This is a genomic window from Streptomyces beigongshangae (genome assembly GCF_019710745.1).
Lineage (GTDB): Bacteria > Actinomycetota > Actinomycetes > Streptomycetales > Streptomycetaceae > Streptomyces > Streptomyces beigongshangae.
The window spans coordinates 1-57,671 of the sequence record NZ_JAHKJW010000006.1 but is presented as its reverse complement, the minus strand read 5'-3'; the positions used below and the strand labels follow the sequence as shown (position 1 = coordinate 57,671).

Annotated in this window: 43 protein-coding genes (1 of these 43 running past the window's edge); 14 read left to right on the top strand and 29 right to left on the bottom strand. The window is 71.9% G+C overall.

All coding sequences use genetic code 11. The features are described from left to right. A protein-coding gene (locus KM933_RS06540) for a M16 family metallopeptidase (RefSeq protein ID WP_221349319.1) crosses the window boundary here: on the bottom strand, positions 1-200 show its start. The gene continues 1,159 nt to the left of window position 1, outside the view; 200 of the gene's 1,359 nt are visible here — the first part of the coding sequence; the start codon lies at positions 198-200; its stop codon lies beyond the left edge, outside the window. Between the two features lie 580 nt (positions 201-780). On the opposite strand from KM933_RS06540, the gene KM933_RS06535 reads away from it, so the two are divergent. Next, a complete protein-coding gene (locus tag KM933_RS06535; RefSeq protein ID WP_221349091.1) occupies positions 781-3,231 on the top strand; it encodes a DNA gyrase/topoisomerase IV subunit A in 2,451 nt (816 codons plus the stop codon). Here KM933_RS06535 and KM933_RS06530 read toward each other — a convergent pair. Beyond that, on the bottom strand, positions 3,228-4,322 hold the full coding sequence (locus KM933_RS06530; protein WP_221349089.1) for a CobW family GTP-binding protein: 1,095 nt from the start codon (positions 4,320-4,322) through the stop codon (positions 3,228-3,230). The genes KM933_RS06535 and KM933_RS06530 overlap by 4 nt on opposite strands. A gap of 320 nt (positions 4,323-4,642) precedes the next feature. Here KM933_RS06530 and KM933_RS06525 point away from each other — a divergent pair, with 320 nt between their 5' ends. Both KM933_RS06525 and KM933_RS06520 read left to right on the top strand, forming a co-directional pair. Continuing rightward, the gene (locus tag KM933_RS06525) at positions 4,643-5,167 is read left to right on the top strand and encodes a DUF6082 family protein (protein ID WP_221349087.1); all 525 of its coding nucleotides are present in this window, start codon (positions 4,643-4,645) and stop codon (positions 5,165-5,167) included. Positions 5,168-5,291: 124 nt separating this feature from the next. Then, positions 5,292-5,528: a hypothetical protein gene (locus KM933_RS06520; protein ID WP_221349085.1), complete on the top strand. Its 237-nt coding sequence runs from the start codon at positions 5,292-5,294 to the stop codon at positions 5,526-5,528. Positions 5,529-5,722: 194 nt separating this feature from the next. Here the strand turns inward: KM933_RS06520 and KM933_RS06515 are convergent, their stop codons facing one another. Beyond that, positions 5,723-5,992: a hypothetical protein gene (locus KM933_RS06515; RefSeq protein WP_221349083.1), complete on the bottom strand. Its 270-nt coding sequence runs from the start codon at positions 5,990-5,992 to the stop codon at positions 5,723-5,725. A gap of 267 nt (positions 5,993-6,259) precedes the next feature. Here KM933_RS06515 and KM933_RS06510 point away from each other — a divergent pair, with 267 nt between their 5' ends. From KM933_RS06510 to KM933_RS06500, 3 genes are all read left to right on the top strand, one after another. Continuing rightward, positions 6,260-7,210, top strand: a complete 951-nt coding sequence (locus tag KM933_RS06510; RefSeq protein ID WP_221349081.1) for a ferredoxin family protein — start codon at positions 6,260-6,262, stop codon at positions 7,208-7,210. Between the two features lie 71 nt (positions 7,211-7,281). Beyond that, a complete protein-coding gene (locus KM933_RS06505) occupies positions 7,282-8,967 on the top strand; it encodes a sensor histidine kinase (RefSeq protein ID WP_221349079.1) in 1,686 nt (561 codons plus the stop codon). 5 nt (positions 8,968-8,972) lie between these two features. Beyond that, positions 8,973-9,653, top strand: coding sequence for a response regulator (locus tag KM933_RS06500; RefSeq protein WP_221349317.1), 681 nt, complete (start codon positions 8,973-8,975; stop codon positions 9,651-9,653). A 160-nt stretch (positions 9,654-9,813) separates the two neighbouring features. Here KM933_RS06500 and KM933_RS06495 read toward each other — a convergent pair whose 3' ends face one another. From KM933_RS06495 to KM933_RS06485, 3 genes are all read right to left on the bottom strand, one after another. After that, the gene (locus KM933_RS06495) at positions 9,814-11,406 is read right to left on the bottom strand and encodes a solute symporter family protein (RefSeq protein WP_221349077.1); all 1,593 of its coding nucleotides are present in this window, start codon (positions 11,404-11,406) and stop codon (positions 9,814-9,816) included. Further along, positions 11,403-11,891, bottom strand: coding sequence for a DUF485 domain-containing protein (locus KM933_RS06490; RefSeq protein ID WP_308013277.1), 489 nt, complete (start codon positions 11,889-11,891; stop codon positions 11,403-11,405). Before KM933_RS06490 ends, KM933_RS06495 begins: the two co-directional genes overlap by 4 nt. Before the next feature lie 203 nt (positions 11,892-12,094). Further along, a complete protein-coding gene (locus tag KM933_RS06485) occupies positions 12,095-14,218 on the bottom strand; it encodes a DNA gyrase/topoisomerase IV subunit B (protein ID WP_221349073.1) in 2,124 nt (707 codons plus the stop codon). Between the two features lie 438 nt (positions 14,219-14,656). Here KM933_RS06485 and KM933_RS06480 point away from each other — a divergent pair, with 438 nt between their 5' ends. Continuing rightward, positions 14,657-14,887 carry a DUF7455 domain-containing protein gene (locus tag KM933_RS06480; RefSeq protein ID WP_221349072.1) on the top strand — a complete coding sequence of 77 codons (231 nt, stop codon included), beginning with the start codon at positions 14,657-14,659 and terminating at the stop codon, positions 14,885-14,887. 165 nt (positions 14,888-15,052) lie between these two features. Here KM933_RS06480 and KM933_RS06475 read toward each other — a convergent pair whose 3' ends face one another. From KM933_RS06475 to KM933_RS06445, 7 genes are all read right to left on the bottom strand, one after another. Beyond that, entirely contained in the window at positions 15,053-15,880 is an 828-nt protein-coding gene (locus KM933_RS06475; RefSeq protein ID WP_221349070.1) for a S1 family serine peptidase, read from the bottom strand. A gap of 193 nt (positions 15,881-16,073) precedes the next feature. Beyond that, complete coding sequence (locus KM933_RS06470; RefSeq protein ID WP_308013276.1) at positions 16,074-17,615, bottom strand: RNA polymerase sigma factor; 1,542 nt, start codon at positions 17,613-17,615, stop codon at positions 16,074-16,076. A 507-nt stretch (positions 17,616-18,122) separates the two neighbouring features. Beyond that, positions 18,123-19,010: a FadR/GntR family transcriptional regulator gene (locus KM933_RS06465; protein WP_221349066.1), complete on the bottom strand. Its 888-nt coding sequence runs from the start codon at positions 19,008-19,010 to the stop codon at positions 18,123-18,125. A 187-nt stretch (positions 19,011-19,197) separates the two neighbouring features. Then, positions 19,198-21,072 carry an ATP-binding cassette domain-containing protein gene (locus tag KM933_RS06460; RefSeq protein WP_221349064.1) on the bottom strand — a complete coding sequence of 625 codons (1,875 nt, stop codon included), beginning with the start codon at positions 21,070-21,072 and terminating at the stop codon, positions 19,198-19,200. Positions 21,073-21,202: 130 nt separating this feature from the next. Continuing rightward, positions 21,203-21,961, bottom strand: coding sequence for an NUDIX hydrolase (locus tag KM933_RS06455; protein WP_221349062.1), 759 nt, complete (start codon positions 21,959-21,961; stop codon positions 21,203-21,205). A gap of 123 nt (positions 21,962-22,084) precedes the next feature. Further along, complete coding sequence (locus tag KM933_RS06450; protein WP_308013275.1) at positions 22,085-24,031, bottom strand: glycogen debranching N-terminal domain-containing protein; 1,947 nt, start codon at positions 24,029-24,031, stop codon at positions 22,085-22,087. A 405-nt stretch (positions 24,032-24,436) separates the two neighbouring features. Further along, positions 24,437-26,071 (bottom strand): DUF4192 domain-containing protein, encoded by a 1,635-nt coding sequence (locus KM933_RS06445; protein ID WP_221349059.1) that lies wholly within the window; start codon positions 26,069-26,071, stop codon positions 24,437-24,439. Positions 26,072-26,202: 131 nt separating this feature from the next. Between KM933_RS06445 and KM933_RS06440 the strand changes: the two genes are divergently transcribed. Together KM933_RS06440 and KM933_RS06435 are read left to right on the top strand one after the other, a co-directional pair. Continuing rightward, positions 26,203-28,365, top strand: coding sequence for a RecQ family ATP-dependent DNA helicase (locus tag KM933_RS06440; protein ID WP_221349057.1), 2,163 nt, complete (start codon positions 26,203-26,205; stop codon positions 28,363-28,365). A gap of 221 nt (positions 28,366-28,586) precedes the next feature. After that, on the top strand, positions 28,587-29,213 hold the full coding sequence (locus KM933_RS06435; protein ID WP_221349055.1) for a hypothetical protein: 627 nt from the start codon (positions 28,587-28,589) through the stop codon (positions 29,211-29,213). 313 nt (positions 29,214-29,526) lie between these two features. Here KM933_RS06435 and KM933_RS06430 read toward each other — a convergent pair whose 3' ends face one another. The 3 genes from KM933_RS06430 to KM933_RS06420 all read right to left on the bottom strand — a co-directional run bounded on the left by KM933_RS06430 (position 29,527) and on the right by KM933_RS06420 (position 31,782). Then, entirely contained in the window at positions 29,527-30,156 is a 630-nt protein-coding gene (locus KM933_RS06430) for a hypothetical protein (protein WP_221349053.1), read from the bottom strand. Positions 30,157-30,224: 68 nt separating this feature from the next. Continuing rightward, positions 30,225-30,926 carry a ribonuclease HII gene (gene rnhB / locus KM933_RS06425; protein ID WP_221349051.1) on the bottom strand — a complete coding sequence of 234 codons (702 nt, stop codon included), beginning with the start codon at positions 30,924-30,926 and terminating at the stop codon, positions 30,225-30,227. 232 nt (positions 30,927-31,158) lie between these two features. Further along, a complete protein-coding gene (locus KM933_RS06420) occupies positions 31,159-31,782 on the bottom strand; it encodes a TetR/AcrR family transcriptional regulator (RefSeq protein ID WP_221349049.1) in 624 nt (207 codons plus the stop codon). Positions 31,783-32,039: 257 nt separating this feature from the next. Here KM933_RS06420 and KM933_RS06415 point away from each other — a divergent pair, with 257 nt between their 5' ends. Further along, positions 32,040-33,587, top strand: coding sequence for an MFS transporter (locus KM933_RS06415; RefSeq protein ID WP_221349047.1), 1,548 nt, complete (start codon positions 32,040-32,042; stop codon positions 33,585-33,587). A 141-nt stretch (positions 33,588-33,728) separates the two neighbouring features. Here the strand turns inward: KM933_RS06415 and KM933_RS06410 are convergent, their stop codons facing one another. From KM933_RS06410 to KM933_RS06395, 4 genes are all read right to left on the bottom strand, one after another. Next, positions 33,729-35,141, bottom strand: a complete 1,413-nt coding sequence (locus KM933_RS06410; RefSeq protein ID WP_260333170.1) for a DUF4153 domain-containing protein — start codon at positions 35,139-35,141, stop codon at positions 33,729-33,731. Between the two features lie 584 nt (positions 35,142-35,725). After that, the gene (locus tag KM933_RS06405; protein WP_221349043.1) at positions 35,726-36,640 is read right to left on the bottom strand and encodes an ADP-ribosylglycohydrolase family protein; all 915 of its coding nucleotides are present in this window, start codon (positions 36,638-36,640) and stop codon (positions 35,726-35,728) included. 70 nt (positions 36,641-36,710) lie between these two features. After that, positions 36,711-37,388, bottom strand: coding sequence for a histidine phosphatase family protein (locus tag KM933_RS06400; protein WP_221349041.1), 678 nt, complete (start codon positions 37,386-37,388; stop codon positions 36,711-36,713). 80 nt (positions 37,389-37,468) lie between these two features. Beyond that, on the bottom strand, positions 37,469-38,074 hold the full coding sequence (locus KM933_RS06395; protein WP_221349039.1) for a YdbC family protein: 606 nt from the start codon (positions 38,072-38,074) through the stop codon (positions 37,469-37,471). Between the two features lie 149 nt (positions 38,075-38,223). On the opposite strand from KM933_RS06395, the gene KM933_RS06390 reads away from it, so the two are divergent. Beyond that, positions 38,224-38,754 carry a TerD family protein gene (locus tag KM933_RS06390; protein ID WP_221349037.1) on the top strand — a complete coding sequence of 177 codons (531 nt, stop codon included), beginning with the start codon at positions 38,224-38,226 and terminating at the stop codon, positions 38,752-38,754. 99 nt (positions 38,755-38,853) lie between these two features. On the opposite strand, the gene KM933_RS06385 is transcribed toward KM933_RS06390, so the two are convergent. Both KM933_RS06385 and nrdR read right to left on the bottom strand, forming a co-directional pair. Then, a complete protein-coding gene (locus tag KM933_RS06385) occupies positions 38,854-41,766 on the bottom strand; it encodes a vitamin B12-dependent ribonucleotide reductase (RefSeq protein ID WP_221349035.1) in 2,913 nt (970 codons plus the stop codon). A gap of 152 nt (positions 41,767-41,918) precedes the next feature. Beyond that, positions 41,919-42,473: a transcriptional regulator NrdR gene (gene nrdR, locus KM933_RS06380; RefSeq protein ID WP_221349033.1), complete on the bottom strand. Its 555-nt coding sequence runs from the start codon at positions 42,471-42,473 to the stop codon at positions 41,919-41,921. Between the two features lie 497 nt (positions 42,474-42,970). Here nrdR and lexA point away from each other — a divergent pair, with 497 nt between their 5' ends. Then, complete coding sequence (gene lexA / locus KM933_RS06375; protein WP_221349031.1) at positions 42,971-43,753, top strand: transcriptional repressor LexA; 783 nt, start codon at positions 42,971-42,973, stop codon at positions 43,751-43,753. A 219-nt stretch (positions 43,754-43,972) separates the two neighbouring features. Here the strand turns inward: lexA and KM933_RS06370 are convergent, their stop codons facing one another. The 4 genes from KM933_RS06370 to KM933_RS06355 all read right to left on the bottom strand — a co-directional run bounded on the left by KM933_RS06370 (position 43,973) and on the right by KM933_RS06355 (position 50,715). Then, positions 43,973-45,949, bottom strand: coding sequence for an ATP-dependent DNA helicase (locus tag KM933_RS06370; protein ID WP_221349029.1), 1,977 nt, complete (start codon positions 45,947-45,949; stop codon positions 43,973-43,975). 212 nt (positions 45,950-46,161) lie between these two features. Continuing rightward, a complete protein-coding gene (locus tag KM933_RS06365; protein WP_308013274.1) occupies positions 46,162-46,971 on the bottom strand; it encodes a GNAT family N-acetyltransferase in 810 nt (269 codons plus the stop codon). 38 nt (positions 46,972-47,009) lie between these two features. After that, positions 47,010-48,929, bottom strand: a complete 1,920-nt coding sequence (locus tag KM933_RS06360; RefSeq protein ID WP_430727287.1) for an IucA/IucC family protein — start codon at positions 48,927-48,929, stop codon at positions 47,010-47,012. A 157-nt stretch (positions 48,930-49,086) separates the two neighbouring features. Beyond that, positions 49,087-50,715, bottom strand: coding sequence for a diaminobutyrate--2-oxoglutarate transaminase family protein (locus tag KM933_RS06355; RefSeq protein ID WP_430727286.1), 1,629 nt, complete (start codon positions 50,713-50,715; stop codon positions 49,087-49,089). Between the two features lie 328 nt (positions 50,716-51,043). Here KM933_RS06355 and KM933_RS06350 point away from each other — a divergent pair, with 328 nt between their 5' ends. Together KM933_RS06350 and KM933_RS06345 are read left to right on the top strand one after the other, a co-directional pair. Further along, positions 51,044-52,273, top strand: coding sequence for a trypsin-like serine peptidase (locus KM933_RS06350; RefSeq protein WP_221349025.1), 1,230 nt, complete (start codon positions 51,044-51,046; stop codon positions 52,271-52,273). Between the two features lie 221 nt (positions 52,274-52,494). Continuing rightward, positions 52,495-53,694, top strand: coding sequence for a trypsin-like serine peptidase (locus tag KM933_RS06345; RefSeq protein WP_221349023.1), 1,200 nt, complete (start codon positions 52,495-52,497; stop codon positions 53,692-53,694). A 101-nt stretch (positions 53,695-53,795) separates the two neighbouring features. Here KM933_RS06345 and hflX read toward each other — a convergent pair whose 3' ends face one another. From hflX to KM933_RS06330, 3 genes are all read right to left on the bottom strand, one after another. Continuing rightward, on the bottom strand, positions 53,796-55,289 hold the full coding sequence (gene hflX / locus KM933_RS06340; RefSeq protein WP_221349021.1) for a GTPase HflX: 1,494 nt from the start codon (positions 55,287-55,289) through the stop codon (positions 53,796-53,798). A 182-nt stretch (positions 55,290-55,471) separates the two neighbouring features. Beyond that, positions 55,472-57,073: a M1 family metallopeptidase gene (locus KM933_RS06335; RefSeq protein ID WP_221349020.1), complete on the bottom strand. Its 1,602-nt coding sequence runs from the start codon at positions 57,071-57,073 to the stop codon at positions 55,472-55,474. Between the two features lie 93 nt (positions 57,074-57,166). Further along, positions 57,167-57,671 (bottom strand): ACT domain-containing protein (locus tag KM933_RS06330; protein ID WP_308013273.1); only part of this gene is annotated, 505 nt, incomplete at its 5' end.

Below are 57,671 nucleotides of genomic sequence, written 5' to 3'. Positions count from 1 at the left end.
AACATCAGGTGCTCGAAGAGGTGGGCGAGCCCGGTGCGGCCCTCCACCTCGTGGCGCGAGCCGACGTCGTACCAGAGGCACACCGCCGCGACCGGGGTCAGGTGGTCCTCGGAGAGCACCACACGCAGGCCGTTGGCCAGGCGGTGCTCGGTCGCTGTCAGGCCGCCGGAGCCGGCCTCAGCGGTGGCCGTGTGACCCATGGGCATGTACGTCCCTTCGATCGCGGAAAACTGCTGGGTTCCTGCTAGTCGTGCCACTGTATGCAAGCGCGCGGACGGCTGGCGAAGTTCCCGTGTCCCGTACGCCGAGAGCGAGCAGACCGGCACGCACATGATCTGTACGGTGGGTTCCCGCGTGCTTGTGCGTCCGTGCTCGTGCGGTCGTGCTCGTGCGGTCGTGCTCGTGCGGTCGTACCGGCACGGACGCGTCCGGCGCCCGCACCGGCGGCCGGATGTCGGCGTGCTGCCCCCGGAGCCCCGCGGGAACGGTGACGCGGTAGCGTCCTGGAACCTCCGCGGATGATCGGAGGCCGTGCTTCCGTCACCTCCCGAGTCCGTTCCGGGGTCGTCCCGGACCGTCCCGGGACCTTCCCTGGGCCGTACCGGGGCCGTCCCGAAGGCGGTCCACGAGGCCGGCCGGGGCGGTCGCGCACCCGGTCCACCGGTCCCGTACGGACGGGTCGTGGTCCGCGTTGTCAGTCCTCAGGTCCACAATGGACCGCGTCAGACCCGTCAGAACCCGTCATGCCCCGGCAGAGACTGTGAAGGAGTCGCAGCAGCGATGGCCCGCCGCAGCACGAAGACCCCGCCTCCGGACGACTTCGAGGAGCGCATCCTCGACATCGACGTCGTCGACGAGATGCAGGGCTCCTTCCTCGAGTACGCGTACTCGGTCATCTACTCCCGAGCCCTGCCGGACGCCCGCGACGGCCTCAAGCCCGTGCACCGCCGCATCGTCTACCAGATGAACGAGATGGGGCTGCGCCCCGACCGCGGCTACGTGAAGTGCGCCCGTGTCGTCGGCGAGGTCATGGGCAAGCTCCATCCCCACGGCGACGCCTCGATCTACGACGCCCTGGTCCGCCTGGCCCAGCCCTTCTCCATGCGGCTGCCCCTGGTCGACGGCCACGGCAACTTCGGTTCGCTGGGCAACGACGACCCGCCGGCCGCCATGCGGTACACCGAGGCGAGGATGGCCGACGCGACCTCCCTCATGACGGAGTCGATCGAGGAGAACACGGTCGACTTCGCCCCGAACTACGACGGCCAGGAGCAGGAGCCGTCGGTCCTGCCGGCCGCGTACCCGAACCTCCTGGTCAACGGCGCGTCGGGCATCGCGGTCGGCATGGCGACGAACATGGCGCCGCACAACCTCGGCGAGGTCATCGCCGCGGCCCGCCATCTGATCCGCCATCCCGGCGCGGACCTCGACACGCTCATGAAGCACGTCCCGGGCCCCGACCTGCCCACCGGCGGCCGGATCGTCGGCCTGTCCGGGATCAGGGACGCGTACGAGAAGGGCCGCGGCACCTTCAAGATCCGTGCGACGGTCGCCGTGGAGAACGTGACGGCGCGCCGCAAGGGCCTCGTCGTCACCGAGCTGCCCTTCACCGTCGGCCCGGAGAAGGTGATCGCCAAGATCAAGGACCTGGTCAACGCGAAGAAGCTGCAGGGCATCGCCGACGTCAAGGACCTCACGGACCGGGCGCACGGCCTGCGCCTGGTCATCGAGATCAAGAACGGCTTCGTCCCGGAGGCCGTCCTGGAGCAGCTCTACAAGCTGACGCCGATGGAGGAGTCCTTCGGTATCAACAACGTGGCGCTGGTGGACGGCCAGCCGCTCACCCTGGGGCTCAAGGAACTGCTGGAGGTGTACCTCGACCACCGCTTCGAGGTCGTGCGCCGCCGCAGCGAGTTCCGCCGCACCAAGAAGCGCGACCGGCTGCACCTGGTCGAGGGCCTCCTCGTCGCCCTGCTGGACATCGACGAGGTCATCCGCCTCATCCGCTCCAGCGAGAACTCCGCCCAGGCCAAGCAGCGCCTGATCGAGCACTTCTCCCTCAGCGAGATCCAGACGCAGTACATCCTGGACACGCCGTTGCGCCGGCTGACCAGGTTCGACCGCATCGAGCTGGAGACCGAGCGCGACCGGCTGAACGGCGAGATCGACGAGCTGACCGGCATCCTGGAGTCGGACGCCGAGCTGCGCAAAATGGTCTCCGGCGAGCTGGCCGCGGTGGCGAAGAAGTTCGGCACCGACCGGCGCACGGTGCTGCTGGAGTCCGCCGGTTCGACCGCCGCGGCCGTACCGCTGCAGGTGGCGGACGACCCGTGCCGGGTGCTCCTGTCGTCGACGGGGCTGCTCGCGCGCACGGCCAACGGCGATCCCTTCGGGGAGGGCGGCGACAGGCGCGTCAAGCACGACCTGATCGTCTCCGCCGTCCCGGCGACGGCGCTGGGCGAGATCGGCGCGGTCACGTCCACCGGGCGGCTCCTGCGGATCAACGTCATCGACCTCCCGCAGCTGCCCGGGACCGCCGCGGCCCCCAACCTCTCCGGTGGCGCGCCGGTCTCGGAGTTCCTGACCCTGCAGGGCGACGAGCAGGTGGTCTGCCTGACGACGCTCGACGAGTCGTCGCCGGGCCTGGCGCTCGGCACGCAGCAGGGCGTGGTCAAGCGCGTGGTCCCGGACTATCCGTCCAACAAGGAGGAGCTGGAGGTCATCACCCTCAAGGAGGGCGACCGGATCGTCGGCGGGGCCGAGCTGCGCACGGGCGAGGAGGACCTGGTCTTCATCACCGACGACGCGCAGCTGCTGCGCTACCAGGCGTCCCAGGTCCGCCCGCAGGGCCGGCCGGCGGGCGGTATGACGGGGGTGAAGCTCACGGACGGCGCCAAGGTGATCTCGTTCACGGCGGTCGACCCGGCGGTGGACGCGGTGGTCTTCACCGTGGCGGGTTCGCGCGGCACGCTGGACGACTCGGTCCAGACGACCGCGAAGCTGACGCCCTTCGACCAGTACCCGCGCAAGGGCCGCGCCACGGGCGGTGTGCGCTGCCAGCGGTTCCTGAAGGGCGAGGACTGCCTGAGCCTGGGCTGGGCGGGCCCCGCTCCGGCACGTGCCGCCCAGAAGGACGGGACGCCCGCGGAGCTGCCGGAGATGGACCCGCGCCGGGACGGCTCGGGAGTCTCGCTGGCGAAGACGGTGTCGGTGGTGGCGGGCCCGGCCTAGGCCCCCACCGGCTGCTCCCGCTCCTGCTCCTGCTCCTGTACGTATCGCAGGACGCCCCACATGCCGTGCTCGTCGGCGTGCGGGGCGTCGTCCTTGCACGCCTCCAGCCGCTCGCCGAGCGCGGGGACGTCGATGCCGGAGCCGATGAGCACGAGCTGGGTACGGCGCCCGTCCCGCTCGCCCGGGGCCCAGGGCTCCGGGTAGAAGCGCAGGAACCGCCCCACGGCGTGCACGGCGTACCGGTTGCGGGGATCGGCGGCGCCGAAGTCGACGTACCCCTTGATGCGGTAGAGCCCCTCGGGCCTGCTGTCGAGGAAGTCCATCAGCCGCCGGGGCGCGAGGGGCACGTCGGAGGTGAAGGAGAGGGACTCGTAGGCGGAGTGCAGGTGCCCGTGGTGCCCACTGCCGCTGTCGCTGTCACCGCCCTCGCCCCCCTCCTCCTCCCGGTGGAGGTCGTCGAAGGACAGCTGCCCGACACGCTCCCCGGCCGGCCGGCAGTCGAAGAGGAACCCGGGATCGATCCGCCCGTACGAGGCGGACACGACGGCGGCTCCCCCGGCGAGCGTCCGCACGAGCCCCGTCACACGGTCGGGGTCCGCCGCCCGGTCCACCTTGTTGACGACGACGAGGTCGGCGATGGCCAGGTGCCGGTCGATCTCGGGATGCTTCTCGCGGGTGGCATCGAACTCGGCGGCGTCGACGACCTCGATGAGGCCGCCGTAGACGATGTGCCGGTTCTCGCTGGCGAGGAGCATCCTCACCAGTTCCTGCGGCTCGGCGAGGCCGCTCGCCTCGATGACGATGACGTCGATCCCGGCGGAGGGCCGGGCGAGTCGGTCCAGGTACAGATCGAGTTCACCGGCGTCGACGGCGCAGCACAGGCAGCCGTTCCCCAGGGAGACGGTGGAGTCGCCGAGCGCGCCGGCCACGGCCATGGCGTCGATCTCGATGGCCCCGAAGTCGTTCACGAGAGCCCCGATACGGCTGCCTCCGCCGCGGTGCAGGAGGTGGTTGAGCAGGGTGGTCTTCCCGGACCCGAGGAAGCCGGCGAGGACGAGGACGGGGATCTGCCGGGGGCTCGCCTGAGTCAACGCGCGACCTCTCTCACACCTGTGCGTACACCGGCTCACGGACCGGCTCCCACGACGCGGAACGAATGCTCACCAAGGATACGAGCCGCCGCGAAGCCCGCGGAGTGAACGATTGTTAGCGGCGCTCGCGGGGCACACGTTGGGCAAGGCGCCGAGTTGCGCGACCCGCGCTTACCTCTGTGCGCCGCCTCTCCGCCTCCCAGCCGCTCCGAGCCCCTCGGCACCCTGGGAGACGGCAAGCGCCGCCCAACGCTCGCCGGTCCCCATCAGTCGACCCGCACCCGACGACCGGCGGACGGCCGCCTGACTCGGGGGTTGACATGGCCACACGGAACTTCGGCACACAAGGATGCGGCTCGACCGCGGCAGCCGGCCTGACCTTCACGGTCGGCATCGGTGTCCTCATCGCGCAGCAGTGGCACTCCAGAAGGCTACGACTGAACGAGCAGCAGCACATCAACCTTGCCAACCAGCAGCGACTTCACTGGGAGCTGCTGAGCAAGGCCCTGGAGGACCCGGCACTGGCCGCTGTTCTCGACACGCACAAGGGCACCATTCCGTCCGACAAGTACCGTCAGTTCCTCTTCGCCAACGCGGTGTACACCAACGCGCTGCTCGCTTACCGCATCGGCAACGTCAACCGTGCCGAACTCTTCGGCCACCTGCGCGGTACCGTACAGAACCCGATTTTTCGCGAATACTGGGAAGTGACCCGGCCGGCTCGTGCCAGCCTTGAGGCAAGCTCGGTCGAAGCCCAGGTGGGCCGCATGATGGACAACCTCATCAACGATTTGGACGAAGCCGACACCGAAGAGTGGTGGGTCGTGGGGGATCCGCCTGAATGAGTCCGTCCGACCGCAAAGGCTCCGTACAGCACCAAGAACATGCGGGTTGGTTTGTCACTCGTGACAGCAAAGTCTTTTCAGTCCGCTGTGGCCCCGACCACCTGACTGCTTGGAGCGGATTACCTTGAAGATCATTCGTCGCCTCGGCCGCCCGCCCCGTGAACGTGGCAGCATGTCCGGCGATACATGCCCTGACATCTTCGAACTCAGTGACGGCAGTTTCGCCGTCGTCGGGACCGATGCCACCGAAGCACTCGAAAGCGAGCTCCCCGCCGACGCCGCACGAGCGGACCACGAGCGCATCGTGGTCGTGAGTCGCGAGACTCTGATCCGAGCCAAAGCCGACATCCCTGAAGAGTGAGCGGGGAACGAGCTGCCGATGGCACAGCCGGTCGGAACCGCATCCGGCCCCGACCGGCGTCGGCCTCACGGAAGAGACATGCCCGACAACACAGTCGGACCCGGTTCATGCAGGGCTCAGCACCCCACGGTGATTACCGGTGGCAGGAGAGCTCACCGAAGCGCGGTTTTTCCGCCTTACGCAGTGCTCTTCGATCAGACATCCGGAATGTCGAGTTTGGCGCGAATAAGAGTCTCCCGGGTGATGACCACGATCCGCTCGTCGCTCGACCGCCCCGCGTCGGCCGGTAGTTTTCCCTCCAAAACGTCGGTCCTGTCGGCTCCGATGATGGCGAAAGAGCCGTCGTTCAGCTCAAAGATGTCAGGACAGGTGTTGCCGTCTAGGCTTCCACGCTGCCGCGGGGACACGCCGATGCGGCGAGTGATGTCTGGTGAAGTCACAGCGCCGTAGTCAAGCGCAGACATGGCACCTAGATCAACCTGCATCCGCCGGGGTCGCGGCAGGGACCAAAACGAACATCCACTCGGACTATTCAATATCGCCACAAGAGCGCATGTGACCGTTACTTTTGATCCACTCGGTCGTAGGAGGGGATTTCCGGATTCGACTATGCCGAGGACGCACCTGTTCGAACACCGGGCGGCGAAAAAGTCCCGTCACCCGCCCGTGAAGCGGCAACACCCTTACGGGCGACCGACTCCCCGGTGTCCGGCCAGGTTAGGCTCACCTCCGTGAGTACGTGTGCGAAGGTCTCCCGGGACCTGGCGGAGCCCCTCATGGGGACCGCCGCCACGGCGAGGACCTGGCTGCTGGTCGAGCAGTCAGGTCCCTGGGGTGCCGACGCGCTGACATCGAGCCACCTGGACCCCGCCCTGGGCCGCGCCCTGAAACGGGCGGCCGACGGCACCGGCGTACGCATCGCCCTCATCCGCCGCCCGGGGCGCCACGCGGACTGTCACACCGTCGCCGAGCGGCAGGTGTACGCGGCCCACACCACCCCGGGAAACACCTGGCTGCACAGCGCCACCACATCCGACCCCGGACAACTGCTCGACCTCGATCTCGCCCGGCTCGGCAGAGGACTGCCCGGCACCTTCGACACGGCGCTCGGCGGCCGTCCGCACACCGGCGACCCGCTCGCCCTGGTGTGCACCAACGGCAAGCGGGACCGGTGCTGCGCCCTGCTCGGCCGTCCCCTCGCCGCCGAGCTCGCCGCCTCCGGGGTGGCGGGCGCGTGGGAGGTCACGCACCTGGGAGGCCACCGCTTCTCACCCACTCTCCTCGTACTGCCGTTCGGCTACGTCTACGGGCGGGCCGAGGCCCATACCGTCAAGGAGGTCCTCCAGGGCGTACGGGAAGGACGGGTCGTCACCGAGGGGTGCCGTGGCGGCTCCGCGTGGGAGCGGCCCGGTCAGGCCGCCGAGCTGGCCGTGCGGGCAGCCGTGTCCGAGGGCACGGCGGGCGCGCTGAACGTGGTCCGCACCGAGGGCGGGGCACCCCGCTGGGAGGTGACGGTCGCCCATGCCGACGGCCGCCGCTGGCTCGTGACGGTCGCCCGGGGCGCCTCGTCGCCGCCCCGGGCGGAGAGCTGCGGTTCGGCCCTGGGCTCGCCGGCACGGATGGACGTCCTGGCGCTGCACGAGCTGCCGCGTACCGCGGGCGCGCGCTCCGTGCCCGGCTGACCAGGCGTTTCGACGAGATCCGCGCCACACCTCCTACGGACCTCCGCGCCCCTCCCCGTACCGTCATGGGTATGAGTTCCGCTTCCCCTGCCCGCCGACTGCGCCTCGGCATGCCGAGGCGGATGTTCTCGCAGGTGCTGCTGATGCAGGTGGCGGTCGCCGCCGGAGTCGCCGTACTCGCGACGGGTCTGTTCCTCGCGCCGCTCAGCGACCAGCTGGACGACCAGGCGATGCGTCGCGCCCTGGCGATCGCGCAGACCGCGGCGGCGCAGCCGCGTCTCGCCGAGGAGCTGACGGCGACGGGCCCTTCGGCGGACGGACCCGTGCAGGCCGCGGCGGAGCGGGTCCGCAGGGCGAGCGGGGCCGAGTACGTCGTGGTCATGGACGGACGCGGCGTGCGCTGGTCGCACACCAATCCCGCCGAGATCGGCAGGCGCGTCTCCACCGACCCGCGGCAGGCGCTGGCCGGCCGGGAGGTCATGCAGATCGACGACGGCACGCTGGGCCGCTCGGCGCGCGGCAAGGTGCCGTTGCGCGACGCCGACGGCTCCGTGGTCGGCGCGGTCTCGGTGGGCATCGCGTACGACAGCGTGCGGGCCCGTCTGGTCCACGCGATCCCGGGGCTCCTCGCGTACGCGGGCGGCGCGCTGGCCGTCGGCGCGCTGGCCGCCTATCTGATCTCCCGGCGGCTGCACCGCCAGACCCGTGACCTGGCCTTCTCCGATATCGCCGGACTCCTCGCGGAGCGCGAGGCCGTGCTGCACGGCATCCGGGAGGGTGTCGTCGCGCTGGACCGCGAGGGCAGGATCCGGCTGCTCAACGACGAGGCCCGCCGGTTGCTGGGCATCGGCGACGAGGCCGTGGGGCAGCCTCTCGACGCGGCGCTCGGCACGGGGCGTACGGCCGATGTGCTGGCCGGGACCGTCGGCGGAACCGATCTGCTCACCGTTCGCGGACAGCGGGTCCTGGTCGCCAACCGCATGCCGACCGAAGACGGCGGTGCCGTCGCCACCCTGCGGGACCGTACGGAACTGGAGCAGCTGGGCCGCGAACTCGACTCCACCCGCGGTCTGATCGACGCCCTGCGCGCCCAGGACCACGAGCACGCCAACCGGATGCACACCCTGCTCGGCCTGCTGGAGCTGGAGATGTTCGACGAGGCCACGGAGTTCGTCGGCGAGGTGGTCGGCGACCACCGGGCCACCGCGGAACAGGTCACCGAGAAGATCCACGACCCGCTGCTCGCCGCCCTCCTGGTCGGCAAGGCCACCGTGGCGGCGGAGCGCGGCGTCGCCCTGGCCGTCTCCGACGGGACGCTGCTGCCCGACCGGCTGGTCGACGCCCGCGGGCTGGTCACCGTCGTCGGGAACCTCGTCGACAACGCGCTCGACGCCGTCGCGGGCACCGCCCACGCGCGCGTGGAGGTCGAACTGCGCGCGGAAGGGCGTACGGCCGTGCTCAGGGTGCGCGACACCGGGCCGGGCGTTCCCGCCGGGCAACGCGAGGTGGTCTTCACGGACGGCTGGTCCACCAAGGAACCGTCCGCCCACCGCCCGCGCGGGATCGGCCTGCCGCTGGTACGCCGGCTCGCCGAACGGCAGGGGGGCAGCGCGCGGGTGACGGACGCGCGGGGCGGGGGTGCGCAGTTCACGGTCGTGCTGCCGGAGGCGCTGGCCGAGCCGGGGCCGGCGGCGGAGCCGGAGCACGGGCCGACGGGCGCGGGGGCCGTCACAACCGGTGAGGAGGAGTCGCGGTGAGCGAAGTGATCGAAGTGCTGGTCGTGGACGACGACCTGCGGGTCGCCCAGGTCAACGCCGCCTACGTGGAGAAGGTCGCGGGCTTCCACGTCGCGGGCGAGGCCCACTCGGCCGCGGAGGCACTGCGGCAGTTGGAAGCGCTTCCCCGGGTGGACCTGGTGCTGCTCGACCACTACCTGCCGGACGGGACGGGGCTCGCGGTCGTCCAGGAGATGCGGCGGCGCGGCCACCAGACCGACGTGATCATGGTGACCGCGGCCCGTGACATCGCCACGGTCCGGGCGGCGATGCGGCACGGAGCCCTCCAGTACCTGGTGAAACCGTTCGCCTTCGCCGGGCTCCGGGCGAAACTGGAGGCGTACGCCGCCTTGCGCCGCACCCTCGACAGTGGTGGTGAGGCCGAACAGGCCGAGGTCGACTGGATCTTCGGCGCCCTCTCGGCGGGCACCGAGCCGAATCTGCCCAAAGGGCACTCCCCCGCCACCGCGGAGGCCGTCCGCCAGGCCCTGGTGGACGCGGAAGGCCCGCTGTCGGCTCAGGAGACCGCCGACCGGACCGGCCTGAGCCGGCAGACCGCCCAGCGCTACCTGAAGCTTCTGGAGCGCACCGGCCGTGCCACGCTGAGCCTGAAGTACGGCGACGCGGGCCGCCCGGAACACCGTTACGTCTGGGCGACCCGGAGCTGAGGACGCCTTGACCCGAGGACGCCTCGGCTTGAGAGCACCTCGGCCCGAGGGCGCCTTCGGCGTACGCGAGCGGGCCGTCCGGCAGTCCCGCGTGCGCCCGGGTCCCGCGGGTACGCCAGGGTATTCCCGCGGTAAGCCCGGCCCGCCCGCGGGGGCCCGCTCAGACCGCCCCCGCTCCCGTGAGCGCCCGTACCTCGGTCTCCGCGTGCCCGGCCTCGTCCGGCGGTTCCGCCGAGGTGACCGTGCCGAGCCAGCCCGCGAGGAAGCCCAGCGGGATGGAGACCAGTCCCGGGTTCTCCAGTGGGAAGTACTGGAGGTCGGCGCCCGGGAACAGCGAGTCGGGACTGCCCGTCACCACGGGCGACAGCACCACCAGTACCAAGGCCGGCAGCAGGCCCCCGTACACGGACCACACCGCGCCGCGCGTGGTGAAGTTCCGCCAGAACAGCGAGTACAGCAGGACGGGCAGATTCGCCGACGCGGCGACCGCGAAGGCGAGTCCCACCAGGAACGCCACGTTCAGGTCGCGTGCGAGCAGGCCGAGCGCGATGGCCACGACGCCGGTCCCCACCGCGGCGGTCCGCGCCACGGCCACCTCGCTGCGCGGCTTCGCCCGGCGCCTGCGCAGCGACGCGTACAGGTCGTGGGCCACGGACGCCGAGGAGGCGAGCGTGATCCCGGCGACCACCGCGAGGATCGTGGCGAAGGCGATCGCGGCGACGACCGCGAAGAGGACCGTCCCGCCGGTGGAGGCGGCCCCGCCGCCCAGATCGAGTGCCAGCAACGGGACCGCCGTGTTCCCGGCCGCGTTCGACCCGCGTACGGCGTCGGGGCCGACGATCGCCGCCGCCCCGAACCCCAGCACGATCGTCATCAGGTAGAACCCGCCGATCAGGCCGATCGCCCAGACGACCGAACGGCGTGCGGCCCGGGCCGTCGGCACGGTGTAGAAGCGCGACAGGATGTGCGGCAGTCCGGCCGTGCCCAGCACCAGCGCGAGACCCAGGCTGATGAAGTCGAGGCGCGCCGTCCAGTCGCCGCCGTACCTCAGTCCCGGCGCGAGGAACGACGTCCCGTGCCCGCTCCGCTGCGCCGCCGTGCGCAGCAGCTGGTCGAAGTCTCCCTGGAACCGCAGCAGCACGAGCACCGTCAGCGCGACCGCCCCGCCCATGAGCAGGACCGCCTTGACGATCTGAATCCATGTGGTGGCGCGCATTCCGCCGAACGACACGTAGACGACCATGAGCGCGCCGACACCGACGACCGTCCAGGTCCGCACCGCCCCGCCCGTGCCTCCCAGCAGCAGCGCGACCAGGCTGCCCGCCCCCACCATCTGCGCCACCAGGTACAGGACGGACACGGTCACCGAGGAGGTTCCCGCCGCGATCCGCACGGGCCGTTCGCCCATGCGCGAGACGACCACGTCGGCGAGCGTGAACCGGCCGCAGTTGCGGACCAGCTCGGCGACCAGGAACAGCACGACGAGCCAGGCGACGAGGAAACCCACCGAGTACAGCAGACCGTCGTAGCCGAAGAGCGCGATCAGTCCCGAGATCCCCAGGAAGGAAGCGGCGGACATGTAGTCGCCCGCGATGGCAAAACCATTCTCCATCGGCGAGAACAGCCGGCCGCCCGCGTAGAACTCCTCCGCCGAGCCGTGCCGGTGGCGGCTCACCCAGGTCGTGATGCCCAGGGTGATCGCGACGAACACGCTGAACAGCAGCAGGGCCAGCGTCTGGTGGTTCCCGGTCACCGTCCACCGCCCGCGGCGCCGCGCGTCAGCTCCTGCGTGTCCCAGCGCAGATCGAGGGCGGCACGGTCCCTGCGCAGTCGTGCGTGCCGTGCGTACGCCCAGGTGAGGAGGAACGTCGTGAGGAACTGCCCGAGTCCCGCGACCATCGCCACGTTCACCGCGCCGGCCACGGGCCGCGCCATGAAGGACGGTGCCGCCGTCGCCGTCACGACATATCCCACGTACCAGAGCAGGAAGACGGCGGTGCCCGGGATCACGAACCTCCGGTACCGGCTGCGCACCTCCTGGAAGGCGGCACTGCGCTGCACCTCCAGGTAGACATCGGCGGCACGGGCGCCGCGGTCCTCCCGCCGTCCGTGCGCGGGCGGCACGGCGGGAGCGGGCGCGCCCGTACCGTCCAGCTCGCCCCACCCGGAGGCGAGTGCGTCGTACCAGGGGTCCTCGATCCGGACCTTTCCGGAGTCGGGACCGTCGTGCTTCTCCACCGGGCTCTCCTTGTCCGCCACCCGTTCCGGCGGCGTGCCCAAGGATGGACAGATCGGGAAGATCCCTGACTCTTCTCTCCGCCCGCTTCACCCCATCAGGTGACCCACCCCCTGGTGGACGCACAGGTCGCTCCGCGGAGGCGTAACGGAGGACGCGTCCGGCGGGGCCCGGCCGGAGTTCCGGCCGGGCCCCGCCGGATCGCCTACGCGTCGATGCGCGAGCGGTCCAGCGTCGCCGCGGAGCTGGAGATGAACTCCTTGCGCGGCGCGACGTCGTTGCCCATCAGCAGGTCGAAGACCTGCTCGGATGCCTCCAGGTCGGAGATGTTGATCCGGCGCAGGGTGCGGTGGCGCGGGTCCATGGTCGTCTCCGCCAGCTGGTCCGCGTCCATCTCGCCGAGACCCTTGTAGCGCTGGATCGAGTCCTTGTAGCGCACGTTCTTCCGCTGGAGCTCCAGCAGGGTGTCCCGCAGTTCGCGGTCCGAGTACGTGTAGACGTACTTGTCCTGGCCCTTCTTCGGCTGGCTCAGCTCGATCCGGTGCAGCGGCGGCACGGCCGCGAACACCCGGCCGGCCTCCACCATGGGGCGCATGTAGCGCTGGAAGAGCGTCAGGAGCAGGCAGCGGATGTGCGCGCCGTCGACATCGGCGTCGACGAGCAGGATGATCTTCCCGTAGCGGGCGGTGTCGAGATCGAACGTACGGCCCGATCCCGCCCCTATGACCTGGATGATCGCGCCGCACTCGGCGTTCTTCAGCATGTCCGAGATGGAGGACTTCTGAACGTTGAGGATCTTTCCGCGAATCGGCAGCAGGGCCTGGAACTCGGAGTTCCGGGCGAGCTTGGCGGTGCCGAGCGCCGAGTCCCCCTCGACGATGAACAGCTCGCTGCGCTCCACGTCGTCGCTGCGGCAGTCGGCGAGCTTGGCGGGCAGCGAGGAGGACTCCAGGGCCGTCTTCCGGCGCTGCGCGTCCTTGTGCTGGCGGGCCGCGATCCGCGTACGGGCGGCGGCCACCGCCTTCTCCAGGACCACCCGGGCCTGGGCGGCCGTGTCCCGCTTCGCGGAGGTCAGGAACGCCTTGAGTTCCTTGGAGACCACGTTCGTCACGATGCGGCGGGCCGCGGAGGTACCGAGCACCTCCTTGGTCTGCCCCTCGAACTGGGGTTCCGCGAGGCGCACGGTGACGACCGCGGTGAGGCCCTCCAGGGCGTCGTCCTTGACGATGTCGTCCTCGGCGACGCGCAGCAGCTTCTTGGTGCGCAGCACCTCGTTGACCGTCCTGGCGACGGCCTGCTCGAAGCCCGCGACGTGGGTGCCGCCCTTGGGCGTGGCGATGATGTTCACGAAGGACCTGAGCGTCGTGTCGTAGCCCGTGCCCCAGCGCATCGCGACGTCGACGCCCAGTTCGCGGGTGACCTCGGTCGGAGTCATCTGGCCGTGCTCGTCGAGGACCGGGACGGTCTCCTTGAAGCTCCCCTGGCCGGAGAAGCGGAGCACGTCGCAGATCGGCTTGTCGGTGGCCAGGTACTCGCAGAACTCGCTGATGCCACCGTCGAAGCGGAAGGACTCCTCGCCCTTGCTGCCGCCCTCGCCGAGCCCGTACTCGTCGCGGACGACGATGGTCAGGCCGGGTACCAGGAAGGCGGTCTGCCGGGCCCGCTGGTGGAGGTTCTCCAGGGAGAGCTTGGCGTCCTTGAGGAAGATCTGGCGGTCGGCCCAGTACCGCACGCGTGTGCCGGTGCGGGTCTTGGGGATCCTCTTGAGCTTGCGCAGCCCGGAGGAGGCGTCGAACGCGGCGTCGGCCCCGTTGCCCTTGAAGGCGCCGGGCGTGCCCCGCCGGAAGCTCACCGCGTGGGTGCTGCCTCCACGGTCCACCTCGACGTCCAGACGGGCCGAGAGCGCGTTCACCACGGAGGCGCCCACACCGTGCAGGCCGCCGGAGGCCGCGTACGAGCCGCCGCCGAACTTGCCTCCGGCGTGCAGCTTGGTCATCACGACCTCGACGCCCGAAAGGCCGGTTTTGGGCTCGACATCGACCGGGATGCCCCGGCCGTTGTCCCGCACCTCGACGGAGCCGTCGTCGTGCAGGGTCACGTCGATGTGGTCGCAGTAGCCTCCGAGGGCCTCGTCCACGGAGTTGTCGATGATCTCCCAGAGGCAGTGCATCAGACCGCGGCTGTCGGTCGATCCGATGTACATGCCCGGGCGCTTCCGCACGGCCTCGAGGCCCTCGAGGACGAGCAGGTGCCGCGCGGTGTAGTTGGAACCGTCCCGGTCTGCTCCGGTCAGCAGGGCTGTGGACGGCACGGACGTGTCGGCGGTCACGCGGTTCGCTCCTCGCTGAATTTCAGTGGGGGCCCTTGTGGGTAAGGGTCCGGCTTCGGTCACCGGTCCGAGGGTACCGACGCCTGGTAGAGCCGTTGTCACGCCACCCTCGTGCTGAAGGCAGACTAGTCCAGGGTCGCATGCCTGTTCGATCCGTCGTGGGAGTGAAGTACACATCACGTTCCCTTCCAGGCATGAACCATTTAGGCTCCGGGCACGTCCTCAAGAACAACCGGCAAGCCAGCCGGAGGACTGAACCTGACGAAGCGCGAAACCCGTAAGACACAAAGACACGCAATACGGCTCATTCGCCGCCAACCGGCAGCAGACAGCCGACTCGGAAAGTTTTTTCGAGGAAGAGCCACAAGCGGGAACGTTTTCGGCCTGGTTGGATGTTGACCCTGGTACGACAGCTCGTCGAGCTAGAGAAGAGGCGACGTGACTACTGTTCTGACCCCCGCGAGCCCGCTGACGGCCGCTGACCGCTGCGACCGTTGCGGCGCCCAGGCATATCTGCGCGTCGTCCTCATCAGCGGTGGTGAACTGCTCTTCTGCGCCCACCACGGACGCAAGTTCGAGCCGGAACTCAAGAAGATCGCCGCTGAGATACAGGACGAGACGGAGCGGCTGACTGCCGCACCGGCAAGCGCCAATGACGAAGAGCACTGACACTTCGCGCAGACGACGAGCCATCTCCGGCACAGGCCGGTGACCGGGCGGCCGCCCCTGGATCCATCAGGGGCGGCCGCTCGTGTTCGTGTCCGGGCATCGCCCGGAACCGTCCGGGAGCCCCGCCGAGGGGGCGAACCTCGCCGAGGGGGCGCCGAACGGCCCTCAGCGGCCCGTTCCGAGTGCTGTGACGACCTGCGAGACCCGCGTGTACACCCCCGGGCTGCCGGCCCGCCCGCAGCCGTTCCCCCAGGACACGAGACCGATCAGCCGCCCCCGGGCGACCAGGGGGCCTCCGCTGTCGCCCTGGCAGGCGTCCCGGCCGCCGTCCGCCGCCCCCGCGCACAGCATGGAGCCGTGGACGTACGTACCGTCCGGGCTCCCGGGGTACGCCTCCGCGCAGACGGCGTCGGGCAGCACCTCGACACGGGCCGCCCGCAGGGCGTCCGCGTAGTCGCCGCTCCCCGTGGTGTCGCCCCAGCCGTAGACCGCGGCGCCCGTACCGGGTGCGTACGCGGCGTCCCCGGGGCCGGCCATGCCGATGACGGAGCCGACGCCGAGCGGTTTCGCGAGGGTGAGCACGGCGAAGTCGCCGGCGTTCGTGCCGCGGTCGTGCCGGGGGTTGATCCAGACGTCCCGTACGGCGATCTCCCTGCCCCCGTCCGTCCCCAGGTCCCCGCGACCCGCCACGACCCGCAGGTCCCGGACCTGCCGGGGCGGTGCGCCCAGCGCCTCCTCGGTCAGGCAGTGGGCGGCGGTCAGCACGGTGGAGCGCCCGATCACCGCGCCCCCGCAGAACTGTCCCGCGCGCGTACGCCCGAACCGGTCACGGCTGGACAGGGCCACCGCCCAGGGGGTCTCGGAGATCTCGACCGGATGGCCTCCGATGACGACGTCGGCCGTCGCGGGGACCGGGCGGGCCAGTGGTGACACGGCCACCGCGGCCGCCACCGCGGCCGCCGGCGCCAGGGCTCGGGCGAAGGGTCGACGCATGCACGTTCCTCACTCTGGGGTTTTCGTGAGACACCCAGAGTGATCCAGACGGCGGAACTCCGCACCCCGTACAGGCGAAGCGCACCGAAGCGCACACGGACAGAGCACAGACCCGGGGGCCCGGTTTCCCCCGTCGACGGATCGACGGGGGAAACCGGGCCCCCGGTGACGTACCGCGGCGGAGGGCCGGGGTCTAGTCGAGGTAGTCGCGCAGGACCTGCGAGCGCGAGGGGTGGCGCAGCTTCGACATCGTCTTGGACTCGATCTGGCGGATCCGCTCACGCGTCACGCCGTACACCTTGCCGATCTCGTCGAGGGTCTTCGGCTGACCGTCGGTGAGACCGAAGCGCATCGAGACGACGCCCGCCTCGCGCTCGGAGAGGGTGTCCAGGACGGAGTGCAGCTGCTCCTGGAGGAGCGTGAAGCTGACCGCGTCGGCCGGGACGACCGCTTCGGAGTCCTCGATGAGGTCACCGAACTCGCTGTCGCCGTCCTCGCCCAGGGGGGTGTGGAGGGAGATCGGCTCACGGCCGTACTTCTGGACCTCGATGACCTTCTCGGGGGTCATGTCGAGTTCCTTGGCCAGTTCCTCCGGGGTGGGCTCGCGGCCCAGGTCCTGGAGCATCTGGCGCTGCACGCGCGCGAGCTTGTTGATGACCTCGACCATGTGCACCGGGATACGGATGGTGCGGGCCTGGTCGGCCATGGCGCGGGTGATCGCCTGGCGGATCCACCACGTGGCGTAGGTCGAGAACTTGTAGCCCTTGGTGTAGTCGAACTTCTCGACCGCGCGGATCAGACCGAGGTTGCCCTCCTGGATCAGGTCCAGGAAGAGCATGCCGCGGCCGGTGTACCGCTTGGCCAGGGAGACCACCAGACGGAGGTTGGCCTCCAGGAGGTGGTTCTTGGCGCGGCGGCCGTCCTCGGCGATGATCTCCAGCTCGCGCTTGAGCTTCGGCGCCAGCTTGTCGGCGTTCGCCAGCTTGTCCTCGGCGAACAGACCGGCCTCGATGCGCTTGGCGAGCTCGACCTCCTGCTCGGCGTTGAGCAGCGGGACCTTGCCGATCTGCTTGAGGTAGTCCTTGACCGGGTCGGCGGTGGCACCGGCGGCGGCGACCTGCTGCGCCGGGGCGTCGTCCTCGTCCTCGTCGGACAGCACGAAGCCCTGGGCACCGTCCTCGGTGGGCTCCTCGGCGCCGGCCTTGCCCGCGCCCGGGGTCTCCTCGACGGCCTCGTCCTCGACCAGCTCGGCGTCGTCCTTCTTGCCGGCGGTCTTCTTCGCCACCGTCTTCTTGGCGACGGCCTTCTTCGCGACGGTCTTCTTGGCCGTCGCCTTCTTGGCCGGGGCCTTCCTGGCGGAGGCGTCCTCGGCCGGAACGTCGGCGTCGGGCATCACCGGCGCGGCGGTGGCGACCGTCTTCTTGGCCGTCACCGTCTTCGCCGCGACGGTCTTGGTGGCGGTGCGCTTGGCGGGACTCTTCGCTGCGACGCTCTTCCGGGTGCGCTTGGGCTCCGCGGCACTGACCATCAGCGTCACACCCTCTTCCTCGAGGATCTGGTTGAGGCTGCGCAGTACGTTCTTCCACTGAGTGGCCGGAATCTGGTCAGCTTCGAAGGCCCGACGCACGTCGTCGCCGGCGATCTGCCCCTCAGCCTTTCCCCGCTCAATGAGCGCCATGACAGAGACGGACTCGGCGATCTCCGGCGGGAGCGTACGGGATGTGCTGGCCGACACGAACAACCTCTCGGAACGTTGGAAAACGGCTTCCGGCCCCGTCCACTGCGGACCGGGGCCGACGACCGCCGGCTTTGGAATGGGCCGACGGCGCGGGCGGGGGCCGGGGAGAGTCACAGCGCCTGGAGCGGCGCCCGTATTCCCTACTCGGCTGTCACCTCTTAGGTCATCGCGCTGTCCCGAAGAGCGTTACGCCCAATCTGCGTGGCCCGAGTCACATCTTTTATGCATACAAAAGCGGCCGGATGCGGTCAGAGCCGGTCAATCGATGACTCCGGTGCCTCTGACGGCTCCCGGTGCCTCCGATCGCTCCGATGGCTCTGATGGCTCTGATGTCTTCGATGTCTTCGATGGCTCCGATGGCTTCGATGCCTCCGGCGCCTCATCGCACCGCCGGGCCCCGCCGGATCCTCGCGGAGTCCGGTGGAGCCCGGCGGCGGACCGTTCCCCGGCCCGGCGATGCCACGTGGGACACCTGCTCCCGACCGCGCCACCCGCTGTACGCGATCAGTGCTCGCGCGGGGCGGGCACGACGCGCTCCACCTCGGGGTGGACGGTGAGCAGTTGCCGCATGGCCGCCTCGGCGCCCGAGGCGTCGCCCGCCGCCAGGGTGTCGGCGATGCGGGCGTGGTGGGCGAGGGACGCCTCGTTCGGCCGGTCACAGCCGGTGACGGGGCCGCCGGAGACCTGCAGGGCGGCCGACACGATCCCGGAGAGGTGCTCCAGCATGCGGTTCCCGGCGACCTGGATGAGCAGGGAGTGGAACTCCGCGTCGGCCCGCGAGAAGGTGAGGGCGTCCCCCTGCCCCAGCGCGTGCCCCATGATCTCGACCATGTCGGCCAGCCGCTGCTGGACCTCCGGCCGACCGTGCCCGGCGGCGAGACGGGCGGCCAGCGGCTCGATCGTCCAGCGCAGCTCGCTCAGCTCACGCCGCTGGTTGTCGCGCTGCGGTCCGAAGGCGCGCCACTCGATGATGTCCGGGTCCAGGAGGTTCCAGTCGCTGACCGGACGGACGCGCGTACCGACATTGGGGCGGGCGCTGACCAGCCCTTTCGCCTCAAGGACGCGGAGAGATTCACGGACGACCGTGCGGGAGACCTCGAAGCGCTGGCCGATCTCCTCGGGCACGAGGGGGCGGTCGGCGCCCAGATCACCGGAGACGATCATCTGACCGAGTTGCTGGACAAGTTGGCCGTGCAGGCCGCGGCCACGGCTGCCGGCGGCGCGTCGGCCCACGCGCCCCAGCTCCGGGTCCGTGGTCTCCCACGCGGAAGCGCCGAGGCGGTCCGGACCAGGGGTCTCCGCATAGGGGTAGCGATCGAGATCGCCCGGTCCGGCGAGGCCGGAATCTGCGGAACGGGCGGCTGTCATCATGGCGTGCGCAAGGGTAGTCACGGATCCTTTGTCGGCGCCGTCCCCAACTCCCTTGAGGTCTTTGGTGAAAAGCACACGAAAGGGTGATCGCTCACACCGTCGCAATTGACGCCTTTTCGGAAGGAAGTGGGCTTTCTGCGCGGAGTTGCGCGCACGAGGGGAACACGCGTGCGCGGGCGGCCGCCGTGGGGGCGGCCGTCGGGGACCGTCACCGGACCCTGCTCCGCAGAGTCGTGAACAGATAGGCGCAGAGCAGGGCCGTGAGCGACAACGTCAGGGCACTGCCGACGGGTTGGGCGATCACTCCCGCCACCGCGGTCAGATGGTGCTCGCCCCCGAACGGCCACCGCACCAGCACGAGCTCGCGCAGCCGGGCCGGGAACCCGGCGGCCGTCCGGGTCGACGGCCCTTCCAGAACTTTCTGCACGACCGGCACGACGAGGACCGGCACGGCGAGGACCGCCGCCAGTCCGGCCGTCGTGGACCGGAAGACGCCCGCCGCGAGCACACCGGCCCAGGCGCAGCCGACCACGAGACCGATCCAGCTCGCACCTTGCGCGATCCAGTCCGGGGGGACTCCGGTCAGCTCCCGCCCGTAGAGGAGGTGGAGCAGCTCCGCGTTCACACCCACCACGACGAGCGCCAGCGCCAGCCCGGTGGCCGCGGCGACCACGAGTTTGGCGGCCAGCAGCCCCAGCCGGCGCGGGACGGTACCGCGGTCCGCGGCCAGGGCGGGATGACGGAACTCGTCGCCGAAGGCGAGAGCCCCCAGCAGCCCCGCGCCGAGCGCCGCGGGCGGCAGGGGGAGGTCCCGCGGCCATGCGGCGAGCAACCGCGGCTGGGGCGTGTGCCCCGTCCTGGCCAGGAGCACGGAGAGGAGGGCGGAGACGACAAGGACGGCGGCCGCGGTCAGCCGGCCGGCACCGACCCCGGCCGCGCGGCGCAGTTCGTACCGCAGCGGACGCAGGGGGCCGGCACCGGGGCGGACCGTGATGGGCGGCGGGAGGAGGGACGGCTCCCGCACGAGGGACGGCTGCCGGTCCGGCCGGACCGGCCGGATCTCCTGCGTCTCCGCGGCCTGCGCGGGCGCACCGGCCGCGGGAGAAGCCTCCCCGGCCTCCCGCACGAAGGGCTCCCGTACGGGGGACTCCCGTACGGGGGACTCCGGTGCGGAGGACTCCCGTGCGAGGGGCCCCTGTGCGGGCGTCGGCCCCATGTCGCCGATCTCGTCCGCGAGTCGGTGCACGAGGATGCCGTGCCGGTAGGCGGTCTCGCCCACCTCGGCGCAGGTGCTGCCGTACACGGAAAGGCGGTTGCCGTCCTCCTGTACGACTTCCACGGAGTGCCGGGCGGCGCGCGCCTCCTTGGCCAGCAGGGCACCGAGCCGGGCCGCGTACGGGCTGCGGACGGCGACGCGCGGCCGGAGCCGGGTGCGGGAGAAGTCCGCGGCCTCCTGGTCGGCGACGAGTCTGCCCTTCTCCAGGGTGACGACCCGGTCGGCGGCCCACGCGGCCTCCTTGGGGTCGTCCGTGGTGAACAGCACGGTGCCGCCCCCGGCGGCGTGGGCGCGCAGAACTCCGTGCAGCCAGGTGCCCTCGCGGGTGCACAGGCCCTCGGTGGCGTCGTCGAGCACCAGCGCGTGCGGATCGGCCAGCAGGGCGCAGCCCAGGCCGAGACGGCGGTCCATGCCGTGCGAGAGGGTGCCCAGGGGCTCGTCGCGGAGAGCGGCGAGTCCCACCGCCTCCAGGATGTCGTCGGCGCGTTGCGCGGGTACGCCCACCGCGGCGCACAGCATGCGCAGGTGCCCCCGGACCGTGCGCGCCGGGTGCCCGGGCACCTCACCGAGCACCACGCCCACCTCGTGCGAGGGGTGGGCGTGGTGGCGGAGGGGACGGCCTCTGAAGTAGGTGATCCCGCGGCCCCGTTGCAGTTCGAGCATGAGTCCGAGCGCGGTCGTCTTGCCCGCACCGGGGGCGCCGAGGAGCGCCGTGACCCGGCCTGCGGGCGCCTCGAAGGAAACGTCGTCGACCGCGGGGGGAAGCTCCTTGCGGGTGTCGCTGGTCAGTCCGATGGCCTGGATCACCCGAAGCAAGATAGCGTCACCTGTGACGTTTTGCGGGCATTCCGGACATCTTGGGACTGCAAGCGGACGCCGTGCCGGTCCGGCCGCTCGGGGACCGCCGGCCCGGAGGCCGCCCGCAGCCCGGGGAGCGTCAGACCTCGGGACGGAGCATCGGCGGGTTGAGCAGGGTGGCGCCACCCGCGCGGAAGAGCTGGGCGGGGCGGCCGCCCTGCCGGGTCGTCGTCCCGCCCGTGGGAACGAGGAAGCCCGGCGTCCCGGTCACCTTGCGGTGGAAGTTGCGCGGGTCGAGTGCCACGCCCCACACCGCCTCGTACACCCGGCGCAGTTCACCGACCGTGAACTCGGGCGGACAGAAGGCGGTGGCCAGCGACGAGTACTCGATCTTGGATCGGGCGCGCTCCACACCGTCCGCGAGGATCCGGGCGTGGTCGAAGGCGAGCGGCGCCGCCTGCTCCCCGTCGCGGCCGTAACCACCCTGCTGGAGCAGGTCCTCGACGGGAGCCCACCGTGCGCTGTTCGCGTCCCCGCCCGCCCTGGGCGCGGGCAGGTCGGGCGCGAGGGCGAGATGGGCGACGCTGACGACCCTCATCCGCGGGTCGCGCCCGGGGTCGCCGTAGGTCGCGAGCTGCTCCAGGTGCGCCCCGTTCACCTGCGCGGGAGCGTCCGGGTCATGGGCACGGAGGCCGGTCTCCTCCATCAGCTCCCGCGCTGCGGCCTGGGACAGGTCCTCGTCCGGGCGCACGAATCCGCCGGGCAGCGCCCACCGCCCCTGGAACGGCGACTCGCCCCTCCGTACCGCCAGCGCGCACAGGGCGTGGCGACGCACGGTCAGCACGACCAGGTCGACGGTGACGGCGAACGGCGCGAAGGCTGACGGGTCGTAAGGCATGCCGCGATCATAGTCGTCTTCCTGACGATAAACACTCCCTTCACCGGTCGCTCACATGGCTGATCCAGCACTGTCGGCCGTCCTCGCGCGCCCGTACGGACCTCGCGCCCCAGTGGGCGGGCCTCAGGCTCCCAGCTGCAGTCCGTCGGCTGCCTCCTCCACCAGGGCGAGACCGAGCCTGCTGACGCGTACGGAGAAGGCGGCGCCCGCGATGCGCAGACCGGTCAGTTCGAGTTCGCCCAAGGGAGCCGAACGGACCGGACGCAGCGTCACCGTGCGCGCCGGGGCATCGGGGCGGATACCGGCGAGGGTGGTGAGCAGGAGGACGCCGGCGGCCGCGGCGGTGGCCGCCGGTCTGCAGGCCGTCGGATGGGGCACCGGGGCGCCGCCCCGCACCCGCTGCTCCCCCGCGTACATCTCGGGCAGCCGGTAGCCGAATGCCTCGGCTGCCGACAGCACGCCTCCCAGCAGTGCGGCGGCCTCCTTCTCGAAGCCCGCGGCGGCCAGTCCGGCCACGGCGACGGCCGTCTCCCGCACGCGCACGGCCCCGCTCCGGTGCCCGAACGGGTTGTAGCCCGCCTCCCTCGCACCGAGGCTGCGCAATCCCCATCCCGAGTCCATGGCCGGTCCGCCGAGCAGACGTGCGAGCTGTTCCGTCCGCACCCTGTCGAGCAGTCCCGGGGCCGGTGCGCCCGCACCGAGCAGTCCGGTGTCGAGGAGGTGGACGCTGCCGGCGCCGAGCTGCGGCACGAGCCGCCCTCCTGGCAGGAGGGCCGCAGCCGGTCTGCCGCCTCCGGCGCCCTCGACCCAGAAATCCTTCCGGAACGCGGTTCTCACCTCCCCCGCCCACTCCCGCAGCTCGGTGCCGCCTCCCCTGCCGTAGGCGTCGAGGAGGTCCGCGCCCAGCAGAGCGGCCCGGTGCGCGTGCGCCTGGGTCTCACCGCGCCATGGCCCGCCCGGGTGCGGGTCCGCCAGGTACGTACCCTCGCCGACAGCGGTCCGCAGCCACCGGAGACACCGCTCGGCCGCGGGCAGCAGCTCTTGCGTCTCCGGTTCGGAAAGCCCCCAGCGCCTGGCCTCCGCGAGGACCACCGGAAACAGCAGGGTCGCCTCCTGTCCCGTGCAGCTCGGTGGCATCTGATCCCCGGCCTGCCGTCGCGGGCCGGGGATCAGGCCGGAGCCCGGCCCCGCCCCGACGAGCTGGGCGCGGGCGAGGGCACGCAGGGTGCCCGCGGCCAGGCGCGTGCCCAGCGGCAGGGCCATGCGCGCGGCCGCGAGGGCCTCGGCCGGTGCCATGCCGCAGCGCCAGGGCGCCCCGGCCGCCGGATACGTGTCGGACGGCCGTACGGGATCGCGCAGGAGGAGGGCCTGCAGGTCCTCGATGCTCGTGCGCAGCAACGCCTCGGCCCGCGGGTCGTCACCGGTGGCCCGTGCCGGGGCGAGCGGACTCGTGGCCGCGCGCGCGACGGCCCGGACGGGCCCCGCCCCGGCCGGACCCACTCTCAGCTCCACGCTCCGGCTGCCGCCGGGCGGCAGCTCGAACTCCCAGCGCAGCAGTCCGGCGGAGGCCAGCGTGTCCGATGGCGGCGGGTCGGCCGTGATGGCGGAGTGCCCGGCGGCCGACGACCACCGCATGCCGAAGGCATGGACGCTCGCCGTCAGGTCGGGCCCCGCCCTCCCCGCGGCGATCGCGCCCAGGTCGGCCAGGTCCGTGCCGAGCGCCAGCTCGACGGGGAGGCGCAGGGGACGCCGGGCGGCGCTGCGCAGGGTGATCCGCTCCGTGCCGTCCGCCGATCGCGTCCGTTCGACCAGGACGTCCGGGTCGGGCCCACCGTCGGCGACCAGGCTGAGGGTCGCCACGAAACGTGCCCGGTCGGCCGCGATCATCCGGCCCTGGACGGCGAGCGGCTCCCGTCCCGCCACCCGGAGCCGGCACCGGGAGAGCATACGGCGGCCCGAACGGTAGAAGCCCTCCAGTCCGTGACCGGTCAGCTGCCCGTGCTCCGGGGAGATGGCGAGCCCCGGCAGGGCGACGCAGATCAGTGCGGTGTGCGCCGCCGGCGGGTTCACCGTGGCGTACCGCGCGGCCGGCGCTGTCTGCGGGACCGGGGCCGAAGCAGGAGCCGGGACCGGGGCGGCGCGGCATGGGGTGGGCTGGGCCGGCCCACGGAGGGCGGGCGGGTCGCTGTCAGGAACGGCAGGCCCGGAGGACGGGATGGGCAGAGGCATACGGCGGCTTCTTCCGTGCTCCGTGTGCCGAGTCGGTACTCGGCGGTGTACGAGGGCTCGGCGATGGACGGTGCCCAGCGACGGAGTGCCTTGGCGGGCGAGGCCGACGCGGCGGCACGGGACAGCCGGAGGCTGCACCACTCGGTGAACGGGGTGGGCCCTGCCCGGGTCACGCCCTGGCCCGGGCAAGCTCACCGGCCGGCCGATCGAACCGGTTGGACCGGCCGGACTCGGAGCCCGCCCTCTTCAGGCGCCGTCCTTCGGTCCCTGCGGCCGCCCGGCGCCCCGGCTGGGCCGATCCGCGCTGCCCGTACCGCTCGTACCGGCGCCCGCCCGGCCCTGTCCCTCCGCCGCCGCCACGGGGACGCCGGAACCGGACGGCGTGGAACGGGGCCGGCGTGCGCCCGCGGCACCGGCCGCCCGGGAGGCGGGCCTGTCGGCTGCGCCCTCCGCGGGCCGCGACCTGCGCCGACGGCGGGAGAGGGCCCGGGGGGACCGCGCCGGAGCAGCTCCGGACGGTCCGGCGTCGACCGGCTGTACCGGCAGGGCCGGTGGGGTCGGTGGGGCAGGCAGGGCCGGTGGGGCCGGCAGGGCATCCTCCTCCTCGACGTGCTCCGCCCGTTCCCCCCGGAGGCAGCGGCGGATCGACTCCGGGTCCAGGCCCTCGTTGCACGCCTGGTGGAGCAGCCGGGCGAAGAGGTAGTCGGAATCCGCGCCCAGAGCCATGGCCAGGGCTTCGCGGGCCTCCAGTTCGTCGCCGCAGGACCAGGCAACCCATCCGGCGAGCGTGAGCGGGGCCGCGGCGTGCTCCCCGTACGACCCGACGCAGCGGCGGGCCAGGGACCGCCAGAGGCGCAGGGCCGGTCCTGCCTCGTCCCCCTCCATCCACTCCGCGGCCCGGTCCCGGGTCGTCCGGTCCTGCAGACCGAGGATCAGCGTGGCCGCCTCGTCGTGGCGCAGCAGTTCGTCGTCCCGGAGATCCACTCCGAGCGTGCCGGACCCGCGGGCCGCAGGGGCCTCGGCGAACCGGCGGATGATCCGGTGGGCCAGGTCCAGGGTCTGGGCCGCCACACCGGCGCGGCTCTCGTCGTCCAGGATCCGGGGGATCAGCGCCGCGCTCACCGCGTCCAGGGCGGACTCCTGCTCCAGTGCCGCCTCGGTCTCCCAGGGAGTGAGCCGCGCCCGCAGCTCCCGCAGGGTGCCCCGCACCTGGAGCCCGGCGTAGGTCGCGGCGGCGGCCAGCACAGAGGTGCCGGGCAGCCCCATGGACGTACCGTCCGGCGGGCAGCACTCCCGGCTGGGACAGCAGTACGACCAGAAGCGGCCCTCCGAGATGCACAGGGCCTCGACCACCGGGACGTCGAGCGCTCCGCAGGCCGTGCGCAGCAGTTGCGCGAGCGGGCGCAGCCGTTCCATGACGGCCCGGCCCGATTCCCCCTCCCTCGGCTCCTGGCAGAGGAAGGCGACCATGCTCTCGGGCAGCGTCCCCCTGCGTTCACTGCCCCTGACCAGGCCGTGCGTCAGCTGCTGCGCCGCGGCCGGCCAGTCGTCCGGGTGGCCCGGGACACCGAGCCGGGCCCGTCCGCCGAAACGCCCGCGCCCGTCCCTGTCGTGGAGGGCGACGAGCACGATGCTGTCCTCGGGGCGGTACCCGAGCAGGTACGGCAGGGCGTCGGCCAGTTCGGCCGGGGTGCGCAGGGTCACCTGGCGCTCGATGCCCGGAGGGCCGGCCGGTCCGTGCGCCGGGCCGGTGGGGTTCGCACCGCCCGGCCGGGTCCGCCTCTCCTCCCCGCCCCCGTCCCCGTCCCGGCTGCCGGTCGCGTCGCGTCCGCCGATGTCACCGTCACCGAGGTTCCCGGCCGGTTCGCTGTGGTTCGTCATGCCGTGACCATCCCGCGAATCCGGGAATCCCGCTGGACCCTGTGGACAACTACGACCATGCGCACGTCAAATTTGTCCACAGGCGACGATCGCATTCGCGCGATGTCCGACCCATCGGGTTGCATGGAGCCATGAGCAACGAAGAGCTGCGCACCGCGGCCGACACCGTCCTCGCCCGCCTCGTCGGCGCGCCGGGAGGCGATGCCCGGCTGCGCGAGGACCAGTGGCGCGCCATCGAGGCCCTGGTGGCCGACAAGCGCAGAGCCCTGGTCGTGCAGCGCACCGGCTGGGGCAAGTCCGCGGTGTACTTCGTCGCGACCGCACTGCTGCGCGAGCGTGGGGCCGGCCCCACCGTCATCGTCTCCCCGCTCCTCGCTCTCATGCGCAACCAGGTCGAGGCGGCCGCGCGCGCCGGCATCCGGGCGCGGACCATCAACTCGTCCAACACGGAGGAATGGGACACGGTCCAGGACGAGGTGGCCGCGGGTGAGGTCGACGTCCTCCTGGTGAGCCCGGAGCGGCTCAACAACCCGGACTTCCGGGACCAGGTGCTGCCCGAGCTCGCCGCGGCGACCGGTCTCCTCGTGGTGGACGAGGCCCACTGCATCTCCGACTGGGGTCACGACTTCCGGCCGGACTACCGCCGCCTGCGCACGATGCTCGCCGATCTCCCACCGGGTGTCCCGGTCCTGGCGACCACGGCCACGGCCAACGCCCGCGTGACCGCCGACGTCGCCGAGCAGCTGGGCACCGGCGGCAGTACGGACGCCCTCGTCCTGCGCGGCCCGCTGGACCGGGAGAGCCTGAGCCTCGGCGTGCTGCAACTGCCGGACGCCGCCCACCGGATGGCATGGCTCGCGGAGCACCTGGACGAGCTGCCGGGCTCCGGAATCATCTACACGCTCACCGTGGCCGCCGCCGAGGAGGTCACCGCGTTCCTGCGGCAGTGCGGGCACACGGTGGCGTCGTACACGGGGAAGACGGAGAACGCCGACCGCCAGCAGGCGGAGGAGGACCTCCTCGCCAACCGGGTCAAGGCCCTCGTGGCCACCTCGGCCCTGGGCATGGGCTTCGACAAACCCGACCTGGGCTTCGTGGTGCACCTGGGCTCGCCGTCCTCGCCCATCGCCTACTACCAGCAGGTGGGGCGTGCGGGCCGCGGGGTGGAGCATGCCGAGGTGCTGCTCCTGCCGGGCAAGGAGGACCAGGCGATCTGGCAGTACTTCGCATCGATCGCCTTTCCGCCGGAGGAGCAGGTCAGGCGCACCCTGGACGTTCTCGGCCAGGCCGGCCGCCCGCTCTCCCTCCCCGCGCTCGAACCACTGGTGGAGCTGCGCCGGTCGCGGCTGGAGACGATGCTCAAGGTTCTGGACGTGGACGGTGCCGTGCAGCGCGTGAAGGGCGGCTGGCTCTCCACGGGCAATCCGTGGACGTACGACACCGAGCGCTACGCCTGGGTCGCCAAGCAGCGCGCGACCGAGCAACAGGCCATGCGTGACTACGTGACGACGACCGGCTGCCGCATGGAGTTCCTGCGCCGGCAGCTGGACGACGAGGGGGCCGCCCCGTGCGGCCGTTGCGACACGTGCACCGAGCCGCGGTTCTCCGGCGCCGTGTCCCCGTCAGCCCTGGACTCGGCGCGCGGAGAACTCGGCCGCGCGGGTGTCGAGGTGGAGCCCCGGAAGATGTGGCCCACCGGTCTGCCCGCCGTGGGCGTCGACCTGAAGGGGCGCATCCCGGCCGGCGAGCAGGCGGCGACCGGACGGGCCCTGGGAAGACTCTCGGACATCGGCTGGGGCAACCGGCTGCGGCCCATGCTCGGTCCGCAGGCCCCGGACGGGCCCGTTCCGGACGATGTGGCGCAGGCAGTGGTCGGCGTCCTGGCCGACTGGGCGAAAGGCCCGGGCGGCTGGGCCTCGGGCGGATCCGACGCCCCGCCCCGCCCGGTCGGCGTCGTCACCATGGCGTCGCAGCGCCGGCCGCACCTGGTCCAGTCGCTGGGCGCGCGGATCGCCGAGGTCGGCCGGCTGCCCCTGCTGGGCTCCCTCGCGTACGCACCCGGTGTCGACACCGCACAGGTCTCCAGGAGCAACAGCGCACAGCGGCTGAAGGCCCTCGACGGTGCGCTGGTGGTGCCGCCCGGCCTCGGCGCGGCGTTCGCCGGGGCCGAAGGACCCGTCCTGCTCGTGGACGACTCGACCGATACCGGCTGGACGCTCGCGGTGGCCGCGCGCCTGCTCCGGCGGGCCGGTGCGCAGGGGGTGTTGCCGCTGGTCCTCGCCGTGCAAGGGTGATTCTCGCGGCGCGGTGATGATATCGGGCAGGGATATAAACGGCGGATCACCAGATAACGGCCGGTCGCTCCGATTGCTCGTTGCCGCGACGAAGTTCGCCAGGAAGAATTGACCTGGCGCTCCGCGTGGCCTCCCGAGGCCGCCCGTTCGGGCTGTACCGCGGCGCGCTCCCCCAGTCCGACCCTCGCCCGCAGTATGGGCGCGTAGCCGAAGGGAGGACCGTGACCTTCGGATTCGCTCCGTCCCCGGCGGCGTCGCTTTCGACGTCCGCCACTTCCGCCAATCCACTGGCCCGGATGCTCGAACCCGCCGAATGGGCCGCTGCGGGGATTCCGCTTCTGCGCAATCCCCGGGAGGTCGTCAGCGGACTGCACTCCCGGCACCGGCCCGGACCCGCGACCGCGATCGTGGCGGTGCTCGACCCCGACGAACGACTCAGCGCGAGCGCCTCCTTCACCCGGCGGCAGGCTCCGGCGGACGGCTGGGTGTTCCGCAACGCGCTGCTCGCCCAGCTGCGCCGGATCATCCCGCACGATCTGCGACGCCGTACACCGGTGCGTACGGCCGTACTGCTGTACTGCCGTGAGGGCGACGCGCGGTGGACGGAGGAGGACGGAGCGTGGATGTGGGGGCTGCGGGACGCCTGCACGCTGCACGGTCTGCGTTGCGGGGCGTACATCACGCTGACGCGTGACGGCTGGCAGGTGCTGGGCGAGGGGCGTGGAGGGCGTCGTCCCCACACGGACTCGCCGCCGGAGTCCCTGGAGTCGCTCGCGGCGGCCGAGACCGTCCAGTCGCGCACGGGTGGTGCCGCCTCCGAGGTGCTGCGCCGGGCGGCCGCCCGCTGAGCCCGCGACCGCTGGACCGACGACCACGGTGGCTGTCGGCGGCTGCCGGCACGGCTCTTCCGGGTGTCCCGGTGTCCCGCCTCACCGGAGGGCGGCGTCCCGGTCCACGGGCTCACCTCACCGCGCCGCAACCGCGCGCATGCCGGCACCGGCGCGGCGCCGGTACGTTCCCGTACCGGCACACGTCTACCGGCACACGTCGGACCGTCCTCCGTGCTTGTCCCGTGCTGCGAGCGACTGCCGCCTCGGCGGCAGTCCGGCCGGTCGTCGGGGCCCCCGGAAGTGAGGGGCCCTCAGACACGTACGGAGATGCTCAGACCCCCGCGCCCAGCACCGAGTTGATCTGCTGCGGGTCCCCGCAGACGATCAGCAGGGTGCCGGCCCGGCGGAGAGCCAGCGGCAGGGCGGTGGCGGCAGTGGCGCTGGCGCCGCCGTTGACGGCGACGACGACCACGGGCCGGGACGCGGCACGACCGAGGGCGGAGGCGTCGGCGTAGAACACGTCGTCCCCCGCGTCGTGCTGGGCCCAGTACGCGGCCTCGCCGAAGGTGAGCTCGTGCGCGGCCCACGGGTGCGGTTCACCGGTGGTGACCACCAGCACCTCACCGGGGGCCCCGCCCGAGTCAAGGAGCAGGTCGACCGCTTCCTCGGCGGCGTCCAGCGCGCCCTCGGCCGAGGCCGGGATCAACTGGATCTGCGGAACCGGGGCAGCGGCGGGGGCCGCCGGCTCGGAAGGCGCCGGCTTGGCCACGGCCGTGTCGCGCGGTGTGCGTTGCACGGGCGGCATCGGCCGGACAGGACCCGGACGGCCTGGACGCGACGGAGCCGCGGGGCGGGGGCCGGGTACGGGGCGGGGGGTCGGCGTGGTCCGGCCGCTGGCCGGGCTGACACGGGGACCCTGGGCACTCTCGTGAATCTGAGGCTCCTCGGGAATGAGAGGCATGGGCTGATTTTTATCAAACGTCGGTGCGACACGCGCAGGCGGGTGGCACATGAGTGCGAACGGGGCTGTCAGAAGTCGAAGCCGAGTTGCCCTTCGATCTTCGGAACGCTTCCGTCCGCCCAACTGCGGACCTTCTTGAGGTGCCGCCACTGGGGCAGCGCATCAAGATACGCCCACGACAGCCGGTGGTGCGGGGTGGGGCCCCGCATCTCCAGCGCGGCCCGGTGCACGGGTGACGGATACCCGGCGTTGGCCGCAAAACCGAAGTCTGCATGGTAGACACCCAGTTCGGCCATCATTTTGTCGCGCTGGACCTTCGCGATCACCGAGGCCGCGGCGACCGCGACGCACGACTGGTCACCCTTGATCACCGTGCGGACCTGCCACGGAGCGCCGAGGTAGTCGTGTTTCCCGTCGAGGATGACCGCGTCGGGGCGTACCGGCAGCGCTTCGAGGGCGCGGCAGGCGGCCAGCCGCAGCGCGGCCGTCATCCCCAACTGGTCGATCTCCTCGGGGGAAGCATGCCCCAGGGCGTGCGAGGTCACCCACTCGGCCAGTGTCCCGGCGAGCGCCGTGCGCTTCTTGACGCCGAGGAGCTTGGAGTCGGTGAGGCCTTCGGGCGGGCGCCGCAGGCCCGTGACCGCCGCGCAGACGGTGACCGGACCGGCCCAGGCACCGCGGCCCACCTCGTCGACACCGGCGACGACCTTGGCTCCGGTCGTGGCGCGCAGGGAGCGCTCGACGGTGTGGGTGGGGGGTTCGTACGGCATGGCACCCTCAGCCTACGCCGCCCGGAACCTCGTGCGACACCCGGTTCTCCGGAGCGTCCCGCAGGGCCCGTCCGCGCCGGCACCCGGGCGCCGACCGCACCCACCCGAAGACCGCCGGACCGCCGGCCCCGCCGGCCCAAAGGCCACCGGCCTCGCCGGACCAGGACAGCCGACCCCGCCGGACCGAGGGCCGCCGGACCGAGGGCCGCCGACCCGGCCGGACCGAAGGCCGTCAGGTGCCTTCCGGGCGCAGCAGGGGGACCATGAGCCGGTCGATCATCTCCTCGAGGTCCTGCTCGCTCCATTCGCTCGCGCACACCTTCGAGCGGTACATCATCATGGCCGGGATCACGTCGAAGACATAGGAGTTGGCCGCGTCCGGTCGCACTTCACCACGCCGGATCCCCCGCGCGACGACCTCCCCGAGCAGCCGGACGGTCGGCTCCACGACTCCCGCCAGGATTACCTCCTGGAAGCGCCGCGCCTGGGCCGCGTCACATTCGTGAATGACCGAGCGCAGCGCGAACCCGGGGCGCGAATACATCGTCCTGCGTGCCTGCCGGCACAGCTCCAGCAGGTCGTCCCGCACGCTGCCCAGGTCGGGCACGTCCTCCGGCGACGGCAGTCCCGCGCGGAGCGCGTCCGCGACGAGCTCCTCCTTCGACGACCAGCGGCGGTAGACCGCGGCCTTGCCGGTCTGGGCGCCGGCGGCGACGCCCTCCATCGTGAGGCCGTTCCAGCCGACCGTGCTGAGCTGTTCCAGTGCGGCGTCGAGGATCGCACGTTCGAGTACGGCACCGCGTCTGCGCGGGGAGGCCGCCTGAGCGGGGGCAGCCGTCCAACTCGAAGTAACCATGGGCCTGTCTCCGTATGAGCGAGCAAGGGGCAGGCGCGTTCGCACGCGCATGCCGGACGGGCGGACCGGCGTCCCGCGCGCGGGCGCCGGACGGAGCGGATGTCCGTGAGCGGTAGAGCGGTAGAGCGGTAGAGCGATAAGGGGACGCAGGGCGGCGGCAACTTCAGTGAACGCTTGCGTCCACTCTCGGGGACTCACTACCTTTGACGCGACAGTGAACGCGAGCGTTCACTAACGCACTCGTGGGGGACTCGATAGTGACAACCTCTCCGTCGACCAAAGACCAGAAGCCCGGAGCGGCTCGCCGGGAGGGGCATCCCGGCATCGCGCTCACCGTCATCGCGGCCTGCCAACTCATGGTGGTACTCGATGCGACAATTGTGAACATCGCGCTTCCGCACATTCAAGGCGCGCTCAAGTTCTCCACCACCGACCTCACCTGGGTGGTCAGCGCCTACACACTCACTTTCGGCGGTCTGCTGCTGCTCGGTGGCCGGGCCGGTGACATCCTCGGCCGGCGCCGGGTCTTCATGGCCGGCATCCTGCTCTTCACCCTCGCCTCGCTCCTCGGCGGTTTCGCCCAGGAGCCCTGGCAACTGCTGGCGGCACGGGCCCTGCAAGGGGTGGGCGGGGCGATAGCCTCCCCGACCTCGCTGGCGCTGATCACCACCACGTTCCCGGAGGGGCCCGAGCGCAACAGGGCGTTCGGCGTCTTCGCCGCGGTCTCGGCCGGCGGCGGCGCGATCGGCCTGCTGGCCGGCGGCATGCTCACCGAGTGGCTCGACTGGCGCTGGGTGCTCTTCGTCAACGTACCCATCGGTGTGCTGATCGCCGTCGTCACACCGCTCTACATCAGCGAGTCCGAGCAGCATCCGGGGCGCTTCGACATCACGGGCGCACTGACCTCGACGCTCGGTATGACCTCGCTCGTCTACGGCTTCATCCGGGCGGCGGAGGACGGCTGGCGGGACAGCCTCACCCTCGCCTCCTTCGGCACCGCGGTCGTCCTGCTGGCGGCGTTCGCGCTGGTCGAGTCGCGGGCCAGGGAACCGATCACACCGCTGCGGATGTTCGCCGACCGCAATCGCTCGGGCACGTACGTGATCATGCTGTGCCTGGCCGCGGCGATGTTCGGCATGTTCTTCTTCATCGTCCTCTTCGTGCAGAACGTGCTGCGGTACACGCCGATCGAGGCGGGCCTGGCCTTCCTCCCCGTGACGGTCGCGATCGGCGTCGGCGCGGGCCTGTCCCAGCGGTTCCTGCCGGTGCTGGGCCCGAAGCCGTTCATGGTGGCCGGGTCGTCCCTGGTGGTGGTCGGGCTCGGCTGGCTGACGCTGATCGACCCGGGGAGTTCGTACCTCGGCGGTGTGCTCGGTCCGATGCTGCTGTTCGGCTTCGGCATGGGACTGAACTTCGTGACGCTGACCCTGACCGCGGTCTCCGGGGTCGCCGTGCACGAGGCGGGCGCCGCGTCGGGTCTGCTCAACGTCACGCAGCAGGTGGGCGGTTCGCTCGGCCTCGCCATCCTGACCACGGTCTTCGGCACGGCGAACCGCGAGGAGGGGGAGAAACAGGTCGCGGACTTCATGGCCACCGCCTCGCCCGGGCAGAAGGCGGAGTTCGCCAGGACGCACGAACTGCCCGCGCCCTGGAGTCACGAGGTCCTTTCCCAGGGCATTTCCAGCTCCTTCGTCCCGGCCGTCGCGATGGCCGTACTGGCTCTGGCCGTCGCCGCCCTGGTGATCAGGGTCCGCAAGAGCGACCTGGAGGCGCTGTCGGGCGCGGCGGGGCCCGCCGCGGGCTGAACGGTCACCGCCGCGGACCGACCATGGTCACCGCCACGGACCGGCCACGGTCACGGTCACGGACCGGGGTGGCGCCACCCGCCCCGAAGACGGGTGGTCCCACCCCGGTCCGTACGCGCCGGTGAGGCACGCCCGCTCCCGTCAGCGGTACGCCAGCTCCAGGTCCAGCCGGTCGCACACGCGCCAGTCGGCCTCGGGGGACAGACCCCGTCCGTCGAGGACGTCCCGGGCGCGCGCCTCGCCCCAGCTCGTGGCGTACCAGGGGTCGACGTGTTCCTCCAGGTCCCGCGCCAGGTGCGTGAGCGCGCAGGACCGCAGCGGCTCGTCGAGCCCGTCGAGGGCCGGCACGGCGTCGGCGGACAGTCCGCGCGCGTAGGCGAGGTCGAAGTTCCCCGTCCTCTCGTACCGCTGGACGTTGCGCTCGGCGATCAGGGCGTCCGGCGACATGATCCCGAAAACGAGCACCGCTCCGGCGGCACTGGCCGTCACCGCGCGCGGCAGCCAGCGGGCGCCCAGGACGCCGGCCGCCATGATCAGCACGATGACCAGCCCGAGCCAGAGCTCGGCGGTCACCACGGAGATCCTCAGCCGCGTCAGTCCGTACGCCTCCACGTACATGTCCATGCGCCGCACCGCGGAGGCCACGACGACGAGGGTGAGGGCGCAGAGGGTGCCGAGGACGGCGCGTACCAGCGTCCGGTCGCGCGCGCCGTCCCGCGGGGCCCAGCGCAGGGCGAGGACGACGACCAGCAGGGTGAGGAGCGTGACGAGGAGCAGCTGCCAGAAACCCTGGCGGGCGTAAGCGGAGTACGTCTGTCCGGTCTTCTCCAGTACGGCGTCGTACCCGCCGAACAGGACGGCCAGCTGGACGGCGTTGAAGGCCGCGAAGAGCGCCGCCAGTACGACCAGGGGCAGCGCCCACTCGACGCGGCCGCGGGCACGGCCCGGGGGCACCTCGACGCGGTCCCACTGGACGGGCGCCGCCGCCGTGTGCGCCGCCGCGAGAGCGCCGACCACGCCCAGCGCGAACAGGACGGCCTGCCAGGGACCGCCGGAGACGGACGCGTCCGGCACGAGGCTCGCGAGGAGGTCCGCGAAGGCCGCGTCCGCCCCGGCGAACAGGGCGCCGAAGACCACCAGCAGGACCACGGCCACCGCGCTCGCACGCAGCAGCGGGCCCATGGTGCCGCGGGCGCCGCCGGAGCGCTCGCGCAGGCCCCGCCAGCCCCAGCCCGGACCGGTGACCAGCGAGGCGTAGAGGCCGATCGGGCCGAACAGCATTCCGGTCCAGGTGCGGCCGCCGTGCAGCGCGAGCGAGCCCACCGCCAGGGCCGCGACGACGGCCAGGGACGACGGCCACCCGGCGTCGCGCAGCGCCGGAACGATCAGCAGGGCGAGCGCCCCGGTTCCCCACACCAGCGTCCAGGGCCGTGGGCGCCGGCCCGCCCGGCCGGCCGCGAAGTACGCGCCGAGCGTGATCGGGACCGCGACCAGCAGGAGGTTGAGCGCCAGACCGTCCCCGAGCAGGAACATGCTGAGCAGGCCGGTGGCCAGGGCGGCCCAGAGGGTCCCGGTACGGACGGGCGCCGGGGTCCTGGCCCGGACGTCGGCGAACCAGGACTCGACGGCGGGACCCTGCCGACCCGCGCCCCCGCCGTCCCCTTCGTCCTCCCCCTCGCTCTCCCTCCCGCCGACAGCGGCGCGACCCTCTCTGCCTTCTCCGGCCGGGATCCCTCCTCCGGCCGGACTCCCGTCTCCGGCCGGGATCCTGCCTCCGGTCCGGCTCCCGTCCGCGCGCGAGCGCGTCGTGCCCCCGTCGCCCGGGCGGGCTGCCGGAACGGCTCCCTCCGGTGCCCTCGGCTCGGTCTCGGACGGTTCGTCGGACACGGGACCCCCTCCCGACCGGTCCGGGCGGCACACAGCGCGGGGCCGCGGAAAGCCCGGGAGCCGGTTCCTCGTCGGCGCCGGCCCGAAATGATCAACGAGCGGCGTGGCGGAAAGGTTAACCGGGGCACACCCCGCACAGCCGGTCAGCGTTCCTCTGTGGCAGGGCTGTGACAGTGATCGACGCATGGAGCGGGAGAAAGCGGACACGCATCCGGCCGGGCCACCGCCGTTCCCACGACACCCGGCCGGCCCTACCGGACCGCTCCCGCCGCCAGCCATCCCGGCAGCGCCTCGGTCCGTTCCAGCCACTCCGCGGGCGGTGTCCCCACTTCCCCCGCGGCGGCCACGACGCCCCCGACGATGGCGCAGGTCGTGTCCATGTCGCCGCCCACCTGGACGGTCGTCCAGAAAGCCTCCTCGTAGTCGCCGAGGGCACGCGCCGCCGACCAGAGGGCGAACGGCACCGTGTCGTGCGCGGTCGTGCGCCGCCCGCAGCCGAGGACGGCCGCGACAGTGGTCGCGTCCCCGTAGTCGAGCATGTCCCGGGCGCGGCGCAGACCCGCGCCCACGGCGCTGCGCGGCACGAGGGCGATGACGCCGTCGAGCAGCGCGCCCGGCGCGGGCGGGCCTCCCGGTGCCGCGGCGAGCGCCGCCGCGGCCGCCACGGCCATGGCACCGACCACCGCCTCGCGGTGCTGGTGGGTGGGGTACGCCGAGATCTCGGCCTGGTGCGTGGCCTGCTCCGGGTCGTCCGCGTACCAGGCGCCCAGGGGAGCGATCCGCATCGCCGCGCCGTTGCCCCACGAACCCTGCCCCTTGAACAGGGCCGAGGCCAGTTCGCGCCAGTCGCCGCCTTCCCGGATCCGCCGCAGCAGCCGGTCGACGGCGGGGCCGTAGTCCCGGCCGGCGTCGTGGTGCCCGGCGAAGGAGAGCGCCAGCGCGTCCTGGTCGATGCGCCGGTGGGCGGCCAGAACGGCCACCACGGAGGCGGCCATCTCCGTGTCGTCGGTCCACCTCCAGGGCCCGGGCGGCAGCGCGCGGTCCTTGAGCAACGGATGGTTCGCGGGCACGGAGAACCGCGAAGCCAGCGCGTCTCCCACCGCGAGTCCGCGCAGGGCGGCGAGGGCGCGGTCGAGGCGCCCGGCGGGAGAGGAGTCGACGGTCATTGCTCTGTCACCTTATCCGGTGAATCCATTTATCCGGTTATCTGGTTATCTGGTTATCTGGTGGATTCACTCATCCGGTGAATCCGTACGGTTCTGGATCTCCGTAGGACTCCGGCTCGCACCAGCGGTCGAAGGGCCGGTCGATCGTGTACTTGCCGTCCTCGCCGAGGACGAGCATCCGCATCTCCGCGTTCCCCGGGTTCGACAAGGACTCGAATTCGGCCACCGTCCAGTGGAACCAGCGCATGCAGAAGAGCCGCATGGCCAGGCCATGGGTGACCAGGAGCACATTGGGGGGGTGGTCGGGCGCCTCGAAACTCCGGAACAGGCTCTCCAGGAAGTTGCCGACCCGGTCGTACACATCGGCACCGGACTCGCCCTGGGCGAAGCGGTAGAAGAAGTGCCCGTACGCGTCGCGGTATGCCTTCTGCAGGCGTACATCGTCCCGGTCCTGCCAGTTCCCCCAGTCCTGCTCACGCAGCCGGGGTTCCTCCCTGACGCGCACCTGCCCCGGGTCGAGGTGGAAGGCCCGGAAGGTCTCGTGCGTACGGCGGTAGGGGGAGACGTACACGCTCACCTGCTCGCGGCCGAAGATCTCCCTGAGCCGTCCGCCCGTCTCCTCGGCCTGCCGCCGGCCCTTCTCGGTGAGGGCCAGGGCGTGGTCGGGTTCACGCTCGTAGATGGAGTCATCGGCATTGCCCACCGACTCGCCGTGCCGGACAAGGACGATGCGCCGTGGACGTGCCATACCGAAACACTAGATCGAGTCACGCCCGATCGAGCACTCGTACGGGCGCCATACGTCGCAGGTCACACAAATCACGGCCCTCAGACCGTCCAGCCCGGTTCCAGCTGGACTATGTCCCCGGTGAGGGCCACCACGTCCGCCTCTATCTGGGCCCGCAGGGCGAGCCGCTCCACGCGCTCGGCACGGTACTTGCCGTGCTCGGCGGCCGACTGCCACATCGACAGGACCAGGAACTCGTGGCCGGGTGCCTCGCCGAACAGTCCCCGGACCATGCCGGGCGACCCGGCCATGGCCGGATTCCACACCTTCTCCTGCATCAGGGCGAAGTGCTCGGCGCGCTCCTCGCGCACACGGCAGTGCGCCACCCGCACCAGATCGGACTCCGTGAAGCGCGGTTCGAATCCGGTCTTCACGTCGAAACGGTGGTCGAAGAGGGTGGCGTGCCGGTCCTTGAAGGTGCCCGACTGGGACGCGGCCAGCCGGTCGTGGGAACGCGCCATGAAGGAGTCGTAGAAGGCACGGCTCTCCCAGAAGGAGAAGACGTGGGCGACCCCGGGCCTCCCCCGGCTCCAGCCCCCGCCCTGCCCCCGGAATCCCGGCTCCCCCAGGAGTCCCGCCCATTTCCGCTGCCCCCGCTCGAAACCGCGGCGGTCCACCACGGTGCAGCGAATCCACTTGACCAGCACCGCGCCATCGTACGGCCCGGGAACGTGGCGCCGGTCACGCTCGGACGGACTCGTCCGCCCGGGCGGCCCCCGCACGTGACACGATGGACAACACGCCTCACCTGCCCGGCAGTTGCGGCGTCCGACGCAGGGACCAGGAGGGAATTGCGGTGAACGGCCTCAACAAGGGCATCGGCAAGGTCGAGATCTCGGTGAAATGGGATCCCGGCCCCGCCGGCGAACCGGCCATCGACCTCGACATCGTCGCCGCCACCTACCTCGCGACCGACACCCACGGGGACCCCGACTACGTGGTGCACTTCGACAGTCGCTCCCCGGACGGCACCATCTACCTCAACCGGGACAGCAAGGACGGCAAGGGCTTCGGCTGGGACGAGGTGATGACCCTGGAGCTGTCCCGTCTCGACCGGCGCTACACGCGCGTGATGGTCGGGGTCGCCATCCAGCAGCGCACCGGACGGCGCACGTTCGTCGGCGTGCACAACCCCGCCCTGCGGATCCGCGAGGGCTACACCGTCCTCGCGGAGAACGACTTCGGCGACGTCCTCGGGGCCACGGCCACGACGGTCGCGGAGTTCGTGCGCGACGGGTCCGGGGAGTGGACGTTCCGTCCGGCGGTCCGCGGCTTCGACACCGACCCGGCGACCTTCGCGAGGAGCATGGGCGCCGCCGGGGCCTGACCCGCACGACGCGCACTACCCGCGCGACGCCGAGGGGCGGTACGGCCGGTGGCCGTACCGCCCCTCGTCATGCGGCACCGCCGTGCGGCGCCGTACGGATCAGCTGCAGCCGCTGGTCGAGCCGCAGCCCTCGCAGATGTAGCAGGAACCGGCCCGCTGCATCTTCGTACCGCAGGAGAAGCACAGGGGGGCGTCCGCCTGGATGCCCAGCTGCATCTCCACCAGTTCGGCACTGGTGTGGGCCTGCTTCGGAGCGGGCTTGGCCGCTTCGACCTGGACCTTCGGGGTCACGACGGCCTTCAGCTCCTGCGGGGCGCGGGGCGCGGACTGCGCCAGCCCCTCGACCTCGACGTCCACGTCCACGTCGCTCTGCTCGTACGAGCCCGTCTCCAGGTGACGCTGCCGCTCGTCGGCCGAGTGGATGCCGAGCGCGGAGCGCGTCTCGAAGGGCAGGAAGTCGAGCGCCAGGCGGCGGAAGATGTAGTCGACGATCGACTGCGCCATCCGCACGTCCGGGTCGTCCGTCATACCGGCCGGCTCGAAGCGCATGTTGGTGAACTTCGAGACGTACGTCTCCAGGGGCACGCCGTACTGCAGGCCCACGGAGACGGCGATCGAGAAGGCGTCCATCATGCCCGCGAGGGTGGAGCCCTGCTTCGACATCTTCAGGAACACCTCGCCGAGACCGTCGTCCGGGTAGGAGTTGGCGGTCATGTAGCCCTCGGCGCCGCCGACCGTGAAGGACGTGGTGATGCCGGGGCGGCCCTTGGGCAGGCGCTTGCGGACCGGGCGGTACTCGACGACCTTCTCGACCGCGGTGCGGATCGTGTCCTCGGCCTTCGCCGTGACGGCGTCGGTGACGGCCTTCTCCTTCTCCTTGGTCTTGGCGGAGAGGGGCTGGCCGACCTTGCAGTTGTCGCGGTAGATGGCGAGCGCCTTGACGCCCATCTTCCACGCCTCGAAGTAGACCTCCTCGACGTCCTCGACGGTCGCCGTCTCCGGCAGGTTGACCGTCTTGGAGAGCGCGCCGGAGATCCACGGCTGGATCGCGGCCATCATGCGTACGTGGCCCATCGCGGAGATGGAGCGCTCGCCCATGGCGCAGTCGAAGACCTCGTAGTGCTCGTGCTTGAGGCCCGGGGCGTCGACGACATTGCCGTGCTCGGCGATGTGGGCGACGATCGCCTCGATCTGCTCCTCCTGGTAGCCCAGGCGGCGCAGGGCCTGCGGGACGGTGCCGTTGACGATCTGCATCGAGCCGCCGCCGACGAGCTTCTTGAACTTGACCAGTGCGAGGTCGGGCTCCAGGCCCGTGGTGTCGCAGGACATCGCGAGACCGATGGTGCCGGTCGGGGCGATGACCGAGGCCTGCGCGTTGCGGAAGCCGTTCTTCTCGCCGAGGCGCAGCACGTCCTGCCAGGACTCCGTGGCGGCGGCCCAGATCGGCGTGTCGAGGTCGTCCACGCGGGGGGCCACGGCGTTGGCGTCGGCGTGCTGCTTCATGACGCGCTGGTGCGGCTGCGCGTTGCGGGCGTAGCCGTCGTACGGGCCGACGACCGCGGCGAGCTCCGCTGAGCGCCTGTACGACGTACCGGTCATCAGCGAGGTGATCGCGCCGGCGAGGGAGCGGCCGCCGTCGGAGTCGTACGCGTGGCCGGTCGCCATCAGGAGGGCGCCGAGGTTGGCGTAGCCGATGCCCAGCTGACGGAAGGCGCGGGTGTTGTCGCCGATCTTCTGGGTCGGGAAGTCCGCGAAGCAGATGGAGATGTCCATCGCCGTGATCACGAGCTCGACGACCTTCGAGAAGCGCTCGACGTCGAAGGACTGGCGGCCCTTGTTGTCGTCCTTGAGGAACTTCATCAGGTTCAGCGAGGCGAGGTTGCAGGACGTGTTGTCCAGGTGCATGTACTCGCTGCACGGGTTCGAGCCGTTGATCCGGCCGGACTCCGGGCACGTGTGCCAGCGGTTGATCGTGTCGTCGTACTGGATGCCCGGGTCGGCGCAGGCCCAGGCCGCCTCCGCCATCTTGCGGAAGAGCTGCTTGGCGTCGACCTCCTCGATGACCTCGCCGGTCATGCGGGAGGTGAGGCCGAACTTCTCGCCGTTCTCGACGGCCTTCATGAACGTGTCGTTCACGCGGACCGAGTTGTTGGCGTTCTGGTACTGGACGGACGTGATGTCGTCGCCGCCCAGGTCCATGTCGAAGCCCGCGTCGCGCAGGGCGCGGATCTTCTCCTCCTCCTTGACCTTGGTCTGGATGAAGTCCTCGATGTCGGGGTGGTCGACGTCCAGGATGACCATCTTGGCGGCGCGGCGCGTGGCGCCGCCCGACTTGATCGTTCCCGCGGAGGCGTCGGCACCGCGCATGAAGGAGACGGGGCCGGAGGCGTTGCCGCCCGAGGAGAGCAGTTCCTTGGAGGAACGGATCCGGGAGAGGTTCAGGCCGGCGCCGGAGCCGCCCTTGAAGATCATGCCCTCTTCCTTGTACCAGTCGAGGATCGACTCCATGGAGTCGTCGACGGACAGGATGAAACAGGCGGAGACCTGCTGCGGCTGGGGCGTGCCGACGTTGAACCACACCGGCGAGTTGAAGCTGAAGATCTGGTGCAGGAGGGCGTACGCCAGCTCGTGCTCGAAGATCTCGGCGTCGGCGGGCGAGGCGAAGTACCTGTAGTCCTCTCCGGCCTTCCGATACGTCTTCACGATGCGGTCGATGAGCTGCCTGAGGCTCACCTCGCGCTGCGGGGTGCCCACGGCGCCCCTGAAGTACTTGCTGGTGACGATGTTGACCGCGTTCACCGACCAGAAGTCGGGGAACTCGACGCCACGCTGCTCGAAGTTGACCGAGCCGTCGCGCCAATTGGTCATGACGACGTCACGGCGCTCCCAGGCCACCTCGTCGTACGGGTGGACACCCGGAGTGGTGTGGATGCGCTCGATACGCAGTCCCTTGATCGCCTTGGTGCCCTTCGCACGGGAACCTCGTGCCGGACCGCTCGCCGTCTCTGTCATGCCGCCTCCCTGTATCAGGCTAAAACGCCCTGAAGTGCCTCGTTCTTCCCGGGGCACGGTATGTGTGTGGTGTCGCGCGCACCGCTTGCGCGTCCGCTCGCGACAGGTCTGTGATCGCCGCCGGCCGGCCGGTCCGCCGCCGGCCCCTCGCGTCAGTCGGCGGCGCTGGCGGGCACGGGGGCTTCGACAGCCCTTCCGGACCCGCGGTCGCTTCCCTGGCACCCCTCGCACACGTCGTCGTCGACCGCGGCGGCGGGGCCCTGGGCCTCTTCCCTCAGTTCCGTGATGGCGGACTCGAAGTCCTCCAGCGAGTCGAACGCCCGGTAGACGGACGCGAACCGCAGATAAGCCACGAGATCGAGTTCCTGCAACGGGCCGAGGATGGCCAGCCCCACGTCGTGGGTGGTCAGTTCGGCGCTTCCGGTGGCCCGGACCGCCTCCTCGACCCGCTGGCCGAGCTGGGCCAGCGCGTCCTCCGTGACCGGTCGTCCCTGGCACGCCTTGCGCACGCCGTTGATGACCTTCGTACGGCTGAAGGGCTCGGTGACCCCGGACCGCTTGACCACCATGAGGGAACACGTCTCCACGGTCGTGAACCGCCGGGAGCAGTCAGGACACTGGCGGCGCCTGCGGATCGACGTACCGTCGTCCGTCGTACGACTGTCGACGACACGGCTGTCGGGGTGCCTGCAGAAGGGGCAGTGCATGGTTCCGACCCTCCTTCACAGCACGACTCGATAGCCTCGGCAGGCCCTCTGGGCCCCCTCGAAGCAGCCCTCAGCATAGGCGATGACCTAGGACCTGACAGACCAGGGACCACAACTTCTGGGCCACTTCGGAAGCTCGACCACTATATGTAGGGCCTGACCCAAAATTCACGCCTTACACGCGTGTCGCACCCGTATTGGCGTGTGCCGCCCGGGCGTTCCGGCGAGGAGCGTACGGGGACAGCGTGGCGCCGACCGCACGGGGGCCGGTTCCGGTCCCGCGGGACACCTGGTGGCAGACTGGCCCCGCCCCGTGCCGGCCCCCGGGGCGCCGGCACGGAGAGCGGCGGCCCGACGGCTCGGGCAGCGATAGCCATACACCCAGACGCGTGATCACGTAAGCCCATCCGCGTTTTTTCACTCGAACGTGTGTTTGGCGCAACCTTTCGAAAGCAACTACCGTTGTCCAGCAGGGAGACGAACGAGAGGGGCCGACCGTGACCACCACCGCAGACAGTGCCACCATCACCGCCCAGGACCGCTCCCAGGGCCGATTTGAGCCGGTGCATGCCATGAATGAAACCGTGAACCAGGAAGGGCCGAAGCCCGCACGCTCCCTGCCGGGCCGGCCTCCAGGCATCCGGGCGGACAGCTCCGGACTCACCGACCGGCAACGCCGGGTCATCGAGGTCATCAGGGATTCCGTCCAGCGGCGGGGGTACCCGCCGTCCATGAGGGAGATCGGACAGGCCGTCGGCCTCTCCAGCACCTCCTCGGTCGCCCATCAGCTGATGGCACTGGAGCGCAAGGGCTTCCTGCGCCGCGATCCGCACCGCCCCAGGGCCTACGAGGTCCGCGGGTCGGACCAGTCCACCGCCCAGCCCACCGACACGGCGGGCAAGCCGGCCGCGTCGTACGTCCCGCTGGTCGGCCGCATCGCCGCCGGTGGTCCGATCCTCGCCGAGGAGTCGGTCGAGGACGTCTTCCCGCTGCCCCGGCAACTGGTCGGTGACGGCGAGCTGTTCGTCCTCAAGGTCGTCGGCGACTCGATGATCGAGGCCGCGATCTGCGACGGCGACTGGGTGACCGTCCGCCGCCAGCCGGTCGCGGAGAACGGTGACATCGTGGCGGCCATGCTGGACGGCGAGGCCACGGTCAAGCGCTTCAAGCGCGAGGACGGCCATGTGTGGCTGCTCCCGCACAACAGCGCGTACCAGCCCATCCCGGGCGACGAGGCGACCATCCTCGGGAAGGTCGTGGCGGTGCTCCGGCGGATCTGAGGATCCGCCCCTGACCGGGCCCCGGGACCTCTGCGCCGGTTCCGGGGCCCTGCGCTGCCCGAAGCCGTGTGCCGACCGGCTCCTGTGCTCTTCAGGGCCTGTGCCGGCCGAAGCCGTGCGCCGACCCGGGGACCCGCACGTCGTGGCCGGAGACCCGCACGTCGTGGCCGTGGGGCCGGCCTCCGCTTCCCGTGGGGCCGGTCCCGTGCCGCTTACCGGCTATGCCTCCTCTGTCTTGCGTGCCAGCTCGTCGATGGCGGCCAGTGACCGCCGCACCTGGTTGCGGTCCGTCGTGTACCAGAAGTCCGGCAGGGACGCCTTGAGGTAGCTGCCGTAGCGCGCGGTGGCGAGACGCTGGTCCAGCACGGCGACCACACCCCGGTCCCCCGTCGCCCGTACGAGACGGCCGGCGCCCTGGGCCATGAGCAGGGCCGCATGGGTGGCGGCGACGGCCATGAAGCCGTTGCCCCCGGCGTCCTCCACCGCCTTCTGGCGGGCGCTCATCAGGGGGTCGTCGGGGCGCGGGAAGGGGATCTTGTCCATGACGACCAGCTGGCAGCTGGCACCCGGGACGTCCACGCCCTGCCAGAGCGAGAGCGTGCCGAACAGACAGGTCTTCGGGTCCGCCGCAAAGTTCTTGATCAGCTCGCCGAGGGTCTCCTCGCCCTGCAGCAGGATGGGGAACTCCGGGACGCGGGAGCGCAGTTCCTCCGCGGCGAGCTGGGCGGCCCGCATCGAGGAGAACAGCCCGAGCGTACGGCCGCCGGCCGCCTGGATCAGCTCGGTGAGCTCGTCGAGCATGTCCCCGCGGTCGCTGTCCCGGGCGGGCCTGGCCAGGTGTTTCGCCACGTACAGGATGCCCTGTCTGCCGTAGTCGAAGGGGGAGCCGACGTCGATGCCCTTCCAGGGCGGGACGTCCTCCCCCTCGGTGCCTTCGGGGGCCAGGCCCAGCGAGGCCCCCACCCCGTTGAAGTCGCCGCCGAGCTTCAGGGTGGCCGAGGCCAGGATGACGGAGCGGTCCGTGAAGAGCTTCTCGCGCAGCAGGCCCGACACGGACATCGGCGCAACGCGCAGGGACGCCCCGAAGCGGTCGTGCCGCTCGTACCAGACGACGTCCCACTCCGAGCCGTTCGTGATGCGCTCCGCCACGTCGTGGACGCTCTCCACCGAGGCGAGGGCCTGCTTGCGCACCGCGTCCTCGTCACCGGCGGACTTGTCCCGGGTGGCGCCGATCGCCGAGATCACCGTACGGGCGGCGTCGCGCAGGGCCATCAGCGCATACCCGAGGTCCTCCGGGATCTCCTCCAGGCGGCCCGGCAGGGCCAGCTCCATCAGGCGCTCGAAGCCCTCGGCGGCCGTCTGGAGCTGGTCGGCCGCCTTCTCGTTGACGAGCTTCGCCGCCCGGCGCACGGCACGGTTGACCTGGCCCGGGGTGAGCTCGCCGGTCGCGACCCCGGTGACCCTGGAGACCAGTTCGTGCGCCTCGTCCACGATCAGCACCTCGTGCTGCGGGAGGACGGGCGCGCCTTCGATGGCGTCGATCGCCAGGAGCGCGTGGTTGGTGACGACGACCTCGGCGAGTTTGGCGCGCTCACGGGCGGCCTCGGCGAAGCACTCCGCCCCGTAGGCGCACTTCGAGGCGCCGAGGCACTCCCTGGAGGAGACGGAGATCTGGGACCAGGCCCGGTCCGAGACGCCGGGCGTGAGGTTGTCCCGGTCCCCCGTCTCGGTCTCCTCCGACCACTCCCGCAGCCGCAGCAGGTCCTGGCCCAGCCTGCTGGTGGGCGCGGCCGCCTCGAACTGGTCGAAGAGGCCCTCCTCCTCGTCCTGCGGCGCTCCCTCGTGGAGGCGGTGCAGGCACAGGTAGTTCGACCGGCCCTTGAGCATCGCGAACTCGGGGCGGCGGCGCAGCAGCGGATGCAGCGCGTCCACCGTGCGCGGCAGGTCCCGCTCCACGAGCTGGCGCTGCAGCGCCAGGGTGGCCGTGGCGACGACGACCCGCTCCCCGTGCGCCAGCGCGGGGACCAGGTAGCCGAGCGACTTGCCGGTGCCGGTGCCCGCCTGGACGAGCAGATGGGAACCGTCGTCGATGGCCTGCGCGACGGATTCGGCCATGGTCACCTGGCCGGGGCGCTCCGTGCCGCCGACGGCTGTGACGGCGGCGTGCAGGAGTTCGGGGAGTGAGGGCTCTGTCATAGCCCGACCACCCTACGGGTCGGCACCGACAACCGGGTGATCACCTGTGCGGAGAGGGGCGTGATCAGGACGCGGACGCGGAGGGGACGGAGCCGCCCGGTACGGGGGGCGCGCGGAACGGACATCTCGTGGCTCTCCTTGGGTTCCGGGAGGAGCGGGTGGCGAGTTCCGGGAGGAGCGGGGTGGTGCCGCGGGATCTGGACCCGGAGGCGTCACAGCAGATTGCGCAGGGCCCGGTCGCGGACCATGAGGGCTGCTTTCTTCCCGGGTGGTTCGACCTCGGCGGAGAACCGGAAACCGGCGCTGAGGAAGGCCGACACGGAAGGGGTGTTGCGCAGATCGGGTTCCGCGACGACGCGCGCGCACGAGGGACGCCGGTCGAGGACCAGGTCGGAGACGGCACGGAGCAGGATCGTGCCGAGTCCCCGGCCCCGGTCGGCGACGCCGCCGATGAGGAGGTGGATCCCGGTGTCGTGGAGGCGGGCCGGGTAGTGGCGGGCCAGCGGGTCCAGGTCCGCGCGGTAGATCTCCCAGTAGCTCATCGGCGTGCCGTCCAGCAGGCCGAGGCAGGGGACGCTGCGTCCGTCGCCGCCGAGTTGGGCGCGCAGGTGGTCCTCGGTGGCCGTCCCGGGGCCGGAGAGCTCCCAGAAGGCGGCGACGGCCGGGTCGTTCATCCAGCGGCTGACGAGCGCGAGGTCGCGGTCGACGCGTACGGGGACCAGGTGGAAGGTGCCCGCGCCGGTGGTCGCCGGTCCCCAGTCGCCGACGCGGTCGAGCAGGTCCTCACCGGCCGGGGTGGGGGACGGGGCGGGAGGAAGGGCGGGAGGGACGGGTCCTGCTTCGGCGTTCGCCGCGAGGAGGGTGAGGAGTTCGCCGGGCAGGGCCAGGTCGAGGGTGTCCTGACTGTCCGCCTCGGGACCCGCGCCGGGATCCGCGTCGCTCCGGGGGGCGTTGCGGGGGTCGGTGCCGGCGTCGGCACCCGCATCGGCGCTCGTATCGGCGCTCGTATCGGAGGGGGGCACGGCGGCTCTCTTCTCGGTCGACGGGACGGGCATGTTCCTCAGCGGTGAAGGGGGTTGGCGATGGTGACGTAGACGGACTGGGTGTCGACGGGGCCGACGAGTTCGTCGAGTCCTTGCAGCCGGGTCAGCAGGTTGGCCTTGCAGCGCAGGACGGGCGAGTCGAGCAGGTGGGCCGGCAGGGTGGTGCGCAGGCGGGCGGGTCCGGCAGCGGCCTGGGCGAGGAAGCGGCGGAAGGCGGCCAGCAGCAGCCGTTCGTCGGCGAGACGCTGGGAACCGAAGGCCCCGACGAGGCCGAGCACGTTGTTGACGGCGAGGTAGTAGGCGAACCGTTCGTCGGCGACCGCGTCGGAGACGAAGGTGTCGCTGTGCTCGCCGATGCCCGGCAGTCGCCCGTCCAGTTCCGCACGCCGGGACTCGCGGAAGTAGTACCCCTGGTTGTCGCGGTAGCGGCCGCCCGCGGGCCAGCCCGCCGGGTCGAGCAGGAGCAGGGTGTTCTGCTGGTGCGCCTCCAGCGCGACACCGGCCTCGCCGTCCAGCCAGAGGACGGGACGTACGACGTGTTCCAGGTAGCGCAGGAACCACTCCGCGGCGACGGCGCCACGTGACCGGCCCGTGAGTCCGGCGAGCCGGGTGACGAGACCGGAGAGCCGGGACCGGGTCGTGGAACCGCCCTCCCGGGGGTGCGGGTGTTCCGTGGCCGTGCCCCCCGGCCCGGGCGAGACCAGTCCGGCGACGCAGGTGACGTCGTCCGCCGGCCCGAAGGGGTTGTGGCGGATCATCACATCGAGCCCGGGCACGGGGGCACCGTCCAGGTCGTCCACCGCGAGCCAGGCGGGATCGCGGACGATGTCGAAGTGCGGGTGGACCGCCCGCCACTGTGCGGCGAGGCCGGCGCGCAGCAGGCGGTGGACCTCGACTCCCCGGTGGAGTTCCTTGCGCAGGTTCTCCCGGCGGGAGTTGGTGATGCGCAGGCCCAGCGACAGCTTCAGCATCGCGGGGGCGCCGGAGCGGTAGAGGGTGCGGACGGAGGAGGTGGGGTGCCACGGGGAGCCGTGGGGGCCCAGGTCCCGGAGCAGCCCGGCGTCCAGCAGTTCCGCCACGTCCGGGCGGGTGCGGACCTCTCGTAGCTGCCAGGGGTGCACCGGCAGTACGGCGTGTCCGTCGGGCGGGTGCGGTCCCTCGCCCGCGAGTCGCGAGGTGAGGTGTTCCGCGGGGACGGGACGGCCGCGTTCGGTCCACGCCGAGTCGGTGGCGAGCACGGAGGGCGCGACGGCCATCCAGTGGAGCGCGAAGGAGCCGCGTGCCTCGGGCGAGTAGAGCCGGGTTTCGGTTCCGGAGAGTCCCTCACGGCTCTTCGGGGTGGGGTGGAGCGGGTGGCCGAACAACAGCGACTGCTCGGCGGAGAGGAAGAGGTCGGGGCCGTCGGCGGGGTTCTCCCTGCGGTCCGTGATGAACACGGCGGTCCGTCGCAGGGAGTCCGCGACGCGGCCGGTCAGGTCGTCCTCGCCGCCGTGGGCCCGGGATCCGCCGGGAACGGCCGGAGCCGCCTGCCGGTGCGCCTGCTGTGCCGAGGTCTCGCGTTCGAACAGGGCCGCCAGCGTGACGGCGTCGGTGGGAGGCGCCTGCTCCGGGGCGTCGGCGAGACGCGGAGGGCCCAGGCGGTGCCAGCCCGTGGGGGACCAGTAGCGGACCGGGGCGACGAGGGTCGTGCCGCCGGCCGGGAGCGAAATGCGGAGGGTGCCGTCGGCGGGCGCGGGGAGGTCGTGCTCGCGTACCCAGCAGCGCAGCAGGTTCTCGACGGCGGCGGCTTGGGCGGCGGTGCGCGGGTCGGGATGTTCCAGCAGGTCGGTGGCGGCGCCGTGCGGCCCTCCGGTCTCAGGCCCGGGCGTGGTCTGCGTGCCGCGGGCCGCACGCTCGGAGGGCTGGGGGTGGCCGCCGGATGCGGGGATGGCGTTCAAGGAGGTTCCTCGGGGGTGGTCCGGGCTCGTACAGCGACGGGCCGGGGCTGTTCCGGTGCGGAGGGTGGTTATGCGTTTTCTGGCTCGTGCGGGTACGGCTGCTCGCCCGGTGGAGCGGTGCCCTTCCGGGTGCCGGCCGGGCGGACCACCGACCGCCTCATCCGGCGGGCCCGGCCGCTCCGGCGTGCCCGGCCACTTCGGCAGGCTCGGCCGTTCCGGCAGGGCCGACCACTCCGGCGCGTTCGACCACTCCGGCGTGCCCGGCCGCTCCGGGGTGGCCGGACGCCCCCGGATGCCCGGACGCCCCCGGATGCCGGGGCGGTGGTCGTCGTCGGGCGTCCGCGGCCCGTGGGCCGGTGGGCCCTCCCGCGGCCTCCGCCACCGCGTCCGCGAGCCGGTCGAGCACCGCGGTCGCCTGTTCGTCGGTGATCGTGAGCGGTGGCAGCAGCCGCACCACGCTGGAGTGCCGGCCGCCCAGTTCCACGATCAGCCCGCGGCGCAGGCACGCGCGCTGAACGGCGGCCGCCAGTCCGGGCGCCGCGGGAAGGGGCCCTCCGCAGGGCCCCGACGGCGCTTCGGGGTCCACGAACTCGATCCCGATCATCAGTCCCCGGCCGCGCACCTCACCGACGCAGTCGTGGTCCGCGTCGAGCACCCGGAGCCCGTCGAGCATGCGGGCGCCCAGGGCGGCGGCGCGGGCGGCGAGGCCGTTCTCGCGGACGTACGCGAGCGTCGCGGCGCCCGCCGCCATGGCGAGCTGATTGCCGCGGAACGTGCCCGCGTGAGCGCCCGGTTCCCATACGTCGAGGTCGGCGCGGTAGACGACGACGGCCAGGGGCAGGCTGCCGCCGATGGCCTTGGAGAGGACCATCACGTCGGGCGTGACGCCGCTGTGCTCGACCGCCCAGTAGGTGCCGGTCCGCCCGACCCCCGTCTGGACCTCGTCGGCGATCAGCGGAACGGAGCGCGCCGCCGTGATCTGCCGCATCCGCCGCATCCAGTCGTCGCGGGCCGGAATCACCCCGCCCTCCCCCTGCACCGGTTCGAGGATCATGCCCGCGGGGCTCGTCACCCCGGACCTGGGGTCGTCGAGGAGGGACTCGGTCCAGCGCGCGGCGAGCTCGGCCCCCCGCTCGCCGCCGACCCCGAACGGGCAGCGGTAGTCCTGCGGATAGGGCAGGCGCGTCACCCGTACGTCGGGCGCGCCCCCGGATGCCGCGAGCGCCCCCGCGGTCATCCCGTGGTAGGCGCCGGTGAAGGCGAGCAGTCCGTCGCGTCCGGTCGCGGTGCGCACCAGGTTCAGCGCGGCCTCCACGGCGTCCGTACCGGCGGGGCCGCAGAACTGCACGCGCGCGTGGTCGGCGAGACCGGGCGGCAGGGTGGTGAACAACTCGGTGACGAAGGCGTCCTTGACGGGCGTGGCCAGGTCGAGGACGTGCAGCGGGGCCCCCGAGTCGAGGACCTTGCGGACGGCCTCCAGGACGACCGGGTGGTTGTGGCCGAGAGCCAGCGTGCCCGCGCCGGAGAGGCAGTCGAGGTAGCGGCTCCCGTCGGCGCCCTCGATCGTCAGCCCGCGCGCCCGCACGGGGACGATCGGCAGGGCGCGCGCGTAGGTGCGCGCCGCCGACTCGCGCGCCGACTGCCGCCGCAGGATCCCCTCCTGCGCCGTGCGCTCTCCCGCACCGCCGTGCTGAGCCGCGTGTTCCCCCGCGCCCTCATGCGTCGTGCACGCCCTCGCGCTCCCCTGTCGCGTGCGCGCCCCCGCGGGCTCCTCCGTCACCGCCACGTCCGTCGGTCCTCCCGCTGTCCAGAGGCGAGTTGCCGGTCAGCCCGACGGGAGACGGCAGGGGGATGAACGCAGCCGGAACGCCCCCCGTACGTACCAACGACGAGGACCCCCGCGGGGCAACGGCGGGACGAAGATCCCTGCCGTGACGGAACCGTTGCCGGTCCGTGGGAAGTCCCCCACAGCGACGGCATAGTCTGTGGTGCCGTTCGGCGGAACTCGCTGATCAGCACCCGCGGTCCGCGCCGGGCACGCACGGGTCCCCGGATCCGTACGGGCCCCGACGGCGGCACAGAGTTGTTCGTTCACCTCCAGGGGGAGTCACACCATGCGACCGATACGCCCGCTCTTCGCGACCCGTCGGAGGAGGAGCCCGCGCCGCAGAACCTCCCCCGTGCTCGCCGCGGTCGGCCTGGCCACCGCGCTGGCGCTGACCGCCACCGCCTGCGGCTCCGGTGAGGACACCGGAGCGGCCGGCGAGGCGTCGGCCACCGCGGCCGGCGACGGCAGGATCCACATCCCGGACGACATCAAGGACCGGCTCAAGGAGCACGGCATCGACATCGACCAGTGGAAGGGCGGTGCCTGGAAGAACTGGGACAGGGACGACTGGCTGCGCGAGGCCGGTGACTACATCAACCCGGTCATCAAGGACCTGTGGGACCCGGACCGCATGCGCGAGGCCGAGAACCCGGACCAGGGCAAGGGCGTCGACGAGAACGACCTCTCGGGCGACCAGGGGGTGACCGACCCCGAGCCGGCGCCCGTGGCGGCGAAGGCCGTTCCGGCGGGCTACCACGAGAACGTGCCCGAGGCGGGCAAGGTGTTCTTCGACTCCCCCGAGGGCACGATGGTCTGCTCCGCGACCGTGGTCGAGGACCCGGCCCACCCGGGCAGGTCCAACCTCGTGTGGACCGCGGGCCACTGCGTGCACGCGGGCAAGAAGGGCGGCTGGTACCGCAACATCGCCTTCGTGCCCTCGTACAACGACGGCGCCATGTCGGCCACGGAGATCCAGGGCGCCACCGAGGAGGAGGTCGCTCCGTACGGCGTCTGGTGGGGTGACTGGGCGCAGACCTCGGACCAGTGGATCGAGCAGGGCGGTGCGACGGGCGGCGAGGGTGCCTCGTACGACTTCGCCGTCATCCATGTGACGCCGGAGAAGGGCGGCGACGGCAAGTCGCTGGAGGAGACGGTGGGGTCGGCGCTCCCGGTGAACTTCGACGCCCCGGCCGTGTCACAGGTCGGGGACGTCACCGCGACCGGTTACCCGGCGGCGAAGCCGTTCGACGGGGAGACCATGTTCCAGTGCGCGGACAAGCCGGGCCGGCTCTCGGTCGCCGAGGCGGAACCGACGATGTACCGCATCGGCTGCACCATGACCGGCGGTTCCTCGGGCGGCGGCTGGGTCGCGACCGACTCGGACGGCAAGCCGGCGCTGGTGTCCAACACCTCGATCGGCCCGGTGACGGCGGGCTGGCTGGCGGGCCCGCACCTGGGCGCGGACGCCAAGGGGATCTACGACGCGGTGAGCAAGAAGTACGCGGCACGGCAGTGACGGCACGGGGACGGACGGCGGCAGGGGAACGGACCGTGGCAGGGGAACGGACCGCGGCGGGGTGGGTCGCGCGGAGACTCTCACCGCCCGCCCGCCGTTCGTCCCCGGCCCGCCGGGCATAGTGGAGGTCGCGGCGGCCCGCGCTCACCCACCCGCCCGACCGCTCACCCGCCCAACCGCTCGCTTGTGAGAAATGCACGTTCTATCGGGGGTAACAACTCATGCGTTCCATACGCCCGTCCTTCGCGAAGAGCCGCGGACGGCGCCGCCTCCTCGCGGCCACCGGGTTCGCCGCGGCCCTGGCACTCACCGGTACCGCCTGTGACGCGGGCGACGGCGAGGCCGCCGACAAGCCGGCCGTCGCCGGTTCCGCGGGCTCCGGCTCCGACCGGCTCGGGATTCCGGCCGACATCGCCGACCGGCTCAAGGAGCACGGCATCGACGTCGACGACTGGAAGGACGGCGAGTGGAAGGACTGGGACAGGGACAAGTGGCTCACTGAGGCCCAGGACTTCGTCAACCCGGTGATCGAGGGCCTCTGGAAGCCCGAGCGGATGCAGGCCGCCGACGATCCGAAGAAGACGATCTCCGTGCAGGACGCGGCGGCCGAGCAGGGCGTCAGCGACCCGGCGCCCGCCCCCGTGAGGGCGACGCCGGAGAAGACCCCGTACCACGAGAACGCCGCGCCGGTCGGGAAGGTCTTCTTCGATTCGCCCGAGGGCTCGATGGTCTGCTCGGGGACGGTCGTCAAGGACCCGCGCAACCCCGGCAGGTCCAACCTGGTGTGGACGGCGGGGCACTGCGTGCACGCGGGCGGGGGCGGCGGCTGGTACCGCAACATCGCCTTCGTGCCCGCCTACAACGACCTCGGCAAGTCCGAGGCCGAGCTGGGCAACGCCACCCAGCAGGAGATCGCCCCGTACGGCCAGTACTGGGCGGACTGGGCGTCGACCTCCGACGAGTGGATCGAGAGCGGGTCGGAGTCGGGCGGCGCGGGGGCCCCGTACGACTACGCGGTGCTGCACGTGAAGCCCGAGTCCGGTGGCAAGTCCCTGGAGGAGACGGTCGGCAACGCGCTGGACGTGGACTTCTCCACGCCCGCCGCCGCGAGCGCGGGCACGATGGGCGCCTGGGGTTACCCGGCCGCCGCCCCGTACGACGGTCTGATCATGCATAAGTGCGTCGACCGGCCGGGCCGTCTGTCGCTCGGCCCGGGCCTGCCGACGATGTACCGCATCGGGTGCACGATGACCGGCGGTTCGTCCGGCGGCGGCTGGTTCCGCGCCGTCGACGGCAGGACCGTGCTGGTCTCGAACACGTCGATCGGCCCGACCGACAGCACCTGGCTCGCGGGTCCGCAGCTGGGCGAGGGCGCCCAGGCGGTCTACGACGACATGAGCGAGAAGTACGGCTCCCGGTAACCGTCCAGCCGTCCAACGGCACCCGTTCGCACGCGCGCACGGCGGAGGCCCGCCCCCTGTCCCGGGGACGGGCCTTCGTTCCGTTCAGGAAGCCGCGGGGATCACGCCGCCGGAGCCGGGACGTACGGAGCCAGCTCCGCCGCCAGTTCCTCGTGCACCCGCACCTTCATCAGGGTGCCCTCCGGGGTGTGCTCCTCGGAGAGCACCTCACCGTCGGCGTGGGCGCGCGCGACCAGCCGGCCGAGCGTGTACGGCACGAGCACCTCGATCTCGACCGAGGGGTGCGGCAGTTCGACGTCGATGAGCGCGAGCAGCTCGTCGATGCCCTGACCCGTACGGGCCGAGACCGCCATGGAGCGCTTCTCGTTCCGCAGCAGCCGCTGCAGCACCAGCGGGTCCGCCGCGTCCGCCTTGTTGATCACCACGATCTCGGGCACCTTGGTGGCGCCCACGTCCCGGACGACCTCGCGCACGGCGGCCAGCTGCTCCTCCGGCGCCGGGTGCGAACCGTCGACCACGTGCAGGATCAGGTCGGCGTCACCGACCTCCTCCATGGTGGAGCGGAACGCCTCGACGAGGTGGTGGGGCAGGTGCCGTACGAAGCCGACGGTGTCCGCCAGCGTGTACAGCCGCCCGCTCGGGGTCTCGGCCCGGCGCACGGTCGGGTCGAGCGTCGCGAACAGCGAGTTCTCTACGAGCACGCCCGCGCCCGTGAGGCGGTTGAGCAGCGAGGACTTGCCGGCGTTGGTGTAACCGGCGATCGCGACCGAGGGCACCTTGTGGCGGCGGCGCTCCTGGCGCTTGATGTCACGGCCCGTCTTCATGTCCGCGATCTCCCGGCGCATCTTCGCCATCTTCTCGCGGATACGGCGCCGGTCTGTCTCGATCTTGGTCTCACCGGGACCACGGGTGGCGAGGCCGCCGCCCGAGCCGCCGCCCATCTGACGGGACAGCGACTGACCCCAGCCGCGGAGCCTCGGCAGCATGTACTGCATCTGCGCGAGGGCGACCTGCGCCTTGCCCTCACGGGACTTGGCGTGCTGGGCGAAGATGTCGAGGATCAGGGCCGTACGGTCGATGACCTTGACCTTGACGACGTCCTCGAGGTGGATGAGCTGGCCCGGCGAGAGCTCACCGTCGCAGATGACCGTGTCCGCGCCGGTCTCCAGCACGATGTCCCGCAGCTCGTTGGCCTTGCCGGAACCGATGTACGTGGCCGCGTCGGGCTTGTCCCTGCGCTGGATGACACCGTCGAGCACGAGCGCTCCCGCGGTCTCCGCGAGGGCGGCCAGCTCGGCCAGTGAGTTGTCCGCGTCGCCCGCGGTGCCCGAGGTCCACACGCCGACGAGCACCACGCGCTCCAGGCGCAGCTGTCGGTACTCGACCTCGGTGACGTCCTCGAGCTCGGTGGAGAGGCCCGCGACGCGGCGCAGGGCCGCACGCTCGGAGCGGTCGAACTGGTCGCCGTCCCGCTCTCCGTCGATCTCGTGGCTCCAGGCGACGTCCTCTTCCATCAGGGCATCGGCCCGAAGACCGTCGGGGTGGTTCTGCGCGCGGCTCTGGGTGTCCTGGGAAGGGGAAGAAGAGGAGGTCATTGGGTCCTTACGTCGGTGGGATACCTGGGCGGCGGACCTGCGGTCCGTCACTGGTCACAACGTCCGGGGCGCCCGGGAGATTCCCGCCCGGGGCCGCGGGGCCGTGCCGTCGGCCCGAAGCGGCGCCGACGTGAAGATGTTCGCACGGCACGCCCCGTCTCGTCACTCCGATTCCCGGCGGCTCACCGGAGGGCGCGCCGGGCGGTCTTCCCCGCGGGGGCCGCGGGGGCCGCGGGGGCCTCGCTGCGCCAGTCGGGGTGTCCCGGCATGGGCGGGGTCTTCTCCGCGTAGAGCCATGCCCGGAAGAAGGCGCGCAGATCGCGGCCCGCGATGCCGGAGGCGAGGTGCTCGAAGTCCGCGGTGCCGGCGACACCGTCGCGGTGGGTGCTCACCCAGGTGCGCTGCAGCCGTTCGAAGGCGGTCCGGCCGATCTCCTGGCGCAGCGCGTACAGGACGAGGGCGCTGCCGTCGTAGACGTTCGGGCGGAAGAGGCTGAGCTTCCGACCGGGTTCGGCCTCCTTCGGGACGGCGGGCGGGCCGCCGTCCCTGCGCCAGGTGTCGGAGGCCCGGTACGCGGCCTTCATCCGCGCCTCCAGGGGCTTGCCGGCCTTCTCCTCGGCGTAGAGGGCCTCGTACCAGGTGGCGTGTCCCTCGTTGAGCCACAGGTCGGACCAGGTGCGCGGGGAGACACTGTTGCCGAACCACTGGTGGGCCAGCTCGTGCACCATGATCGCCTCGACGTACCACTTCGGGTACTCGGGCCGGGTGAAGAGCTCCCGTTCGAAGAGGGAGAGCGTCTGTGTCTCCAGTTCGAACCCGGTCCGCGCCTCGGCGATCAGCAGGCCGTACGTCTCGAAGGGGTAGGCGCCGACCTTCTCCCGCATCCAGGCGATCTGGGCGGGTGTCTTCCTGAGCCACGGTTCCAGTCGCCGGCGGTCCTTGGCCGGCACGACGTCGCGTACGGGGAGGCCGCCGGGGCCGGTCCGGCGCAGCACGGCGGAGCGGCCGATGGAGACCTGGGCGAGCTCGGTGGCCATGGGGTGCTCGGTGCGGTACGTCCAGGTGGTGCCCGCGGCGTGGCGGGTCGTCCCCGCGGGGAGCCCGTTGGCGACGGCCGTGTAGCCGTCGGGAGCGGTGACCCGGATGGTGAACATCGCCTTGTCCGAGGGGTGGTCGTTGCCGGGGAAGACGCGGTGCGCGGCGTCCGCCTGGTTGGCCATCGCGAGCCCGTCCGCGGTCCGCACCCAGCCGCTCTGCTGGTCCTTCGTGGAGACCGGATCGCTGTCGTGCCGGACGGTGACCCGCATCCGGGCGCCGAAGGGCAGCGGTTTCGCGGGGGTGACGACCAGGTCCTCGCCGGCGCTCCGGAACTCCGCGGGGTCGCCGTCGACCTCGACGGACCGCACGGTCCCGTGCGAGTGGTCGAGGTTGAACCGCTCCAGCCAGTCCGCCGTGGTGCGGGCCTCGATGACGGTGACGGCCGGCAGCGGCTCGCTGTTGCTGCCGGAGTAGGCGAAGGCCAGGTCGTACGCCGTGACGTCGTACCCGGGGTTGCCCAGATGCGGGAAGAGCCGGTCGCCGACGCCCAGCGGCACCGGTGCCGGGGCGCTCGCGGCGATGAGGCAGACGGAGGCGGCGGAGGCGACGAGCGCCGTCCGGAGCCGGCGGGAGGCCGTCGGCAGTCGACGGGGGGGTGCCGGGAGGCGGCGGGCGGTTGCCGGGAGCTTTCGGGAAGCTTCCGGGTCCGATGCCCCGGTGCGGGGGGTCGTGCGGGTGCGCAGCATGGACCACGGCTATCAGCGCCCGCCCGGCCGACGACGACGGCTCGCGACGGATCCACCCGAACGGGTCCTTCCGTGTGCCTCCCGAAGGGCCCGCTACGGAGCCGTCGACCGGTGCTGGGCGCGGCTCACGTCGAACACCCCCGGTACGTTGCGCATCGCGCGCATGAGCGCGGGAAGGTGCGCGGCGTCCGGGAGCTGGAGCGTGTAGGTGTGCCGTACCCGCTGCTGGCTGGGGGGTTCGACGGTCGCGGAGACGATGGCGACGCCCTCCAGGGCGATGGCTTCGGTGAGGTCGGCCAGCAGGTGGGGCCGCCCGAAGGACTCGGCGAAGAGCGTGACCCGGCACTCGCTGATGTCGCCCCAGCGCACCTCGGCCTCCGTGCGCTCCGCGCTCCTCATCCGCTCCACCGCGGCGCACTCGACGCGGTGCACGGTCACCACTCCCCCGCGCACCGGGAACCCGGTGATCGCATCGGGTGGTACGGGCGTACAGCAGCCCGCCAGGCGTACGGTCGCGCCGGGCCGGTCGACGACGACGTCCGCGGCGGCCGGGCGGGCGGCGGGGCCGTCGGCGGCCGGGCGGCGGGTCGCGGCGGGA

What these genes read in the sequence shown, in the direction of transcription:
- KM933_RS06475 (WP_221349070.1), bottom strand. Translation starts at nt 15,880, where the DNA reads ATGCGTCGACCCTTCGCCCGAGCCCTGGCGCCGGCGGCCGCGGTGGCG.
- rnhB (WP_221349051.1), bottom strand. Translation starts at nt 30,926, where the DNA reads ATGCCGTACGAACCCCCCACCCACACCGTCGAGCGCTCCCTGCGCGCC.
- KM933_RS06455 (WP_221349062.1), bottom strand. Translation starts at nt 21,961, where the DNA reads ATGCCTTACGACCCGTCAGCCTTCGCGCCGTTCGCCGTCACCGTCGAC.
- KM933_RS06345 (WP_221349023.1), top strand. Translation starts at nt 52,495, where the DNA reads ATGCGTTCCATACGCCCGTCCTTCGCGAAGAGCCGCGGACGGCGCCGC.
- KM933_RS06420 (WP_221349049.1), bottom strand. Translation starts at nt 31,782, where the DNA reads ATGGTTACTTCGAGTTGGACGGCTGCCCCCGCTCAGGCGGCCTCCCCG.
- KM933_RS06525 (WP_221349087.1), top strand. Translation starts at nt 4,643, where the DNA reads ATGGCCACACGGAACTTCGGCACACAAGGATGCGGCTCGACCGCGGCA.
- KM933_RS06445 (WP_221349059.1), bottom strand. Translation starts at nt 26,071, where the DNA reads ATGACGAACCACAGCGAACCGGCCGGGAACCTCGGTGACGGTGACATC.
- KM933_RS06350 (WP_221349025.1), top strand. Translation starts at nt 51,044, where the DNA reads ATGCGACCGATACGCCCGCTCTTCGCGACCCGTCGGAGGAGGAGCCCG.
- KM933_RS06400 (WP_221349041.1), bottom strand. Translation starts at nt 37,388, where the DNA reads ATGGCACGTCCACGGCGCATCGTCCTTGTCCGGCACGGCGAGTCGGTG.
- KM933_RS06335 (WP_221349020.1), bottom strand. Translation starts at nt 57,073, where the DNA reads ATGCTGCGCACCCGCACGACCCCCCGCACCGGGGCATCGGACCCGGAA.
- KM933_RS06385 (WP_221349035.1), bottom strand. Translation starts at nt 41,766, where the DNA reads ATGACAGAGACGGCGAGCGGTCCGGCACGAGGTTCCCGTGCGAAGGGC.
- nrdR (WP_221349033.1), bottom strand. Translation starts at nt 42,473, where the DNA reads ATGCACTGCCCCTTCTGCAGGCACCCCGACAGCCGTGTCGTCGACAGT.
- KM933_RS06440 (WP_221349057.1), top strand. Translation starts at nt 26,203, where the DNA reads ATGAGCAACGAAGAGCTGCGCACCGCGGCCGACACCGTCCTCGCCCGC.
- KM933_RS06370 (WP_221349029.1), bottom strand. Translation starts at nt 45,949, where the DNA reads ATGACAGAGCCCTCACTCCCCGAACTCCTGCACGCCGCCGTCACAGCC.
- KM933_RS06405 (WP_221349043.1), bottom strand. Translation starts at nt 36,640, where the DNA reads ATGACCGTCGACTCCTCTCCCGCCGGGCGCCTCGACCGCGCCCTCGCC.
- KM933_RS06515 (WP_221349083.1), bottom strand. Translation starts at nt 5,992, where the DNA reads ATGTCTGCGCTTGACTACGGCGCTGTGACTTCACCAGACATCACTCGC.
- KM933_RS06430 (WP_221349053.1), bottom strand. Translation starts at nt 30,156, where the DNA reads ATGCCTCTCATTCCCGAGGAGCCTCAGATTCACGAGAGTGCCCAGGGT.
- KM933_RS06535 (WP_221349091.1), top strand. Translation starts at nt 781, where the DNA reads ATGGCCCGCCGCAGCACGAAGACCCCGCCTCCGGACGACTTCGAGGAG.
- hflX (WP_221349021.1), bottom strand. Translation starts at nt 55,289, where the DNA reads ATGACCTCCTCTTCTTCCCCTTCCCAGGACACCCAGAGCCGCGCGCAG.
- KM933_RS06505 (WP_221349079.1), top strand. Translation starts at nt 7,282, where the DNA reads ATGAGTTCCGCTTCCCCTGCCCGCCGACTGCGCCTCGGCATGCCGAGG.